This is a genomic window from Actinospineispora spinosispora DSM 44797 (assembly GCF_000429025.1).
Taxonomy (GTDB): Bacteria; Actinomycetota; Actinomycetes; order Mycobacteriales; family Pseudonocardiaceae; genus Pseudonocardia; species Pseudonocardia spinosispora.
In genome coordinates this window covers 1-57,671 of record NZ_AUBB01000020.1, presented here as the reverse complement: position 1 = coordinate 57,671, position 57,671 = coordinate 1, and the positions used below count along the sequence as shown (strand labels likewise).

Genomic DNA, 57,671 nt, shown 5'->3' with positions numbered 1-57,671 from the left:
AGTCCGATGGGCGGGCGACGACATGTCGGGGGCAGCGTTCTGGGTTAGCTCGGACGAGGGGTCGGCTTCACCCGCTAGGCGGACCTGAGCGTGAAGCCGATTTTCAGGCCACTGGATGCCCGCGAGCTGAAGGTCGAGTCTTCGCGGGTGCGGCACACGGTGGGAGTCCCGCGCCGCACATGTGTCTCGGACCTAGCCGGTGGGTGTCCTGACGGTCGAGTGAACGTGGCGCAGGCATTCGTGTATTCGAATGACCGCACTATTCAGCTTCACTGGGTATTACCTGACCCGAAAGACTCCGTTCATCTGATGTAAGTGACGAAGTGACGGTTGGTCTGTCGACTTCCAATCTCGGACGACCGTGAAGATGGATCCGAGGGGCCGCGGCAACTTAATTCTTGGCGTTTCTTGAGGACGTTCTCAGTCGTTGTGGCGGGTGTACCGCGCGTCGTTGGCACGACTACATCCCGCATGATTTGCGCCGTTGCAGCCGCCTGCTCCCGAGCTGTTCCCTCACACAGTCCAGTAGGACGCAACGGACGGCGTACCCACTGTCACTCGTTAGAAGTATCAAGTGTCACCCAATAGTGTTGAACACTGAAATTCATACTTCTCGGGGAACTCGGGTGGAGACGCCGGGATCGGCGCCTCGCCCAACTGCTCGATGATCATCTCGCGCGGTTAATACTGCGAGATCCACTAAAGTTTGTCATCGTGAAAGGGAGCGACGCGGCCGGTGGGCGGTATCGCGGCGATTGAGGATCCGACCTTCGACATGGACGTCTGAACGGCAGGCGCCCAGTGACCTTTGGCGATCTATTGCGCGGCACCCGGCCCGAGCTGGATGGCTGTGCGGGGGTGAGGTGATGTGTGAGTGCCAGAAAATAGTGTGTCAATTCGCTCAGCGTTCATCTAGACCATTGATGGCTCAGTGCTTATAGCACTCAGGTGTGCCTGGCGGTGTATCGCAGTCAGCGACCTCGAAGGGCTCGCTAGTGACTTCCTGCACAAACGGGTTGCCTGGAGTCAAGGCCACTCATAGTTTCACTATTGGTGGCGCAGCTAGAACTAGATTGGGCTGGCGGGCCCTCGACGGTCCGCCCCGCAAGGGTGCGACGCCTATTCTTGTGTGCGGATGCTCTTTCCGGTTTCAGTCACGTGGGGACGATTAGCTTGAACGACACTACGCGCGGCTTACTCTTCAATGAAAGTGCACTAGAAAAACATCTCCTGTTCCAGTACGACCAGATACAGCGTTCGCGAGTGTCGCGGGTCCCCATCGCGTCCCTGGTCACGTCCGGGTCTCCGCGTCTTGCCGGTGCGGATGCCGAACACGTGCGTGCGCTCGCCGAGTCCGGTGCGGTCCTGCCGCCGATCGTCGCCCATCTGCCGTCGCGAAAAGTGGTGGACGGCGTGCACCGCATGCAGGCCGCCATGATGCGCGGTCAAACCGAGATCTCGGTTCGGTTCTTCCACGGCAGCGAATCAGATGTTTTCCTGCTCTCGGTGATGGCCAACAGCCAGCACGGTCTGCCGCTGTCCCAGGGCGATCGACTTGCCGCGGCCGAGCACATCTTCACCTCGCACCCGGAATGGTCTGATCGAATGGTCGCGATCGTTGTCGGACTCTCCGGTAGGAAGATTGCCGCGCTGCGGACAAAAGTCGCGGACCACGTCCCTCAGCCGACCAGCAGGATCGGGCGCGACGGGCGGTCCAGGCCGGTGGACGCCTCGGCCGGGCGGGCGCGTGCCGCCGAACTGGTGGCCAGCAGGCCAGGCATCTCGCTTCGGCAGGTGGCTCGTGAAGCCGGTATCGCGCCGGCGACCGCGGCGGATGTGCGCGATCGGCTTCGCCGTGGGGAGGATCCGGTGCCGATGCGCGGCACACAGTCGAAGAAGCCGGCTGTGACAAGGCGCGTCGACGTGTCTGTTTCGAGTCCGAGGGAACCGCTCTCGAACAGGTCGATCTCGGAGCTGACGCCAAGTTTCGACCAGCTCTGCAAGGACCCGTCGCTCCGGTTCACCGAGGCAGGCAGGACGCTTCTGCGCATGTTCGACTCCTGCCAGGCACTCGTTCGCGCGGAGGAGGGGATAGCGAGACGGTTGCCTGTGCACTCTCTGGAATCGGTCGCGGAACTGAGCATTGCCTACGCAGAGGTACTCCGGTCCTTCGCGGCCGAGCTACGGCAGCTGCGTAGCTCGTACTCGGTGGACGATCACGACCGCGTCCGTGGCATACCGGCGCCGGGTGATTCCCTGGAGTCAAGAAGTCGTCGCAACGCCGGGTGAGACGAGGACCGGAGCCGGGCCGCGCGTCTGCGACGCGACGAACCAGCCGGGCAGCCGCGGTACGGCTACCCCTACCGATTCGACTGCCAGTTCGTGGAACCCATGGGCCTTGAACAGCGCGCGGGTCGACGCCACCTGGTCCGGCCAGCAGTACGACATCGACCACACCACGGTGCAGTGGGCGGCATGCTCGGTGCTGAGCGAGGACACTTCCGCACCCACGGCGCCGGCCATCCCGTCGAGTCTCGGCGCGACCACCACGCCCGCTCGCCTTGTCGGCTGCGTGGCCGCGTCGGTGAGGTTCACCTGGCGGCGCTCAGCTCGGACGAGCAGCTCGGCAGTCGGTTCCGCGACCAGCAGCCAGGTGTCCGCCGTTCGTGGCCGGTCAGCGATCACCTCGATGGCGATGCGCGCGGACCAGCTGTCGTAACAGGTCACGGAGTTCGGTCCGGGCTGAGTGCTCAGCGCACGGTGCAGGTGCTGGCCGATCGCCGTGACCAGATCGAACCGTGGCGAAAGGCCCCACAGCGCACTGACGTCGAGTCTGTCGCCGATCATCGGGACGCCGTGTGTGGTGTCGCTCAACGAACCGTGTTCCAACATGTGTCCGCCCTTTTCGGCATGTTCTGGTTGCTCGAAATTCGCGTTCGAGGTGGCCGAAATATTGTGGAACAATCTAGAAAGTTGCTCGAGTGTGAATCGGACTACCTTGCGACCGTATTCTCCGAGGTCAGCCTCACTCGAGACCGCCGGCGCCGCGAGTCCAGAATGTCACAGTACCTACATATGACTGGTTGTCTATTACCCGAAGACCCCTGGCCGGAGAGCACGGGCGGAAATTCTACACAGAGAGATCCGGACCGTTCAACTGACGCGATGCGGCAGTCGAACGGTCCGGATCATGAGATTTTCCAGGATGGCGTGTGCGGCTTTCGCCGGCTGTACCCCCGCAAGAAGCGTGGCTACCGTGTCTGAGGGACGCGCTCGTCGCAGCCCGCCACTTCCCCAACGCGGCGCCTGGCATTCGTCTTGGTGCTCGGAGGTCAGTAATGAGTTCACTGAGTGCGGTACTCATCGGAGGGCCGGCTGGTCTCTCGCTCGAGGATCGTGTGCTGAGGCTTACCGATGTTGAGGAGGTAGTACGTTGCAGGTACGGAGAGGGCTATGAATGCTTTCAGTTTCTGGGTGAACGGATGGCATTCGATCCGAGTGTTCTCGTCTATGAATGGAGCCATCGCGAAGGAGGGCGAATGTCACCGGAGGGCTGATTGACGAGCCAGGTGCGCAGCCGAATCTTCCGAACCTTGCCCATGTGGTTTGCGCGGCAGTTCGCCGATCCGTGTGTCTCCCAGCTCGGCCAGCGCACAGGCGAACCGCTCCACCCAGCAGACCAGCTCCCGGTAGCTCAGGCTGACCAGCTCGTCTTCGTCGCGGTAGGCCGGTACCGCTTGTGCGTCAGGAGTCTGCTCGGCCCGGCCGAACACATCGTTCACGAGGGTCTCGGCGCGCCATACACCGGCCGCGCGATATCGTCGAATCAGTTCCCTCGGCGGTCGCACCGTAAATCTCATCCACCGCTCCTCGATAGACGTGTGTATCGGTCAAGAGACTTACCGAGGGCCGCTAAATTCCCGGTTTATCCCATCGTGAGAACTGCCGGGACCGGCAAGGATTACGACGAGAAGCTGTCTGCCGCGCTCGACACGGCGGTCGCTCGGCCGCGCCATTGCTTCATGCGTGGTCGTGGCTCGTTTATCTGACGTTTATGTCGAGGCGATGCACTTGGCGTTGTTCCCGACGCTGTGAGGAGGACTCGGTGAGCACCCGGCCCGATGCACCGAATCTTGAGACTCTTGAAACGCGGCAGATCGACCAACAGCTGCGCGAGCTGGAAGATCGACTCGTCGCTCGATATGCGAATCACGCGGTTCCCACAGAAGAGGTGGTGCGGCGCACGGTCGCCGAACTGCGAGACCGCTACTCGATCGCCCGGGTGCGGAGCTTCCTTCCGATCATCATCGAGCGAGCCGCCCGTGCCAAGTTCGACCAATAGCCGCATGGAGACAGCGGCGTTGATGCGGCCAACTCGGCCGCGGTGATCCGGAAGACCATCCCTTCGACCGAAGCGCCTGGCTCGGATGACGCGATCAGCATCGGGTGGCGATCGCTTCCGCTGGCTCGTATCACGTCCGGGTCGGTAATCGTGATCCAGTCCAGCCGGTAACCGGGCACCGTTTCGAGCCAACCATCGAGTGGTCTGCCGAACGTCGAGAGCTGCACTTCGGCCTGGCGTAGCGTTCCGTAGGAGAACAACAAAATGTCCGGATCAGCCGCCACGGAGCAGTTTGTACCAGGCGCTGGCTCGCGCCCGGGAATCCGGGGTACGCGCATCAGACCCGGCCGAGGGTGCATTCCGCCGCGGTCCGGGTGATGATCGAGGTATGACTGTATCTGATGTCGATGAGGGGGCCAGGGCTCGTCGGCTGGTCGAGGCGGAGGAGAAGGCCGAGGAGCTGTTCGACGAGGTGGTGCGGCGGGGGATCATTGCACCGGGGGCGTTCGAGTCCCGCGTCAGTGCTCAGGTACGTGACCTGGCGGCCGACATGTTCGGCACTCGCCGGCATTGGCACAAGCGGATCGTCCGGTCCGGGCCGAACACCTTGCAGCCGTATCGGCAGAATCCGCCGGACCGTGCGATTACCGAGGACGACATCGTGTTCCTCGATTTCGGCCCGGTGTTCGAGGAATGGGAGGCCGACTTCGGGCGGACCTATGTGCTCGGTGACGATCCGACGAAGCTGCGTCTGCAAGCGGACCTGCCGACGATCTGGGCACAGGGTCGCGAGTACTTCGATGCGTGTCCCGACATCACCGGCGCCGAGTTGTACAGCCATGTGGTCTCGTTGGCCGGTTCCGCGGGCTGGGAGTTCGGCGGCCCGCACAGTGGTCACCTGGTCGGCGAGTTCCCGCACGAGCTGATCGACGGTGAGCGCATTGAGAGCTACATCGCTCCGGGCAACACGAGCCGAATGCGTCGTCCCAACAAGGTCGGCCGGGTCAGCCACTGGATTCTGGAGATTCACCTGGTGGATCGGCCGAAGGAGATCGGCGGGTTCTACGAGCAGCTGCTGACCCTGGCCCGCTGAGATGGTGGGTACGGCTACGGCAGTACCCACCATCCGCGAGCGGTCAGGCGGACGGGGCCTGGTCCAGCAGCATCGTCTTGGTCTCCAGGTAGGGCAGCAGTCCTTCGCGGCCGCCTTCGCGCCCGATGCCGGACTGTTTGTACCCACCGAAGGCGATCCCGAAGTCGATTCGCATGTTGTTGTGGCCGACCGTGCCGGAGCGGAGTCGGCCTCCGACCTGTCGGGCCCGGGCACTGTCGGTGGTGAACACCGAGGCGTTGAGCCCGTAGATGGTGTCGTTGGCGATGTCGATGGCGTGCTCTTCGTCGTCGGCGGGGATGACCGAGAGCACCGGTCCGAAGATCTCCTCGCGGGCGATGGTGTGGTTGTTGTCCACTCCGGCGAACACGGTCGGTTCGATGTAGTAGCCACGGTCGAGGTGTGCGGGGCGGCCGCCGCCGGTGATGAGCCGGGCGCCTTCCTCGATGCCCTTGGCGATGTAGCCTTCGACGCGGTCGCGCTGGCGTTCCATGGCGAGCGGGCCCATCTGCGTCGAGGCGTCGAACGGGTCCCCCACACGTACCGAGGAGAACGCCGAGGCGAGCGCGTCGGCGAACTCGTCGTGTCGGTTCCGGGGCACCACGATCCGGGTCAGGGAGGCGCACACCTGACCGGAGAGCATGCACTCGGCGCCGGCGAGCGCGGCCGCCGCGGCGGCGAAGTCCGCGTCGTCGAGAATGACCGCGGCCGATTTACCACCGAGCTCAAGGGTGCAGCGGGCGATGCGTTCACCGCAGATGGCGCCGATCTTGCGGCCGGCCGCCGTGGATCCGGTGAACGATATCTTGTCGACCCGTGGATCACGGACCAGAAGCTCGGAGACCTCCCGGTCGGCGGTGACGACGTTGACGACGCCGGGCGGGAGGCCCACCTCCTCGGCGATCTCCGCGATCAGGTAGCCGGCCGCCGGGGCCTCTGGAGACACCTTGACGATCACGGTGCAGCCGGCGAGGAGCGCTGGGGCGATCTTGCCCACGATCAGCATCAACGGGCCGTTCCACGGGATGATCGCTCCGACCACCCCGACCGGTTCACGCACGAGCAGCCCGTACTCGCCACCGGGTACCGGCGACGGGCTCGGAGTCACGACCTGTTCGAAGGGGTAGGTGGTTGCCAGGTCCGCGTAGAAGCGGAACGCCTTCGGATTGTCCTGGGACATGAACCGAGCGGTCGACTGGACGACGCCGGACTCTCTCGGCCAGATGTTGTTGTACTCCTCGCCGCGCCGCTCCAGGGCGTCTGCCATGGCCCGCAGATATCCGGCTCGCTCCTCGTGGCTCAGCCGGGGCCACGGGCCGCGGTCGAACGCCTGCTTGGCCGCTCCGATCGCCCGGTCCATGTCCGGGGCCTGGGCTTCGGCCACTCGGAAGAAGAGCTCCTCGCTGTCGGAGTCGATGACGTCGATGCTGGAGGTGGAGGACGGCTCCACCCATTCGCCGCCGATGAAGAAGCGGTCGGGGTGGCGCAGGGGTGCAGTGACTTCGTTGGCCAAGCTCATGCCTTGGGATTCCCTCCGTGCGGGTGGGTTCACGTGCGGGCAGGTCGGCAGAGCGCATGTCGTGAACGACCGGGACCGCACCAACCGGCTGTCGACACGGTCGTCAGACGTGATGACCGACACGGCCAGCGTATCCGCATTATCGGAGTGATCGCTCATCCAGATCCGTGAACAAGGATTCATAGGCCCGGTTCTTCCTTGGATGATCCTCCAGCGAACGGCCTCGGTCCGCGTGAACTTCCGTATCCGCGGCCAGTCGCCGGGAGCTGGCCGGCCACGTTTGACTGGGTGCTCAGTGGTGGAGGAGGTGCGATGGACCTGGACACCGTTCGGGAACTGGGGCCCTGGTCGGCTCATGGCTGGCGGGACGGAGACGCCTGGCTGGCCGGTGGGACGTGGCTGTTCTCCGAGCCCCAACCCGCCGTGCGGCGACTGGTCGATCTGACCGAGATGGGCTGGGCGTCGCTTCGTCAGCTCGCTGACGGCAGTCTGGAGATCGGAGCCACCTGCACGGTCGCCGAACTGTCCGCCTACCCACATCCGTTGTTCCTGCCCTGTTGCCGTGCATTCCTGGCCTCGTTCAAGATCTGGAACGTCGCGACCGTCGGTGGGAACCTGTGCGCGGCACTGCCCGCCGGTCCGATGATCTCGCTGTGCGCCGCGTTGGAGGGCAGATGTCTGCTGCTGGCCCAGGACGGCGGACGGCGCGTGGTGCCGGTCAGCGACTTCGTCCGAGGAGCCGGGCGGACGGTTCTCGGCGAGGGCGAGCTGCTCCGCTCGATCACCTTGCCGGCGCACGCTCTGCGGCGCCGGTCGGCGATGCGACAGGCGTCGCTCTACGAGCTGGGTCGCTCGGCGGCGCTGGTGATCGGGACCCGGGACCCGGCTGGGGGCGCCACCACGGTGACGGTGACAGCCTCCACCGTGCGCCCGTTCCAACTCGGGTTTCCCGGCCTGCCGGGGCGCGAAGAACTGGCCGAGGCGATCGAACGAACGGTGCCGCCGAGCGGGTGGTTCTCCGACGTCCACGGGCTCCCGAGGTGGCGCCGGCACATGACCCATCGTCTCGCCGAGCAGGTACGCCGAGAACTGAGCGAGCCCACATGAGCTTCGGTGTACACGTCAACGGACAGTTCCACTCCGAGCAACCGTGCGCGGGGCAGTGCCTGCGGACCTATCTACGTGAGCGGGGCTGGTTCGGGGTGAAGAAGGGCTGCGACGCGGGGGACTGCGGGGCCTGCACGGTGCACGTCGACGGGACGGCGGTGCACAGCTGCCTCTACCCGGCACAGCGGGCGGCGGGCAAGAAGGTGACCACGGTCGAAGGCCTCGCCCGCGAGGGCGAGCTGCACCCGGTGCAGCGGTCGTTCCTCGATGCGCAGGGCTTCCAGTGCGGGTTCTGCACCGCCGGCTATCTGATGACCGCGGCGGTACTGGATTCCGAGCAGCGATCTGAGCTGCCGCGATCTTTCAAAGGCAATCTGTGCCGCTGCACGGGCTACCGCGCCATCCGGGATGCACTGAGCGGAACCCGGCACGTGGAACAACCCGAGCCGGGCCGCGCGGTCGGCCGCAACCTACCCGCACCGGCCGGCCCGGACGTGGTGACCGGGAAGGCCCGGTACACCTTCGACCTCGACGTGCCCGGCGTCCTGCACATGAAGCTGCTGCGCGCCGAGCATCCGCACGCCCGGATCGTCCGGATCGACACCGCCGCCGCGCTGGCGACGCCCGGGGTGCGGGCGGTGTTCACCCACCATGACGTGCCGGACCGCTACTACTCGACTGGGCTGCACGAACGAGCCGAGGACGACCCGGCCGACACCCGGCTGCTCGACGACACGGTGCGGTTCGTCGGCCAGCGGATCGCGGCGGTCGTCGCCGACACCGAGGCCGACGCTCTGGAAGGCTGCCGACGGATCGTCGTCGACTACGAGGTGCTGCCCGCGGTCCTCGACCCGGAGGCCGCGATTCGCCTCGGCGCTCCGATCGTGCACGTCAAGGACGCGGTCACGGCCGGCATCGCCAGGCCGGGAGCCAACGTGGCCGGTGAGGTGCACGGCGAGATCGGGAACGTCGAGCGCGGGCTCGCCGACGCCCACACGGTGGTGGACGAGACGTTCCGGGTGCCGAGGGTGCAACACGCCAGCCTGGAGACCCACGGCGCGGTCGCCTGGTGGGAACCGGCCGAGGACGGTGGTGAGAGGCTGGTGGTGCGCACCAGCAGCCAGGTTCCTTTCCTCGCTCGTCGTGCCCTGTGCCGACTGTTCGACCTACCCCCGGAGAAGGTGCGGGTGGTGGCAGGCCGGGTCGGTGGCGGGTTCGGCGGCAAGCAGGAGATGCTCGTCGAGGACATCGTCGCGCTCGCGGTCCTGCGCCTGCGGCGCCCGGTGAAGCTGGAGTTCACCCGGGCCGAGCAGTTCCACGGCGCGACCACCCGACACCCGTTCACCGTGCGGGTCCGTGCCGGAGCGGACCGCGACGGCACGCTCACCGCGCTGGACGTGCGCGCGGTGTCCAACACCGGTGCTTACGGCAACCACGGGCCCGCGGTGCTGTTCCACTCCCTCGGTGAATCACTCGCGGTGTACCGCTGCGCGAACAAGCGAGCCGAGGGCTACGCGGTCTACACCCACACCGTTCCGGCCGGTGCGTTTCGTGGCTACGGACTCGGCCAGGTCGCCTTCGCCGTCGAATCGACTCTCGACGAGCTGGCCCGGCGTCTGGACCTGGACCCGCTCGCGGTGCGTGAACGCAACATCATCCGCGACGGCGAAGCGCTGGTCACCCCCGCCGGCCACGACGAGGACCTGCACATCGCCAGCTACGGTCTCGACCAGTGCCTCGAGGTCGTGCGCGTGGCCAGGGCCGAACCCTGTGCGCCCCCACCGCCGGGTTGGCTGGTCGGTGACGGAGCGGCCCTGTCCATGATCGCCACCACCCCGCCGAACGGTCACATCTCCGATGCCACGGTGACGCTGCTCTCCGACGGCACGTTCGACCTGGCGGTGGGCACCGCCGAGTTCGGCAACGGCACGACGACCGTTCACCAGCAGATCGCGGCGGACCGACTCGGTTCGCTGCCCGACCGGGTGTCGATCCGGCAGTCCGACACCGACCTGGTCGGCCACGACACCGGTGCGTTCGGCTCGACCGGGGTCGTGGTCGCGGGGAAGGCCACGCTACGCGCTACTGGAGCGCTCGCCGCCGAGCTGCTCGATCTCGCGTCGGTCGCGCTCGCGGCGCCGGCATCGGAATGCCGGCTGGTCCTCGACGCGGTCGAGGCACGCGGGCGTCAGGTGTTGCTCAAGGAACTGCACCAGCTCGCGCGGGCGGGCGGGCGTGACCTCAGCGGGACGGGACGGTTCGAGGGAACGCCACGTTCGGTCGCGTTCGACGTCCACTGGTTCCGGGTTGCGGTCGATCCCGACACCGGGGAACTACGTATCCTGCGCAGCGTGCACGCGGCTGACGCCGGGCAGGTGATGAACCCGATGCAATGCCGGGGACAGGTCGAGGGCGGTGTGGCCCAGGCACTCGGCGCCGCGATGTTCGAGCAGGTCGAGATCGACGAGACCGGCAGCGTGACCACCGCCGCGTTCCGCACGTATCGGTTACCCACGTTCGGCGACGTCCCGGACACCGAGGTCCATTTCGTGGACACGACGGACGCGATCGGTCCACGCGGTGCCAAACCCATGAGCGAGAGCCCGTTCAACCCGGTCGCGCCCGCGCTCGCCAACGCGGTCCGTGACGCCACCGGTGTCCGATTCACCGAACTCCCGTTGCGGCGGGATCGGATTTGGGTCGGCGTGCGGGACCGACGCTGAAAGGTCCGTGCGAGTCCGAGGCCGTGGTAACACAGGCCGCGCCGAGGACGAGCGGGCGAATGCGCCTCTCCCGGCCGCCCGAGGTGGTCGGCCTGCGTCGGGGTTGACGGCATTGCAGGCCGTGCCGGTAACCGTGCGGTGGTGCGGATGCTGGAGCAAGCGGGGCATCCGGAGGGCCTGGTGCAGGCCCGCACCGATACCTCAGGCGCCCCCAAGCCGCCCGATCTCAAGAACCAGCGGAAGATAGGTTTCGAATTCGAGACCGGCTGGTGGGTCAATAGAGCCGAAATAATATTTCAAGTATTGGGCGAGGGTAGCGCTGAGCCAGGAGCAGTACCCTCGCCCGACTTGGATGTGCCGACGAAATCTTTGGGTGCGATGGGGAAGAAAGTAGAGGGAGTCAGGCCAGGGCTCTCCGGACTACACCCAGGAGCTCGGCAGCGGCAGCTCACCTCGCTGCCGACGAAACCGCGAAGCGCAACGATTTACGCAACGTCCATGGACGTTCAGCAGGATGGCCCTCTGGAGTACGTGAGGTTCGAGGAGGCAGAACGTGGAGGTTCGCGATTATGTGTTGGTGCCGGGGGCTTGGCACGGTGGCTGGTGCTGGCACCCCGTGGCCAAGCGGCTGCGCGCCGCGGGGCACACCGCTGTCTGCTTGACTCTGCCTGGCCTCGGTGACGGCGACGACCCGGTCGGACACCGCCTGGCGGACGCGGTGGACCATGTCGTTGAACAGGTTCGGGCCCGGGAGCTGACCAACGTGGTCCTGGTCGGCCACAGCTGGGGCGGCTACGTGATCACCGGTGCCGCCCACCAACTGGCCGACCGGCTGGCCGAGGTCGTCTACTACAACGGGATCGTCCCGATCGCCGGAGTCAGCCTGATCGAAGAGCTTCCGCCGGAGAACGCCGCTCTGCTCCGCGCGGCAATCGAGGCCTCCCCTGACGGTGCCATCAGCCCTGAGTTCGAATGGACCACGGTCCTGATGCACGACGCTCCGGAACCGGCCCAACGGCTGCTGTACGAGCTGCTGACCCCGCAGCCGGGCAGCTATTTCCTCGACGCACTAGACGTCGGGCCGGTGACCGAGCTAGGGCTGGCGACCCGGTACGTGCTCTCCGAGAACGACCAGGTCCTGTCCCCGCCGGGCGCGGAGTTCGCCGCCCGGCTCGGGCAGCCCCCGACCTCGGTGCCCGGTACCCACGAAAGCCTGCTCACTCACCCCGCCGAGCTGGCTGCCGCGCTACTGACCTGACGTAGCTGCCCAACCAGATCGGCGGCTCGCGCGGCAATCCATCGGTGAGGGCGGCTCTGGTGATCGTGACGCAGGTCGAGTCACGGAAGCTCCTCGAGCGTTCGTGAGGTCGCGCCGTTGGCTGGCCTCCAGGAAGGGCATACACACTGGCCGGTCGAGCCGGGTCGGCGATCTGTTGATCTCACGTCGATCGGTCGAGGCCAGAGTTGTGCTCAGTGTCGGTGTTGGGAGGCTGGCTGGTGACTACCGGGTACGACGTCGTCGTAGTGGGTGCCGGGACGGCGGGGTGCGTGCTGGCAAGCAGGCTCTCGGCCGACCCCGGTCGACGCGTCCTTCTCATCGAGGCTGGTCGGCGGCTGACCGAACCGGTCATTCACCGCCCCGGGGCGTGGCCGCTGGCGCGGCTGACCGAGGCGAACTGGGGCGAGAACACGGTGACGCAGGCCTCGACCGGGACGTCTATCCCGCTAGCCCGGGGTAGGGGACTCGGCGGCTCGTCCGCCATCAACGCCATGGCGTTCATCCGTGGCCATCGTTCCAGCTACGACCGGTGGGTCGACGAAGGGGCCAGTGGGTGGGGTTTTGACGACCTGCTGCCGTTCTTCAAACGCAGCGAAACCGCGCCGAGGCGGGATCCCGCCCTGCGCGGGTCCGGCGGTCCGTTGTATCTGGCGCCGGCCTTGGCGCCGAACGATTGGCTGCGTGCCTGCTCGGCTGCCGCGGCGGCCTGCGGGCATCCGGCGGCCAGTGACATCTGCGGTGGGTTGGAGGAGGGCTTCGGTGCGCTCGACAACAACATCGTCGGCGGTGCTCGGCAGAGCGCGGCGGATGCCTATCTGACCGGGGATATGCTCTCCCGGCCGAACCTGACCGTCCTGCCGGATGCCGTCGTAGGTCGGTTGCGATGGGCGCACGGTCGGTGCGTCGGCCTTGATTACCGCACCGGCTCCGGCCGATCGGGTACGGTCGGCTGCCTCGGTGAGGTGGTGTTGTGCGCCGGCGCGGTGGGCTCGGCGGCGTTGCTGATGCGTTCGGGTGTCGGGCCAGCGGGCAATCTACGCGCACTGGACATCCCGGTCCACGGTGAACTAGCCGGGGTCGGCGCGAACCTGCACGACCATCCGGTGAGCCCGTTGATCTACCGGCCCGGTGCGCGCGGGGCGCCACCGGGCCGAGCCAATCATGCTGAGCTGGTCGGCCTCGTCCGCACCTGCTTCGCACACGGGGCACCGGATGTCCAGGTGCTCTTCGTCGACCTGCCGATCCCGCCACCGGGGTTCGCGTCCGTACCGGCCGGGTTCACCATCCGCCCGTCGATCATGAACCCGATCAGCCGGGGCACCGTGCGGCTGGCCACCGCGGACCCCGCCACACCGCCGCTCATCGATCCCAATTACTACGCCGATCCGCTCGACGTGGCTCGGATGCGTGAAGGCCTGCGCATGGCCCGGGCGATCGGCGAGGCGGCCGCGTTGGCTCCCTGGCGGGGCGTGGAGCTGCTGCCCGGCCCGGACATCAGGGACGATCACCAACTCGACGACTACGTGCGACGGTCTCTGGGTTCGTACTCCCACCCGGTCGGCACCTGCAGGATGGGCACTGACAGCGCATCGGTGGTCGATCTCCGGTTACGTGTGCACGGGGTGTCCGGGGTACGGGTCGCCGATGCTTCGATCATGCCATCGATCATCTCGGCCAACACCAACGCGACCGTGTACGCAATCGCTGAGCGGGCCGCCACCATGTTGACGAGTTGATCTATCTCTACCTAGGACGATCCACGGACCGGGTCGTTGCTGAGATCGACAACTCGACGCCGGTGCCGAGGAGCAGCAGCCACGTTCTGGACCGGGCGGAACCGAGGCCACCGGTACCGAGTCAATTCGCAACTGTTGGGCTGGTCAGAAGCGTGCGCCGATCAGATCGGCGGCTCGCTCGGCGATGGCGTAGACGGTCGCGTTGGTGTTGGCAGAGATCGGGCAGGGCATCACCGAGGCATCCGCGACGCTGAGGCCTGTCACGCCGTGCACGGTCAGATCAGGAGAGACGACGGCGTGCTCGTCGGTGCCGATGCGGCACGTGCCGCCGTAGTGGGAATAGGTCCTCAGATTCCGTCGTGCGTAGGCTCGCAGGCTCTCGAGGTCCTGCCATCCGGCCGGGCCGGGGAGTACCTCCTCGGCACGCCACCGATCCAGCGGCGCGGCGTCGCCGATCCGTCGTGCCAGGTGAAGTGCGGCCACGATCGTGTCCAGGTCGCCGGGGGCAGTGTAATAGCGCGGGTCGATCAATGGTGGCGCCTCGGTCGAGCCGCCGGAGAGCCGGACGGTTCCTCGGCTCTCCGGGAGCATGAGTGCCACCATGATCGTGTAGCCCTCGCCGAGATCCGGACCGGGCAGCGACGGAGCACGCAAGGGCACGTCCACAAACTGGATCTGCACGTCAGGGCCCGTGCTGGCGCGATGGGTGCGTACCAGGCCCTGTACCTCGCCATGGTTGTTGACGCCGGGAGGGACAGTGGTGGTGGCTCGGTAGACGAGCCCACACATCGGATGATCGTGCAGGTTCGCCCCGACTCCCGGCAGGTCGACCAGAGCCCGGACGCCTACTTGCTGGAGGTGGGCGCGGGGGCCGATTCCCGAGTGCAGCAGCAGCGCCGGCGAACCGACCGCACCGGCCGCGAGCACAACCTCAGTGCGACTACGCGCCTCGTGCAGGTGACCGGCGTGGCGGTACTCGACCCCGAGGCAGCGGTCCCCGTTCAGGAGCAGCCGGGTGGCCATGGTGTCGGCGAGAACGCGAAGGTTGGGCCGGACGAGTACCGGCCGCAGGTAGGAATCGGCTGCGCTCTGACGTCGACCGTCGGCGATGCTGAGGTCGCCCCAGCCGAAGCCCTCCTCGCGGCCGCCTCCGACATCCCGGGCGAGCCGGTGGCCGACCGAGAGCGCCGCCGCCAATCCCGCGCTGCTGATCGGATGGCGCTCGACCGCCGGACCGACCCGCTGGGGGCCGGCCTGTCCGCGCAGACCCGGGTCCCGCCGAGCCTGGTCGGCGACAGTCTCCGACCGCACGAAGTAGGGGAGCAGGGCGTCGAAGCCCCACCCTGTGCCACCGACCGAGGCCCACGCGTCATAGCTCGTCCAGTGGCCGCGGAGGAAGTTCATCGCGTTGATGGAGGAGGAGCCGCCCAGTCCGCGTCCCCGAGGGAAGGGGACCGTGTCCCCGTTCGCGATCTGGGGGACCGTGTGGTCCGCCCAATCGGCTTCGCTTCCGCCCAGGCTCGGCCAGGCGGGTGGTACAGCCATCGTGGGAAGTGGCTCGAAGCTACCTGCCTCCAGCAGCAGCACCCTGACCCGGTCGTCCTCGGACAGTCGAGCGGCCAGCACGCACCCTGCGCTACCAGCGCCGATGACGATGTAGTCGTAATCAGGTCCGGACATAGGACAAAGATAGGTCGTGCCGTCGATGACGGTGTTGACATTGCGTTGACAACAGCGCCATTTCGTACTCAGTATCCGACGCTGGGAAGATAACTACCGGTCGGCTCACTGTAGAGCCCCAGCGTCATGAGGTTCATCGTGTGAACCAGGGTGAGCCCGTTGGTCAGGAAATGCCCCAGTAGCTCGGCGTTGGTCGCCGGGACAAGCATTCCGGTCCCCCGTATTTCTTGAACGGAGGACACGAGCGCGCAGATATCTTCGTTGTTCTCGCCCACGGCGTGGCAGAACAGTCCGACTCCGGTCGCGTAACCCGTTACTCGGGTACCTCGAATCGCGACGATGCCTTCGCCTCGAGAGATGGAGTCCATGAGTTCGTTGGACCTGTCGTGCCCATGAATGCGGTGACACAGTCGTGCGCAGTCGTCCAGGTCCGCGGAAGTTGCCGGACGTACCAGCCTGTCGCGGTTGTCGCGACGGGCCAGGTCGCCTTGTAGGCAGGCGAGTGGTTCTCGTACGCGGAAGCCCAGGCGGGTATACAACGCGAGGGAGTGACTGTTGTATCCGGCTTGAACCAGTCGTACGCCCGCGGCAGTGATTCTCGTGGCTCGCGCCAAGGTGTTGTTCATCAGGGCGTGCCCGACACCCATACCTTGGCTGTGCGGATCCACGGTCAGTGGGCCCACGCTGCAAATAGAGCTCCTTTCATCAAGAAAGTTGCTCCCCACGATCGTTCCGTCGAGTTCGGCGACGACACCATATATCTTCGGATGAAGAACAACCGACTCTATCAAGCCGATGCCATCGGCCAGTGAAGGGACGTTGGAAGGAAATCCATGCCGTTCCGCGAGGCGACTGAATGCGGACCAGCAGATGCGGCCGCACGCTTCAATGTCGGAAGGACCAGCCGGTCGAAGCTCCACGTCCACCGCGTCACGTCTTCCAATCGTCGGGCATCGACCTGATGGTCCTCGAGATATTCGGTTCCGAGGGCGAGGTTACCGCGCGGTGTATCGCTAGGCAGGAAAAGAAGAGCGCACGCTGTATCCGAAATCGGAGAGTAGATTCACTCCGTTGATCGTGTGGGAGTTCGCGGAGCTGAGGTAGAGCACGCTCCAGGCGACGTCGTCGGCGGTGTGGACCGGGTAGTCCGCGTCGGCAAACGACTCGACCCCCATTCCGCGTCGGGCCATGGGGGTGTCCACGATGGACGGACAGATGCTGTTCACCCGGATCCGGTGCTCGTCGAAGAGCTCGACGGACAACGCTCGGGTGAGTTGGACGAGAGCACCCTTGGACGCGTTGTAGGCGAGCATCCCGGGCGCGGAGACGAACCCGGAGTCCGATCCGATGACTCGGGTTGTTCTTACCATCCACGAACCACCCGCCGCGCCGGGCGATGTCACGCCGGCCCGACAGCCATCCTGGACATCATGGTCGTAGAAAGAACCGGTGAGGAAGAAGGACCAGCACCGGCAGGCGGAGTCGTGAACTGGTCGGGACGCGTCAGCCTGGACCGCCGGTCGTTGCTCCGACTCGGCGCGGTCGGGGGTATCGGCGCGGCGTCCGCGGCAGGTTTCCTCTACGCCGGAGGCTGGTTCAGCCCCGAGCGGCTCACACCCGCTCGCTTCGCCGACCGATTCGAGCACGTCTTCGGCCGGCACGAGGGATTCCGCCGCAACCACGCTAAAGGCGTCGCCGTCAGTGGCTATTTCACCGGCAACGGCCACGGCTCCTCGTTGAGCACCGCCTCGGTGTTCGCCGCCGGCCGCACCACGGTGACCGGTAGGTTCTCGCTGGCCGGTGGGATGCCGTACGTGACGGACAGTCCAGCCACCGTTCGCGGTCTCGGTCTGCTGTTCCAGCTACCCGACGGCGAGCAGTGGCGTACCGCGATGGTGAACATCCCGGTGTTCACCGACCGGGTGCCGGAGGGCTTCTACGCCAGGCTCCTCGCCTCGAGGCCGGACCCGTCGACCGGGAAGCCCGACCCGGCAGCGATGGGCCGGTTCCTGGCGCGGTTCCCCGAGACGGCCCGCGCGATGGCACACATCGCGGCGCATCCCGCGACCTCCGGTTTCGCCGACAGCACCTTCCACGGGCTCAACGCGTTCCGGTTCGTCGACGCCGTGGGCCGGTCCACTCCCGTGCGCTGGCGGTTCGTGCCGCATGATTCGGCACCCCCCGCGCCTGCCGCGCACCCGACCGGGCGAGATGCCCTGTTCGACGCGTTGGTGTCCCGGTTCGCCGCCGGCCCGCTGCGCTGGGATCTCGAACTGGTCGTCGGTGAGCCGGGCGATCCCACCGATGACGCCACCACACCGTGGCCCGCCGGCCGGCGCACGGTCACCGCCGGCACCCTGACCCTCGACACGGCGGACACCGAGGCGCCGGGCAACGCCCGCGACATCAACTTCGACCCGCTGGTGCTCCCGTCGGGCATCGCACCATCGGACGATCCGCTGCTCAGCGCCCGCTCGGCGGTGTACTCCGCGTCGTACACCCGTCGCAGCGGTGAGCCCAAGACCCCCAGTGCGGTACACGCACAGGAGGCTCGCCCATGACCGCCGAGCAACCCCAGCACTTCACGAGAACCGCGCAGACGCTGCATTGGCTCATGGCGGTCATGGTGCTGGCGATGTTGGTGGTCGGGGTGACCATGGTGACCACCACGGCCGGCTACCACGTACTCCTGGCGATACACCGCCCACTGGGCGTTGCGATCCTGGTGCTCGTCGTGGTGCGTTTCGGCTATCGGCTGTGGCGCCGTCCTCCGCCGCATCCTCGACAGATGCATCCACTCGACCGGCGAGCCGCGATCGTCACCGAGTACCTGCTGTATGCCTTGCTGCTCGTCCAGCCACTAGTCGGCTGGGCCACCGTCTCCGCTTCCGGGACACCCGTGGTACTGGCCGGCTCAGTGCATCTTCCCTCGATCGCCCCGTCAGTCCCGTCCCTCTATGCCGCCCTGCACCAGACGCACGTCGTCCTCGCCTATGCCCTGTTCCTGGTGTTTCTCGGGCACCTGAGTGGTGCTCTGGTGCACGCGCTGGTGCTGCGCGACGGGGTGTTCGAGCGGATGGTCCTCGGCCGGCGCCGGGTGCCCGCATCCGCCGTGCGGACGGTCGAGGAGTCAGCGATCCGTCACAGGTGACGCTGGACCGAGGGCCGACTCCGGTCCTGCCGTGCGTGCCCCGAGGACCGCCATGACCAGATCGACATAGCGGTCGACGATCTCAGCTCTGGTCAGGGGTCCGGCGGGTGAGAACCATTCACGAATGCCGTTGAGCATGTCGAGTATGGCCATCGTGGTGATTCTGACGTCACGGACCACGAACTCGCCGCTGCGGCAGCCGGCGTCGATGGTGTCGTGTACGGCGTCGTGGTATGTGCGTTGCAGCTCGAGCCCATGATCCCGGTTCTCGGGGGCGAGCGCATTGCGGATCGGGTTGCCGGTCAGCAGTTCCGGTCGCCGGTCCTCGCTGATCTCGATGTGTAGGCGAACCGTCCGGCGGATTCGCTCGGTCGGCGACAAACCGGCATCCCTCAGGACGGGAACCGTCGCGTCGACGAAGTCGGTCATGAACCGTGAGACCACCGCGTGGAGCACATCCTGCTTGTTCGTGAAGTGGTGATACATGGTTGAGGACGAGATACCGGCGGCGTTGGCGATGTCGCGTATCGACGTCGCCCCGAAACCGCGTTCATAGAACAGCGTGCTCGCATGTTTCAGGATCTGGTCGTGCGGCACCGGCCCGTCGTCCAGCGACTTCTTCCTGGCCACGCCGCGCCTCCCGGGGATGGTCCGCTGCCTCCTGCTCGGCCCGGTCATCGTAGGTGAGGGGAACGGCGCCCCGGCTCGGATCGGTTGTCAGTGCAGAGCCGTGGCAGTCGGACAACGTCTTGACCGCCAGGTGGTCACGTGCTTAACCTGTGTCGATCAAATGATCGACACAGGTCCGCTGGCCGCTTCGCCAGGGGACGATCTCTACGGTGGGGTGGTCATGCAGACGGGTTCCGACTGGTCGACGGTTCCGGTCAAGGGGGCGAAGGTCCTGGTCACCGGGGCGGCGGGAGGCCTCGGGCGGGCGTTGACCGAAGCGCTTGCGCAGCTCGGTGTGGAGGTCGTCGGTATCGACAGAGCTGGCACCGTGGTCGCCGGCGACACTCCGATGATCACCGCGGATTTGACTGATGACGAGGCAGGGCCTCGGGCAGTCGTGGAGGCGATAGATCGCCTCGGCGGTCTGGACGGACTGGTCGGCGCCGCCGGGATCGTCGACACGATTCACCGTGCACACCGGTTCCCGATCGCGGACTTCCGGGCAGACCTCGAGGCGAATCTGTTGGCCCAGTTCGCCGTCGCTCAGGCGGCATATCCGGCGTTGAAAGAGGCGGATTCCGCCTCGATCGTGTTCATCTCGTCGATCGCGGCACAGGATGGACTGCCCGGACAGATCTCCTACGCGGCCGCCAAGGCCGGGCTGCTCGGGTTGGCCAGGGGGCTCGCCGCGGAATGGGTGTCCGACGGCATCAGGGTCAACGCCGTCGCGCCAGGGCTCTTCGCCACCCCGAAAGTCCTCGCGCTGCCGGAGTCGGCACGAGACCGGCTGCTCGCGTCGGTCCCCCTCGATCGGGTGGCGACCCTCGGGGAGGTCGTCGGCTCGGTGCTCTACCTGCTCTCACCCGCCGCTCACTACACGACCGGTCAAACCCTGCGGCTGGACGGCGGGGCAGGGCTCACACTCGGCGGGTTCTATCGCTGATGTCGCGTCTGCTCAGCTCTCCGCCGACGGCCGACACCGCTACCGAGGAACCGCGATGACCTTCGTGACCGACCCACTCTCTGGCCACGCCGAAGCGTCCGAGACAGCCGTGGCACCCGACGTCGACGATGTCGACGTCGTGATCGTCGGGGCAGGCTTCAGTGGCCTCGGTGTGGCGGCGCTGCTCGACAAGGCGGGGATCCGCTCGTTCCGAATCCTCGAAGCGGCCGACGACCTGGGCGGGACGTGGAGGGACAACACCTACCCCGGGTGCGGGTGCGACATCCCATCGCCGCTGTACTCCTACTCGTTCGACCAGAAATCCGACTGGAGCAGGCTGTTCGCCGGCCAGCCAGAGATCCTGGACTACCTGCGCGACGTCGCCCGCCGTCGCGGCCTGATCGACCACATCCGGTTCGGGCAACGGGTGAGCCACGCCCGATGGACCGAAGCCGACTCCCGGTGGGAGGTGACGAGCTCTCACGGAGACCGCTACCGTGCCCGGTTCCTGATCTCCGCCGTGGGACCGCTGCATCACCCGGCGTACCCCGACGTGCCCGGCATCGACACGTTCGACGGTCCGGTCTTCCATTCGGCGGACTGGCGGCACGACGTCGACCTCACCGGCAAGCGAGTCGCGGTCGTCGGCACCGGGGCAAGCGCGATCCAGTTCGTCCCGGCGATCGTCGACCAGGTCAGTGCGCTCACCGTATTCCAGCGCACCCCGCCCTGGATCGTCCCGAAGGCCGACCGGCCCTTCGACAGCCGTCATCGCCGCCTGGCGCGCTGGGTGCCGCCCTATCGCTGGTGGGTCCGCGAGCGGCTGTTCTGGATCCACGAGAACCGTGCCGCCGGCTTCGTCAGCGATCCCGGGGCCATGGCGCAGACGGGTGCGCTGGCACGCACGCTGATCGAGAGACAGGTGTCCGATCCCCGGCTACGCGCGACCGTCACCCCCAACTACGCGATCGGCTGCAAGCGGCTGCTGATCTCCAGCGACTGGTACCCCGCCCTGTCCCGACCCCACGTCGACGTTCGTCCTGGCGGTGTTGCCGAGGCCCGGCCCGGCGCCGTGGTCGGCGACGACGGCGTCGAGGTCGAAGCCGACGTCGTCGTCTACGGCACCGGCTTCGATGCCCAGAACACCATCCGGATGGACATCACCGGTCGTGACGGGCTGACTCTCGCCGAGGCCTGGGCGGAGGGCAACCAGGCATATCTGGGCACCAGCGTGGCCGGGTTCCCGAACATGTTCCTGATGATCGGTCCGAACACCGGCCTCGGTCACAACTCACAGATCTTCATGATCGAGGCACAGGCCCGCTACGTCGTGGACATCCTGCGCAGGCTTCGCCGCCGCGGCGCTGACTCGGTCGAGGTACGACCCGAGGTCCAGCGGGACTTCAACGACTGGCTGGCCGGGCGCATGGTCGACACGGTCTGGCAGTCGGGTGGCTGCCGAAGCTGGTACCAGGATCCTCGGTCCGGACGAAATACCGTTCTGTGGCCCGACACCACGATCGCGTTCTGGCGGCTCACTCGTCGGGCACGGCTGTCCGACTACCATCTGCGAAGCCGCTGACGACCGCGCCGACATCGCCGGGTTCCCTCGGGAACCGATCCACTCGCACTGCTGTACGACTGCTAGTACAGGGCTACCGTCACACATTTCACCTGCGTGTAGTGGTGTAGTGCCTCGAGGCCTTTCTCCCGGCCGTATCCGCTCTGTTTGTAGCCTCCGAACGGTGTCTCGACGGCACCGGCGACCCAGGTATTGACATAGACCTGACCCGCCTCCAGCGCGTCGGCGACTCGTAGCGCGCGGCTGATGTCAGTCGTCCAGACTCCCGAGGCCAGTCCGTAGACGCTGTCGTTGGCGAGTCGGACGGCCTCGTCCTCATCGTCGAAGGCGATGACCGACAGCACCGGTCCGAACACCTCTTCGCGGGCGATGCGCATCGAGTTGTCCACCTCGGTGTAGATCGTCGGGGGCACGAACCAGCCCCCGGCGCGTTCCGAGTCGGGCAGCGGGCTACCACCGAGGACGGGGTGGGCTCCGTCCGTGCGCGCGATGTCGAAGTACTCCAGCACCTTGTCGTACTGGGCGGCGGTGGTGACGGGTCCGAGGTTGTCACCGACGGTGAGCGCTTTGCTGGCGGTGATGAGCCGTTGCACGAACTCGTCATGGATCGTGCGGTGCACGAGCAGCCGGGTGCCGGCGGAACACACCTGCCCGCAGTTCAGGGTGAAGGCGGCGAGGGACCCTGTCGCGGCGCGCTCGAGGTCGGCGTCGGGGAACACGATGTTCGCCGACTTTCCGCCCAGCTCCAGGGTGAGCGGAATGATCCTGTCCGCGGCGATGCGGCCGATCTGCTGGCCGGCCCGCACCGAGCCGGTGAAGGCGATCTTGCGTACGCCGGGGTGCTCGACGAGGGCCGACCCTGCTTCGGCGCCCTCGCCGGTGACGACGTTGAGGACGCCGTCCGGGAATCCGACCTCGGTGGCAAGCCGTGCCAGTACCACTGTGGTGGCCGAGGTGAACTCCGACGGTTTGATCACCACGACGTTGCCGGCGGCGAGGGCGGGCGCACCCGCACGGGCGGCCTGGTTGAGCGGGGCGTTCCAGGGCGTGATGATGCCGACCACACCGAAGGGTTCCCGGCGAGTGAAACAGTGATGGTCCGGCCCCAGGTCGATGGTCTCGCCGTGCACCGCGTTGACGAGGCCACCATAGAACTCGAAGTAGGCGGCGGCTCCGGCGATCTCGCCGACGGCTTGACCGATCCGTTTACCTGTCTCCGCACTCTCGAGCTCGGCGAGCTCCCCGGAGTGTTCGAGGATGCTTGCCGCGAGCCGCAGCAACAATCGGCCCCGCTCGATCGGTTTCCGCCGCCGCCACACCGACGCGGCGGCCGTGGCCGCGTTCACAGCGAGATCGACGTCGGCTGCGTTGCCGAGCGCGATCGTCGTCGCCTCCCGGCCGTCGTGGGGACTGTGAGTGGTGAACCGCCTTCCGGTACCCGCGGGTGTGCCGCGGCCTTGGATCCAGTGGTCGAACGTCGCGGTCATGTCTGCTCCTTGGTATGCACGGGCGCGGGCCGGGTCTCGGGGCGACCGAGGGGTAGCCACGTCACCGGACCAGGTCCCGGCCGATGATCTCTTTCATGATTTCGTTGGTTCCGCCGAAGATTCGCTGTATCCGTGCGTCGGCGTACGCCCGGGCCACCGGGTACTCGAGCATGTAGCCGTACCCTCCGTACAGTTGCAGGCAGCGGTCGACAACGCGTTGCTGCAGGTCAGACATCCACCATTTGCTCTTGGCCGCATCGATCGGGCTCAGCAGGTGGTCACTGAGCAGGCGGATCGAGCGATCGAGGTAGGTCCAGGCGATGTCGAGCTCGGTCGCCATCTCGGCGAGTACGAACCGGGAGTTCTGGAAACTGTCGACTCGTTTCCCGAAGGCTTTCCGTTGGGCCACGTAGTCGAGCGTCTGGTCGAACACGACCTGGGCCGAGGCCAGCGAGGTCGCCGCGATCGAGAGTCGCTCTCTGGGGAGCCGTTCCATGAGGTGGCCGAAACCTGATCCGACCGTGCCCAGGACGTCACCCTCGGACAGCTCGAGGTCATCGAAGAACAGCTCAGCGGTGTCGTTCCCCCGCAAACCGATCTTGTTCAGCTTGCGGCCGCGCCGGAAACCGTCAGCCGTGGCATCGACGAGGAACAGGGTGAAGCCTCTGGACCCGGCGGCAGGGTCCGTGCGTGCGAAGACGACCACGACGTCGGCGAGGACGCCGTTGGTGATGAAGGTCTTCTGTCCGTTCAGGACCCATCCGCCCGCGCGAGGTTTCGCCTGTGTCCGGATGCCGAGCAGGTCGCTTCCGGCGCCCGGTTCGGTCAGAGCCAGGGCGCCTATCGCCTCGCCCGCGCACAAGGGCGGAAGCCACCGCTGCCGCTGCGCGGCGTGGCCCAGGTCGACCACATAGGGCAACACCAGGTCGTCCTGGACCGAGAGCCCGGCATTGAGCGATGCGGCGTCCGCCGCGAGTAGCTCCTCGATGACGACCATCCGGTACCGGAAGTCGTCGCTGCCGCCCCCGCCGTACTGTTGCGGCGCCGCGAGGCCGAGCAGCCCCTGCGTCCCCGCCGCTGCCCAGACCGTGCGATCGATCAGACCGGCGGAGTCCCAACGCTCGCGGTGGGGTGTCACCTCGCGGGCGACGAACTCGCGGACCGTGTCCCGGAACGCCCGGTGGTCGGTGTTGTAGAGGTCGCGGTGCACCGCGTTCAGTTGCTCGGGTCGAAGCTGGTGGTGCGGGCCATGTTGAGCAGCCGGCCACGTTCCGCGGTGACGAGCGCCAGCTTGCGGCTCGCTTCATCGATCATCTCGTCGCCGAGCATCACCGCACCGAGCCCGCCGCCGTCCGAGGACGTGGCGTGCGCGTAGGCCTCGATGATCAGCTCAGCCTTGTCGTAGTCCTCCTGGCTCGGGCCGAAGACCTCGTTGGCGAGTGCAAGCTGGCCGGGGTGCAGAACCCACTTGCCGTCGTAGCCGTAGGCGGCGGCCCGCTCGGCGGAGGCGCGATAGCCCTCGAGGTCCCGAATCAACGCGTAGGGCCCGTCGATGGCCTGCAGACCGTGTTTGCGGGCGGTCATCGCGATGGTCATCAGGACGGTGTCGAAGGGGTCGTACCCCGTGGCCCCAGGGGCGCCGATGGTGAGCGCGGGCATCTTCATCGCGGCCATGAAGTCGCCGGGGCCGAAGATGAGGGTTTCGGTCCGCGCGGTCGCGGTGGCGATGGCCTCGATCTCGCTGAGTCCGGCGGGGCCCTCGATCTGCGCCTCGATGCCGATTCCGCCCTCGGGCAGGTGCAGTTCTCGTTCCAGCTGGGTCAGCAGGATGTCCAGCCAGTGGATGTGAGCCACCCGTTCGACCTTGGGCAGCATGATGCAGTCCAGTTGCGAGCCGGCCCCTCGGACCACCTGGAGGACGTCCTCGTGGGCCCATTCGGTGTCGGCGTCGTTGATCCGCACGACCCTGGTCTTGCCCGACCAGTCGCCCTCGCGGAGCGCCGCCACGACCGTTGCGCGAGCCGAGGGCTTCGCGCCGGGAGCAACGGCGTCCTCGAGGTCGAAGAACACCTGGTCGGCGGCCAGGCCCTGGGCCTTCTTCAGCATCTTCTCGCTGCTGCCGGGAACGGCCAGACAGGAGCGACGGGGACGAGTGGGGCGAGGCTGGACGGTCACGTCGGGACTCACTTTCCTGGGATCAGCGGGTAGAGACAGGGGGAGCGGGGCGGCGACGGCGGACCTGCACGGTCCGGAGCGCCTCACACACGCGTTCGCCGCGTTGGTTCACACCGAGATGCCGAAACGTCACCGCGGCGTCGTCGTCGGAGAGCGGTTCGTTGGACACCACCTCGGTGGCGGCACCGATCGTGTCCCCATGGCGGACCGGCACCGCGAATCTGATGTCGTCCATGCTCAGCTCGCGCACGGCCTGGCCCGTGGTGTCCTGGGTGGCGAGTCCGATGGTCAGGGCGAGGGTCAAGCCGCCGAAGTTGATGCGTTGCCCGAAGGGTGTCGCAGCCATCGCCTGGTCGCTGAAGTGGCCCGAAGCGCTGTTCATCACCAGCAGGGTCAGTCCGTTGAGATCGAGGTCGGTGACAGTGCGCGTGCGGGCGTGACGGAAGCGGGCACCGGGCTGGAAATCCTCGGCGAATCCGTCGGGCGCATCGATGGTCGGCCCGTCGACGGAGCGGCAACGCACCAGGTTCGTCCGGTGGAACTCGATGACCGGTTCGCGGTTCTCGTCCCGTCCGACCGTGTGCCAGGTGACGATGCCGGTATCGGGACGCGAGTCCGACAGGCGAGCCTCGACGACGGTGCTGGAGGCGTAGAGAGTCTCCCCGGGATAGACGTCGCGCAGATAGCCGACCTGGCGCGCGCCGAGGAATGGACCGCCGGCCTCACTGAGGTCCTCGACGCTGAGCCCGAACACGATGGCGAAGACCAGCATCGGGTTGACGAGCTCGTCAGGGTGTCCCTCGGCGCGGGCGGCGACCCGGTTGAAGTGGACCGGGTTGAACGCCAGTGTCTGGGTGCTGAAGGCGATGTTGTCGCCGGCGTGGACGGTTCGGCCCCAATGGTGGTCGAACACTCGACCCACAACGTGGTCCTCGAATGCCGTGCCGCGCGGGATCAAGGGCCACTGTGCCGGATCCGGCGTCGTCATCCGACCTCCTTGTGTGTCATCCAATGAAACGGTGTATCTCTGACTGGCACAAGCAGTATTGGCACGTGGGTGGTCAGTCGTCAAGTACGACCTTGGGTGAGGCGCCTGTTCGTGGTTCGGGATGACAGTTGCCGCTAGCTGTGCCGGTCAGTGGACCGGCGTGCGACCATGGGCGCTGGCCGATCGACTACGAGAGGACGCCATGACTCCGAGTGGCCCGAAACTTGCGGTCGAGGACTCCTCGTCGTCGGTGACCTCGAACTCCTCGGCGGGCACACAGACCCTCGTACGCGGCTTGCGCGTGCTCGAGGCGATGTCCGCGCAGTCCAAGCCGGTGGGCGTCGCCGAGCTGTCACGCCAGCTGGAACTGCCCAAGTCGACGGTGCAGCGCTTGCTGCGAACCCTGGAGCAACAAGGCTGGGCGGAGACCTTGACCGACCCCGTCACGCGCTGGAGATTGAGTCCGCGGATGCTCGCCCTTGGCCGGCGCAACGCGCCCAGCACGGAGGTTCGGGACGCCGCGCGGCCGCACATCGCCGCGCTAGCGGAGGTCACCGGCGAAACGATCCACCTGTCGGTACCGGACCGGGACATCAGCGTCGTCCTCATCGACCGGGTGGACTCGGTGCATCCGGTGCGCACCTTCAACGCCATCGGGGCGAGTTCGCCGTTCCACGCCACCTCCAGCGGTAAGGCGATCATGGCGGCGCTTCCTGACCAGCAGGTTCGGGCGATCCTGTCGAGGCCTCTCGAGGCGCTGATGCGCGGTACCATCGTCGATCCCCAGCAGATTCACCATCAGGTGATCGAGGCCCGCGAGCGCGGGTATGCGGTCAACATCTCCGAGAACCGGGAGCACGTCTGCGCGATCGGCGCGGCTGTTCTCGACACCTCCGGCCGGCCGATCGCGGCCGTGGCGATCTCGATGCCCGACATTCGCTTCGCCGCCGAGCGAGTGGCGGAATGGGGCGCGCTCGTTCGTGAGACGGCCAAGGCCGTGAGCGAGTCGGTCGCCGACGCCTGAGCTCGTACTCGCTCTGACGTCCGCCGTCACGGTCGCTGCTCATTGAGGTAGTGCGACCGTGTGCCTTCCGTCGAGGGCCGATGCCTCGTCCCGACGTCGCCTGTGTCGCATCGGCAGGGGGAGCGTTCGGCGGCCATTCGACCGCTCTGGTTCCGATCTCCCGGTCGGTGAGGTGGCGCCGCCCCGCGGTCGACCTGGCGACCCGGTCGTCCTTGGCGCCGGCTCACGCTCCTCTTGACAAAGCTGGGCGCCATCGTTTCTTATATGCGACATCATTGAACGGCACAGTGTTTCATTCAATGGCACAGACCGCGCCGGATAGCCGAGTCAGGGCACGGTGACCGACGCTCGCCGCCCCGCTCCTCGATGCCGTGCACATCTCCTCAGGGAGGAACCCGAAGACATGAGCTACAAGCCCGGCGACATCAATCTCGGCGACCCCGACCAGCTGCTCGAGGTCGGCAACCCACCGCACGAGTACTTCACCGTTCTGCGCAACGAGGCTCCGATCTTCTGGAACCCCGCGCCCCCGAAGGACATCGGTGGGTCGATCCCACTCGAGCGTGGATTCTGGGTCTTGTCGAAGTGGGAGGACGTGAGTCTGGCGTCGCGCGACTCGTCGCGCTTCTCGTCCTGGCTCGGCGGACCGGTGATCTACGACGTCGAACTCAACCAGGACCCGAGGAATCCCTGGACCCTCGACTCGCAGCGTATGGGGCTCATGGGTAAGGACGGTCAACATCATGCCGCTTACCGCAAGCTCGTATCGGCGGGCTTCACGCCGAAGAACATCGCCGCTCTGAAACCGATGATCACCGAACACGCTGCCCGCATCGTCAACTCGGTACGCGACATGGATGACGCTGAGTTCATCTTCACCGTGGCCGCCGAACTGCCCATGCTGACGCTCTGCGAAATGATGGGTGTCCCGCCGAGCGACTGGAACATGGTCTTCGAATGGGGAAACAAGGCCGCTGCCGTGGAGGATCCCACGATCGACGCCGGTGAGAACATGGCCGCGATGGTCGGCTACTTTCAGTCACTCGTGGAAGAGAAGCGTCGGAATCCCGACAAGAGCATGCTGTCGAGCTACGCCAACAAGATGATCGATGGCGAACGGCTCACCGACATGGACATCAACCTCTTCTGCCTGACCCTGTCCATCGCGGGTCACGAGACCACGCGTAACACGACAGCTCATGTGATCCGCCTGATCAGCGAGCACCCGGAGCAGCGATCGCTGCTCATGGAGGACCTGCACGCGAGGCTGCCCAACGCGATCGAAGAGACCCTTCGATTCTCGCCGCCGGTCATGCAGTTCCGGCGCACGGCCACGGAGGACATCGAGCTGCGCGGGACCCGCGTGGCCAAGGGGGACAAGGTCTACCTGTCGTATGCCTCCGCGAATCGTGACGAAGAGGTGTTCGCCGATTCGCAGAAGTTCGACATCCTGAGAACGGATGTCGCCAAGCATCTTTCGTTCGGGGCGGGGCCACATTTCTGTATGGGGAACTCGTTGGCGAGGATTCAGCTCAGCGCGATTCTGACAGAGTTGCTGACCGTTCGACCGGACGTCCACGTGACCGCTCCTCCCACGAAGGCCCGGAGCATCTGGTTCAACGCCATGACCGCCATGCCCGTCGAATTCGGCAAGGTTGCCGATCAGGTCGGTGCGTGATGAAGTTCGGAGGTGCTGTCGCGGTCGTGACGGGCGCCGGTAGCGGAATAGGCGCGGCGCTGGCTCGGGAGACCGTCCGCCGGGGAGCCACCGCGGTGGCCGTCGTGGACATCGACAAGGTCGCCGCGGACGCCACGGCCGAGGCCCTCGATGCTTCGGGAGTACGCGCGAACGCCTACCGGTGCGACGTAGCCGATGTGGCCGCGGTCGAGCAGGTGGCCGCGACGATCAGTGACGACCTGGGCACGCCGACATTCGTCTGTGCCAACGCGGGGGTCACGCCCGCCGGTGGCCCGTTGCTCGAGGCGGAGCACGGTGATCTGACCTGGGCCCTCGAGGTCAACGTGGTGGGTGTGTGGGCCACGATCAGCGCGTTCGGCCGACGGCTGGCGGATTCTCGGAAGTCCGGATGGATTCTGGTCACGGCGTCCGAACATTCCCTCGGCGTCCCGTTCCCTGGCGGCGGGTTCTATACCGCGAGCAAACATGCCGTGCTGGCGTTGGCCGATGTACTACGCCTGGAGCTGCCGGAGCAGATCGGCATCAGTGCGATGACACCTGGACTGGTGAACACGAACATCTGGCGTGGCCCGCAACTCCGGCCTGCCTCACACGGAGGACCGTCGGATGGCGTGCCGTTGGTGCGGAAGCTCATCGAAAGCGGAATCGATCCTGACGTGATCGCCCGTCTGGCGCTGGACGGGGTCGAAAAGGAAGAGTTCCTGATCGCGACACATGCGCACGCGCTCAGGTATGCGACGACCCGGCATGCTCACATCGAGAGATCGTTCACCGAGCTGGCGTCGACAGGGCTCGCCGACACTTCCTACGATGCGATGGAGCTGGCGGCATCGTTCGAGCCCGGAACGGCGTCGTCCTGATGGCCCACGGAGCGCACGATCGTGCGGTGCGCGGAGCCGACGCACCATGACGTTACTGACTCCCGATCAGGCGAGGTTGCGCGACCAGGCTCGCGAGTTCACCGCGACCGAGCTGTTGCCGGTAGCGAACGAGTTGGATCCACGGCATGCCGACATACCCTGGTCGCTGATCGACCGGATGGGCGAGCTGGGCTACTTCGGCATCATGATCGGCCGTGAGCACGGCGGTCTCGGACTGGGCATGATCGAATACTGTCTGGTCACCGAAGAGCTCTCCCGCGGCTGGATGAGCGCCGCGAGTGTCATCGCCCGTGCCAACGGCACCGGAGCGGCACTTGCCGATCCTCGGCGGCGGACCGACATCCTGCGGCGTCAGGCAGCCGGGCAATGGATCTCGGCGGGCGCCTTCAGCGAACCGGAAGCGGGCTCCGACGTCGCCGCGGTCTCCTGTCGCGCCGAGCGCCACGGAGACACCTATCTGATCAACGGTGAGAAACGCTGGTGCGGATGGGCGAAGGCGGCCGACGCGATTCTCATCCTCGCCCGAACGGCGCCAGGCCGCAGAGACGGTCTCGACGTGTTCCTCGTGGAGAAGGAGCGAGGAGAGTTCCCCCCGGGCATCACCGGCACGCCGATCCCGAAGATCGGCTACCACGGGATCACCTCCTGGCAGCTCTCGATCACCGATCTCGAGGTGCCGGCGAGCAATGTCCAGGTCGGCTCGGACGGCGCCACCGGGCAGGGGTTCTCGCTGTTCGCGAACCTGATCAACTGGGGGCGGTTGCACACCGCCGCCCGTGCGGTGGGCGCGGCGCGCGGCGCGCTCGAGGACGCGACCGAGTACGCCCGCCGCCGCGTCCAGTTCGGCGTCCCGATCTCATCGTTCCAAGGCATCAAGTTCCGGCTGGCCGACATGGCCACCCAGGTCAGCGCCGCACGAGCGCTCTACATGGAGGCCGCGGTTCGCTTCGACGCCGGGCTCGACTGCAAGCAGGAATGCTCGATGGCCAAGCTCTTCGCCAGCGAGGCCGCTGAGCAGGTGGCGAGTTCGGCGATGCAGGTGCTGGGCGGTAACGGCTACACCACCGAGTACGCCGTCGAGCGGCACTGGCGCGACGCACGCCTGACCCAGATCTTCGAAGGCACCTCGGAGATCCAACGCACGATCATCGCCCAACACCTGTTGCGCGACACCTGATCCCCGCTGACCACGAAGGAACGACGATGGCACTCCTCCCACTCGACCTCGACACGGTGGAAGACACCCTGCGCCGAGACCCCGAGTTCCTGCTCCACAGCCGCTACCTGAGCGCCACCCTGCGCGTGGTCATCGGAGAACTGCAGTCCTTCCGCCTCGTGATCCAAGCCGGACGGATCAGCGAGATCGACCCGGTCGTGACGCCGTTCGACTCCTATGACATCCAGCTGGCGGGAACCGAGGCGCAGTGGCAGTCGCTGCTCACCGCGACACCGCCACCCTTCTACCAGGACTTCTACCCGGCGATGGTGCACCACGGCTTCCGAATCGAGGGCGACATGGAAACGATCTTCGCCTACTACCCGGCGCTGCGCAGACTCGCCGAGCTGTTCCGTGAGGTGGCCAACACGAACACGGCTCCCGCGACGGTGGCGCTGTGAGCGCGCGGCTGGCGGAGGTGACCGGGCGCTACCTCTACCTCGACGTGCTCGGGGTGGAGTACCGCGTCTACTTCGAACAGGCGGGTCAGGGTGTCCCGGTCGTGCTGCAACACACCGCCGGCTGCGACAGCCGGCAGTGGCGACACGTGCTGGAGGACCCCGACTTCACCTCCCGATACCAGCTCGTGGCCGCTGACCTGCCCTTCCACGGCCGGTCGTTGCCACCGCAGTCACAGCAGTGGTGGACCGAGGAGTACACACTCCGCCAGGACTTCTTCCTGGCCTTCCACGTCGCCCTGGTCGAAGCGCTCGAGCTCGAACGACCGATCTATGCGGGCTGCTCGATGGGCGGCCACCTCGCGCCTGACCTTGCCCTGCACCATCCAGGCCTGTTCCGGGCGGCCATCGGCCTCGAAGCGGCGTTGAACAGCCATGGGGTGGAGCGCATCCTGCCGTGGCTGTACCACCCTCGGATCGGTAACGACTCGAAGCCCGCGCTGATGCACACCCTGTGCGCACCACAGAGCCCTGAGGCGTACAAGCGCGAGACCACCTACATCTACAGCCAGGGCGCGCCCTCGGTGTTCAAGGGCGACCTTCACTACTACGCGGTGGAACACGACCTCACCGAGGACGCCCAGAAGATCGACACCTCCCGAACGGAACTGCACATCCTCAACGGGGAGTACGACTGGTCGGCCTTCCCGGCTGCCGGTGAAGCACTCGCCGCCGAGGTCGACGGCGCGACCTTCACCGTCATGGAAGGTGTCGGGCACTTCCCGATGTCGGAGAACCCCGACGTGTTCAAGTCCTATTTCCTGCCGCTGCTCGACCGGGTGAGCAGCCGATGAGCGCCGGACCCCTCGACGGTGTGCAGGTCGTCGATCTCACCCACGCCCTCGCGGGCCCCTACACCACCATGCTGCTCGCCGATCTCGGCGCCGACGTGCTCAAGATCGAGCCGCCGGACGGGGACCTGGCCCGCCGAGCCGGTCCGATTCCGCTGGGCAGCGACGTCGCGGCCTACGGCGGCTACTTCCAGAGCGTCAACCGGGGTAAACGCAGCATCGTGCTCGACCTCAAGACAGTCGACGGCGCCGCCACGCTGCGCGAGCTCGTCGCTGACGCGGACGTGCTGGTCGAGAACTTCACGGCCGGTGTCATGGAGCGGCTCGGCCTGTCCTACGAATCGCTGGCCGCGACGAACCCGCGCCTGATCTACGCCACGGTCCGAGGGTTCGGCGACGCTCGGTCGGGGGAGAGCCCCTACCTCGCCTGGCCGGCGTTCGACGTCGTGGTCCAGGCGATGGCGGGAATCCTCGGGATCACCGGAACCGAGGACGGCGTCCCGATCAAGGTGGGGCCGGGGATCGGGGACATCTTCCCGGGCACGATGCTCGCGCTCGGGATCACGTCCGCGCTCTACGAGGCTCGGGGGAGCGGGCGAGGCCAGTTCGTCGACGTCGCCATGTACGATGCCGTCCTCGCCCTGTGTGAACGCATCGTCTACCAGCACTCCTACACAGGCGAAGTCCCGCGCCCACAGGGAAATCGGCACCCGCTGCTGAGTCCGTTCGACATCCTTCCCGCGGCAGACGGCTGGGTCGCGGTCGCGGCACCCAACGACGGACGGTGGCGCCGGCTCTGCGAGCTCATCGATCGCCCGGACGTCGCCGCGGATCTCAGCCTGGCGACCAACGAGCTGCGCGTGGCCAAGCGCGACGTCGTGTTCGACGTCCTTGCGAGCTGGACCCGGCCACGGACCAAGGACCAGATTCTCGCCCGCCTCGGCGGCGAAGTGCCCGTGGGGGCCGTACGCGACATCGCCGAGATCATGACCGATCCCCACGTCGCCACCCGCGACATGCTCATCGACCTTGACCACCCCGGAACCGGACGCCGTTTCCAGGTCGCCGGGCAGCCCCTCAAATTCTCCCGAACCCCGGCCCTACCCCAGCGCCGCGCACCCCTGCTGGACGAGCACGGGCCGGCCGAGCGGGCCCGGCTCGCCACCATCCCGACAGCACAGGAGAACTCGGCATGACCGTGGCCGCGCTCGACGCCGCAGGTACCAACACCGCCCAGATCGCCCAGCTCATCTCGTCCCTGGGAGAGGACGACTGGCAGCGCGCCTCTGCCTGCCCCGGATGGCGAGTCATCGACATGATCGCCCACCTCGGAGCAGTCGCGTCGTCGATCGTCGCGCCGACCCCTCCCGATCCCGACGACCCGCCCCTACCGGCTGAGCGGGAACGCCAGCATGACGTCCTCGTCGACCGCAGACGAGCCTGGCCGCTTGAACGGGTCCTGGACGAGTGGCGGACCAACACCCCCAAGCTCCTCGACGTGCTCGCCGGGATGCAGCACGGCGAAGCCCGCGACACAACGATCACCCTGCCCGGCCTCGGCACGTACCCACAGCACATGCTGGCGAACGCGCTCGCCTTCGACACCTACTGTCACCTGCGTAACGACCTCGTCCAGCCGGGCGGACCACTGCGGTTCCCGCTGCCCGACCCGACCGACGAGCTGGTCCGCCCCGCCGTCGAATGGATGATCGCCGGGTTGCCGCAGATGCAGGGCACCGAACTCGCCGCGACCGTCACCGAGCCGATCGTCGTCGAGCTCGACGGGCCGGGGGAGACCGTGTTCACCGTCCATCCCGCGGCGGGGCCCGGCGATCTCCTCAGGGTCACGCCGGACGCCGCTGGTGACGTACGCGTGACCAGCTCGGCCATCGCCTTCATCCGTTGGGGCACGAGCCGCGATCCCTGGAGCGATCACTGCACGGTGCACGGCGACATCACCGCCGCACGGCCGTTCCTCGACAAGCTCGACATCATCTGACCGAGCAGACCGGGCCCTCGACGGACCGCTCGCTCATGCCCGAACGCCTTCGACGAGGGACAGGAACGACCCGGTGGGGATGATCCTGGTGAGGCGTAGCCCCGACGACTCGAACAGCTCCCGGAACTCGTCCTCGGTGCGCTCGTGCCCCGACGCGTGGACCATCATGTGCAGGTCGAACAGGTAAGGGAGCGGATCGCCGCTCTCCGGGTTCAGGACGGCTTCGGCGCACAGCACGCGCCCGCCGGGGTTCATCGCCTTGGCACAGTTGGTCAAGATCTGAGCGGCCTGCTCGTCGTCCCAATCGTGGAGCATCCATTTCGTCAGATAGACGTCGTGTCCAGATGGCGCCGACTCGAAGAAGTCACCGCCGATCATCTGGATTCGGTCGTCATCGGCGATGTCCTCGGCTGCCTCCACCACATGGGGTTGGTCGAACACGACGCCTCGCTCGACCGAGGGAACGTGCCGGAGCAGAGCGCGCACCAAACCGCCGTAGCCACCGCCGACATCAACCACCGAACGGACACCGCGCCAATCAGCGGCGTGGCAGACCGGTAACTCGGTGGACGCCGAAAGGTCGGCCATCGACCTGTCGAACAGCTCGCCGGCTTCGGTATCCACGTCGGCGAAATAGGCGAACAAGGGCATGTCGTAGACCTTGTCGAATGCCGGCTCACCCGTGCGAACGCTGTGCTCCAGCTCCGCCCACGCACGCCATCCCCAATCGGCGGCACCCATGGCGCGGGCATACACCGAACCGGGCACATCGGGACGTAGAAGACGAGAGAGCTCCGTATTGGCGAAGCGGCCTTCGGTGTCCTCGCTGAAGACCCCGAGCCGGGCACTCGCCCGTAGCAGCCTTCGCAATGAGTGCTCGTCGGTCTCGGTGACGTGAGCTAGTTCCGACGGCATCCGGGGCCCATCGCTCAGTGCGTCCGCCACCCGCAGTCGGGCCGCAACGCACAGAACACGGGTCTGCCACATCCCGGCCAGCAACTCGACCAACCTGGAGTGCGTGGACGGCATGCTCGCTTCGTTCATCTGTCCCTCGCTTCTACCGCGTTGTGATCGATACGATGATCTGTCCGCCTAGGACAGGCCCGGTACGGTCTGCCATGCCGGACCCGCATCTGGTGCGTCATCCCTGGTCACGTTGCACTCGATGACGGCATAAGGCCGATCTTCACAACGGAGGACCTCGTTGGGGTTGTCCAACCCGAAAGGCGACAGGTCGACCGCGAAATGGTGCCTGTTGGGTGCCGACAGCATCACCTCGGCCACCTCGGGACGGGCCTGCAATACCGCCTTGCCCATCTCCCACAGCGTTTGCTGGAGAGCCAGGCCCTGTACCTCACCAAATCGGGCGAGCAGGATGGACCGGATGTCCGTGTACGCCTTGCCCCAATCCAGGTGAGCGCTGGCATAGCGCCAGCGGACCACCAGGGACGTGGCCATGACCCGGTCCGGGGTTTCCTGAATCGTGGTGTAGTCATCGCGCAGGAACCCCTGGAACTGTGCGCCCCCGGACTTCATCACGACCAGGTCCTTCAACCCGGACACCACCCACTGTCGGTCGTCCTCGACAGTGACCTGGGCGGTGCGTACCTCCTGGCCGGATCGGATGAACGTGTGCTCACCGAGCCGTTCCCAGGCATACTCGTCCACTATCACCCGCGCACTGGTGACCGCGGGGAGATCGGACACGAAGTGGCGTGCCAGGGCCAGGGCGTAGTCCTCGATCTCGCCGATCCCCTTTTCCTTGGCGTAGGCATAGCAGGTGTTCTTCTGTGTATCGGTCGGCAATACGCCGTGCAGGTCGTTATGGGTGTAGGCGGCATTGAAATCTCCGCGCAGCGAGGTGCTCACATTCACATCGCGAACCTCGTGGCGACTGCTGTCCCGGTAGATTCGCACCACTCGATTCTCGGCTTTCCCGTACTGATTAGGCCCCAAGATAATCGACATGTCATCTCCAGTGGTGGTCGGGTCGGCACCGCTTCGCCGAGCCTGGTGTCGCGTCGCAGATGTTGCAGCGTCTGCGACGCGACATCACGGTCTGCGAGGTCATGCGACCGCGATTTGAACGCACTGCCATGGACAGCCGGTAAACGAGGAGTCGATCAGCTCAATCTCGCATCGAATTCGTCAATAGTTCATTGAGGTGAGCACGTTTCAATCGGGAAAGACATCCAGGATGGTGCATGGTGACAGACGTGGCGATGGGTCACGCGGCGAGAGTTCTCTCTCCCGGTGTCTCAGCGTATTTCCGGCGAATCGGCCTGGCCGGTATGTCCGAGGCCGGCCCATCGCGTGCCGACCGAGGTACTCTCGAGCGGATCGTCGCCGGACACACGCGGTCCATCGCGTACGAGAATCTTGACACGTTCGCCGGGCGTGAGGTGTTGCTCGACGCAGCCAGCCTCACCACCAAGCTGGTGCACGGTGGCCGGGGTGGAGGCTGCTACGAGCACAACATGCTCCTCCGTGCGGCGCTGGACGAGCTCGGCTACACAACGGTCGGGCTCGGCGCCCGGGTGTGGTGGAACGAACCCGATGACGCCCCCGTACCCGCGCGTAGCCACATGCTGCTGCTCGTCGACCTGCCGGAAGAAGGGCCACATATCGTCGACGTCGGGTCCGGTATGGCCCTGACCGGTGTGCTGAGGCTCGACACCGATGTGGAACAGGCCACGCCGCACGAGGCGTTCCGTCTACTGAGCAAGGGGTCCGCTTTTCTGCTGGAGGTTCATCTGGGTGCGCAGTGGCGACCGTTGTATCAGTTCGACCTCGCGGAACAGTACTTTGCCGACTACGTCGTGAACAACTGGTACAACGGACACCACCCCGATTCTCCATTTGTCAATGAGCTACTCGTCGGGAGGCCCGACATCGGTTTTCGCTACGCTCTTTCCGGTTCCATTTCCGGAGGTGCTGGTCTCGCCGTTCATCATGTCGATGGGCGGACCGAGCGCCGCGCGCTGGAGTCGCCGGCCGCGGTACGAGCCGCCCTCGAGGAGCGATTCTTGCTCGACCTGTCAGGCATGCCCGACCTCGATGCAGTGCTCTCTCGAATGTTCTGACTACTCGCGTGCGGACGAATCGTACCGGCGAATTCAGGTGCGCCGATGTTCGTTCTCATCGCGCGGACTTCGTTTCGGTTCAGGAGGGACGTCATCGTGCTCGACGAGGCAGCCGTGCGTGTCGCGGACAGGCTGGCTGACGTGCTGGCCGGTCGTGTGGTTGTTGCGACCGACCCCGATTACGAGCAGGTTCGGGCCGTGTGGAACGGCGCGGTCGAGCACCGACCGGCGATGATCGCGTTGTGCGAATCGTCCCGGGACGTCCGCCAGGCGGTGCTCGCCGCGCGTGCACACCGTCTCCCGCTGTCAGTACGTGGCGGAGGGCATGACTGGGCCGGGCGGGCACTGTGCCCCGGCGGCATGGTCATCGACCTGACCCGGATGAGGGCCGTCCTGGTCGACCCTGCGGGTCGGGTGGCGACCGCTCTCGGTGGCGCCACCTCTGGTGACGCCGCGCTCGCCGCGAGTCGGTACCGACTGACTCCGGTGATCGGCACGGTCAGCATGGTCGGCCTGGCCGGGCTGAGCCTGGGTGGCGGCTACAGCCCGTTGGCTCCCCGCTACGGCCTCGCGGCGGACAACCTGCTCGGCGTCCAGCTGGTGCTGGCCGACGGACGTGTTGTCACCGCCGACGAGTCCACCAATCCCGACCTGTTCTGGGCAGTGCGGGGCGGCGGCGGCAACTTCGGGGTGGTGACCGCGATGCGCATCCGCATGCACCCGGTGGCCACCGTGGTGTCCGGGGCGATCGTGTTCCAGTGGTCGAGGGCCGAGTCGGTACTGCGGGACCACTCCGAGCTCTCGTCCAGCGCGCCCGACGAGCTCGGCATGGTCGGTGGCATATTCCGCACCCAGGATGGTGAACCCGCACTGACTCTCTCCCCGGTGTGGTGCGGCGACGCGGCCGAAGGGGCGCGGCACCTCGCCCGCCTGGGCGCCCCCGCCGGCCAGACCTTCCGCACCCTCCCCCTCCACCGGACGCTGGCGGTGCCGGATGCCCGACTGCCCAACGGCAGGCACTATGAGATCCGCACCCGGTCGCTGGCCACTCTCACCCCCGCCGCGATCGATGCACTCATGAGGGCAGGAAGCGACCTGCCATCGTCGACATCTGTCATCACCTGGCAGTACCTGCGCGGAGCCGCCGCCAGAGTGCCGGCCACTGCCACCGCATTCGCTCTCCGCCGCGAGCACTTCATGATTCAGATCATCGCGTCGTGGGCCCCTTCCGAGGACGGCGCGCCACATCGCGCCTGGGCCGCCGAGCTGGACCGGGCACTGGCGAGAGAAGCGCTACCCGGTGGCTACCCCAACCTGCTCGCGGTCGACGCGCTCGACCAGATCGCCGGTGCCTACGGCGACAACGCGGAAAGACTCCAGCGGATCAAGTGGGATGTCGATCCCGACCGCGTGTTCACCGCGACGCCGCTGCCTCCGTCCTGACGTGCATCGCGGGGTAAATGAAATCCTGGCGTAAGGCATCGGCGAGGCGTGTCGTTCGGAACAAATCAAGGTCCTTGCGTCAGAGAGCCAGCGCGGTCTCGTCGTGAGAACAACCCTCGGTCACTGCCGGTGGTCGCCGAAGCATCAATCGGGCGTCGACCAGGATCAGGGACAGTAGGGGAGTGTGCTCATCCGTGCACGCAGTGGGAAGTAGGGAAAGGGTATTCCCGTGTCTTATCCCAGCTACGCCGAGCTGAACGCGCTACTCGATCAGGCGCGGCCGCCGTCCTCAACTTTGTTACAGCTGACGGACGACCAGCTCATAGGGCTGCAGAGGCGATGGGCCGCCGCTCTGTCAGCCAAGCTCGATGCGGTTCTCGAATCGGCCGGCGCGAGGCAACTTGCCGATTCGACCAACACGATGCCTCTGGTCGAGGCAGTTGCCCGGGCGTGGCAGACCCTGGCATCCGAGAACGTCACCCTCCGCCGGCTGCTTGATTTCCACGAGCGACGATCCGCCGTATTGGTAGCGGCACAACAAACCGAGAAGCGCATGCTTGCGCTGGCCGGGGGACTGGTCGAGCTGGACGATGCCGGCGACGAGATGACCCGGCAGGGCCACGCCTATCGAGAGATGATTCGTGGCGGAACGGACTTCGCGTGCCATCCCATCAGCGCGTAACGCAGAAGTGGCGAACTCTCGTTGACCGGCGTAGCCGACGCCACGGGTAGCCACTCGTGGCCGCCCTGCTTGATCATCCACATCTGTCACGGCAGATGAAGCCAGTTATCCATCTCTTCAGGAGTCGACGTGTCCGATCAGGAAATAGACGTCTCATCGCTTCCGTCGAACAAGGTTCCGGAAGGCGAGGTAGCTGGTTCCTTCCAGGCGATCGGGCAGCTGGGCTGGGTTCGTGAGCCATTGGATGATGCGGTGGCCGGTCATCGACGACAGGTCATCGCGCTTCCCGCCGCCGCAACGATCGGGACACCGGCGGACGGTGCAAAGGCACAGTTGCTGTCGCAGCTCGATGTCCCGAACACCGTCTTCATGATGGGGGATAATCCAGCCTTGCCCAAGATGCCCGAGAAACCGACGCTGGAGGACTTCTTTCGCCTACGGTTCGATAGCTTCAACGCATCCCACCTTCTTCAGAGTGCCAAAATCGCACAGGGGCGCGGACTGGACGAAAAAGTCGTCATGGCGTGCCTGCTGCACGACATCGCGGTGGCCGGACTACTGTCCAGCAGCCATGGCTACTGGGGTGCTCAGATGGTCGCGCCGTACGTTGACGAAGAGATCGCGTGGGCGATCGAGAAGCACGAAGCATTGAGGTACTTCGCGGATGAATCGGTCGGCTATTCCTACCCAGATGCCTACGTCGCGTACTTCGGCCCTGATTACGACCCACCCGCGTACATCCATGAAGAGTATCGCGCGGCCAGGAAGCATCGTTGGTACATGACTTCACGCGCCATCACGATCAACGACGTGTACTCCTTCGACCCGGCCGCAAAGGTCGATTTCGAAGAACTCGCTGATGTGGTCGGACGGCACTTCCGTCAGCCCACGGAGGGACTCGGGTTCGACGGGTCGCCGGTCGCGCACATGTGGCGGACCATGATCTGGCCGAACAACTTCGTGTGATTACCCGACACGACTCACACTGAACCGAGCCAGAACTTGGTTGGCGACAAAGAATTTCAGTCACTATTTATGTCACTGAGGGTATCTTACGAATGCCGAGACTGAGCCCAGTGAGACTTCTAATTCTTGGAATCTTGACGTTCGAGATCGTCTTGCCCGCCGTAATGCTTATCGTTTCAGAGCCTCCGAGATCCTACTCGTGGAGTATGTACACTGAAACGTCAACCAATTACCGATATGTCGGAACCACGCGCGACGACAAGAAGGAAGTCGTTGATCCCGCTGAGCTCGGGGTGCCGTGGAACGCTATTCACTACGGCGTCGAAGGCTTGGAGATGCTCTGCGAGAGACATGCTGAACTCGGATCTATCGCGCGATACTACAATGGAAAGATTGAGAGAATCGAGCGTTGCTGACCGTGCCCGAAACAATACCGGCTCAGCGTCTGTCGGTCTTCCGTGTCGTGTTTGGGCTGGCGGCGTGCATTAAGTCTCTCGAACTCGCGGCCAGAACTCTGATCTACACGGCACCTGCCAAGCCTAGGTCTCTGGGTGCGGCGGCTCCAGTCGACCGCGGCGACCCTGGGAGTCGTACTACATGTCAGTATGGTCGTCTACATCAGTGAAAATATGATGGTCGCGTTAAATTTAGCTCTGTTCGCCGCTATGATGATCGCGGGCTATGCGCTGTTCATTGATGTCGGTTGGGGTCGGCTTTCGCCCGGGAACTTGTTCAGAGCGTTGAGTAGGCGTTGATCCGAGACGACTACACCTGATGGGGTGGCCGGTCTCGAATCTCCGAAGTATCTGTCCGAGCTCCTAGCCCACTGGGTGGCTGAGCATCCCGACCGTGAAGCACAGCGTTTCGGTGACCAGAGCTGGAGCTGGGCGGAACTGGGTGATCGAGTCTCTCGGTGCGCGGGAGCGTTACGGGCGACAGGATTGGCTCAGGGTGACCGGGTGGCCACCCTGGATCTGAACCACCCCTCCTGGCTGGAGCTGACTCTGGCGTGCGCGCAGGTGGGCGCGGTGCACGTCCCGATCAACTTCCGGTTGGCTCCGGCCGAGCTGGAGTACGTGCTCAGTGACTCCGGTGCGGCGATTCTGTTCGTCGGAGGGGAGCTGGCGGACATAGCGGTCCACGTGCAAGATCGAGTGCCCGATCTTCGCCGACTGGTCGTGATCGGCGGTGAACACGACGAGTATGAAGCCTGGCTCAGTGTTCCACCCGATGACGAGCGGCACCCTGCTCATCCCGATGACACTGTTCTGCAGCTCTACACCTCGGGTACCACCGGTTTCCCGAAGGGCGCCATGCTCACCCACGCCGGCTTGCTGGGACAGTGCCGGGACATGACCGCCGCCGCGGGCTTGACCTCGGACGACTCGTTTCTCACCGCCATGCCAATGTTCCACGTCGCGGGAGTGGGAGGCACCTTGGCGCAGCTGTACAACGGGGCGCGCAACGTCATCATGCGGACCCCCGAGCCTCTCGCTGTCTGCCGAACGCTGGAGCGGGAACGGATCAGCCATACCTTCTTGGTGCCGGCGCTGCTGGACATGATCGCCCGCCATCCGCACGCTACGGACCACGACTATTCGGCGCTGCGGTTGCTCTTCTACGGAGCCTCACCCATTCCGCTGCCCACGCTACGCGCCTGCCAGGAAGTTTTTCCGAACGTATTCATGCAGGTGTACGGCATGACTGAGACATCCGGTGCAGTGAGCATGCTGGGGCCGACCGAACACGGTGACCGTGCCAACCCACACCGCCTGCTCTCCGCCGGGATACCGATGATGGGAATCCGTCTGGAGATCCGTGGTCCCGGTGGCGATGTGCCCCTCCCGGCGGGCACGACCGGCGAAGTCTGTGTGCTCACCCCTCACCTGATGACCGGGTACTGGAACAAGCCTGGAGCCAGCGCGGCGGCCGTCGACGTGAACGGGTGGTACCGCACCGGCGACGCCGGGCATCTGGACGACGACGGTTACCTGTACATCACCGACCGCATCAAAGATCTGATCATCAGCGGCGGGGAGAACATCTACCCGGCCGAGATCGAGCGGGTACTGGCCGAGCACCCATCGGTGGCCGAGCTGACGGTGGTCGGAGTACCCGACGAAAAATGGGGCGAGGTGCCCAAGGTCGTGGCGGTCACCGCGACCGGTCAGCGGGTGGACGAGGCGGAGCTACTCAGCTACTGCCGGGAACGGCTCGCGTCCTACAAATGTCCGAAGTCGGTCGATGTCGTTCAGGAACTGCCGCGCAACGCTTCCGGCAAGATTCTCAAACGCGATATCCGGGCCCGATATTGGCGAGGGCGAGAGCGTCAGCTGAGCTGACCCGAGGAACGGCTGAGTGTTCAGCTGGAACGTCGGCCCGTAGTCGTGCGCAGTTTGTCAACCAGAGTATGTGAGCATCGTCTGTGTTATCGAGGCGACGACCAGTGGTTGCTGCAATCGAGCTGTCTGAAACGGGCAGGGGATTCCATTGAGGCGCGTTGAGTCCGTACTGCGCTCGGCCACCCGGACACATCGTGTTCCAGGGCTGGTTGCCATGGCGGGAAGTTCTGGTGATGTCACGTTCAGGGGAGCCTACCGTCAGCGCGGTGTCGCTGGAGGATCGTCGCGGGTAACCGCGGACACCTTGTTTCGTTCGCCAGCACTTCTGAGGCTGGCCCTGAGCGTCTGTGCGTTGCAGGAGGTCGACTCGGGGCGAGCCGGCCTCGATGAACCTCTGGATGGAAGTTCGGCCACGCCGCGAACGCTGCGCGGAGTCCTCGAGGACGTCGCGAGCGCCGACCCGGTCCTTGCGCAGTCCTCGGCTGACTCCTTGGCGGCGGTACTGATGCGTTGCGGCGGAGCGAGCGTCGAGCGCCGGATGACCGAAGGAATCATTCAGCGGTTGATGATGAGAGACACCCACGTCTCGTTGCCGTCATCGATGTGGACACGAGTTGCGGATGTTCACGACGTGAGTCCAGAGGGAAAGCTTCGGGCCGTCTCCTTCTCGACCGCCACCAGAGCATCGCTGCTCTGTGGGCGAACGACTTTGTATTCCACCGCGGCGGATGCACTGACGATGTTGCGTAGTGTCCTACGCGCTGACCCGATCCTCTTGACGGCGGAAAGCCGTGATGTCCTCATGTCTCTCCGCCCGGATCGCCCGGCGGCAGCGCCTTTGGTGTACAGCGACGCCCTCAACACACACTGCTGGATCGATGCCGGCGCGGATATGGCGGGGCTGTTGTTCACTCAGCTCATCGGAGAGCGTGACTCTTTTGTGAGCGCTTTGTCCGATACGTTCCGATCTCGGTTGTCGGCGGGGAACGGTCGACGTATCCCGCGGACGCGGGCGGAGCGGTTCTGGCAGAGCGTGGTTTCCTGTCCAGACGTCCGGGACCGGACTCTAGTGAGTCGGCGCTGACGGCAAGCCGGCCGGTTCCCGGGTAACGGGAACAATCGGCAGCAGCAGAACCGATGGATGCGCGGCGTCATGCAGGATCGTCTGGTCCGCGGGCTGCGTGCGAGTGCTGTCTCCTAGCCAGTCCCCGGTGTTGGGGTTCGGGTCGAACTGGGGGAAGTCGCTGGAGGAGACTTCCAGCCTGATTCGGTCGCCCGCTCGGGTCAGATAGCTGGTCGGCCAGACGTTGATCGTGTACCGGTACACCTGTCCGGGGGCGATCGGGCTGGGCCGGCTCAACGAGTCGCGGAAGCCGGCGCGCTGGATTCCGTTGTTCAGGTTCACCACGCTGCCGTCCGGGTGGACCACGTCGACCTTGGCGGTCCAGTCGGTGTCAGGCGCGGAGGAAGCAGCGTAGAGCGTGAGGCTCATGGGGCCGGTGATATCTGTGTCGTGGGTCAGCGGGTCGGTGGTATAGGTGAGGACGTCGGGGCGTTGCTCCACCTGCCGCTGGTCGTACGGGCCCTGGGTGCCGACTCCTTCGACGGAGCAGCAGGAGTGGCCGCCTGCGCTGGGAACAGGGTTGGTGGGGTCGTAGCGGTAGCGGTCCGCCGGCGTCGTCGGCGCCGCTGGAATGGTCGTGAGGACACCGTCTCCGTCGCCGGTGTTGGCGTGACCGCCGCTGGACAGGTACATCGGTGTGGTCTGGGTGCCGGGCAGTGGCCAGCCGGTGGTGGTATGCCAGGTGTTCGAGCCCATCTGGAAGTAGTCCACCCGGTCGTTGCCGGTGCCGATGCCATTGTTCATGCCTTTGAGGTAGTGGTCCCACCAGGCGAGCATCAAGTCGTTGATCGGTGAGCTGGCGATGGGGCCGAGCTCCTTGAGCTTGGGAGCCTCAGTGCTGCCGGGGCGCCCCCAGCCGATGTGGTCCCATGGCCCGATCACCATCCGCTGGTTCGCCCTGGCGAAGGAGGAACCGGCTCCGGCGACCATGCCGGTGAAGTTCTGCACCCCGCCGTTGAGGAACGCGTCGTACCAGCCTTCGAAGTCCAATACCGGAATCGTGATCTTCGGGTAGTACTGGTTCGGTGCCCATTGACGCCAGAAGTCATCTGCCGTGCGGTGGCGGATCCAGTCGAAGAACCACGGAGCCACGGCCGGGTTCTCCGGCTGGAACGGCGTGAGCCGGTCGTATGGCGTGAACCGCAACAGCCCGGCGATGTCGGACTTGTACGCGTGGTCCAGTTCGGCGGCGGCCGCCGTGTCGCCCCGTCGCCTGGCGGCCGCTACGGCCAGATCCCCCATCGCCCATGGCTCGACGAAGTTCAGTCGGAACGCGCCGTCCTCGTAGTTCCAGCCCTGGTAGTAGTCCGACGATGTATTGGTCGGGACGATGGTGGCCAGGTGCGGTGGGGCGGCCTCGGCCGCCAGCCACTGGGTCGCCCCGACGTACGACGAGCCGTACATCCCGACCTTGCCGTTCGAACCGGGCAGCTGTGCCGCCCACTCCACACTGTCGTAACCGTCGTTCTGGTCGTGGGTGAACTCGGAGAACGTTCCGCCCGAGGCATACACACCGCGGATATCCTCCGTCACCACCAGGTAGCAGTGTGAGGCGAACCAGTCTGGGCTCTGGAAGCGAAACGGCTGGACCTGTGCCGTGTTCTTGTCGTACTGGGTTCGGTAGAGGATGACCGGTACCGGCCGGGTCGTGGCCGGTCGGTAGATGTCCGCGCGCAGCACGATGCCGTCCCGCATGGGCACCGCAACATCGGTCGTCCTCGACACCGTGCAGGGGCCACGCCCGCCTGCCGGGGGCCAGGCGGGCGTTGTGGTCGCGGTGAGCGGCGTTCCGGGGGCGGCGCAGGCGGCCGCCGTACACAGCAGGACCACGAACAGGACCATGAGCCGCGACGACCGGAACCGGGCAGACCGGGCTGTACTCATGAGGCCAGCTAAGGGAACAACGATCGACAGTGTGTGGACGGCCGCGAGTCCGACGGCGGGCCGTGCGGCGATCGGGCACGGCGCCGGCGGTCGCGGTTCACCGCGTCAGGCTGTAGAAACGGATCGGAGTATTGGGGACGAAACCGATTCGCGGGTACACCGGCGCGCCGGCGGCTGTGGCGTGCAGCGTGGCGCGGACGAGGCCGGTAACCCTGCCACTCTCGTAGAGCGCCTTCCGTGTCACCGCCTCGCCGTAGCCGCGTCGCTCCCATTCCGGGGCAGTAGCGACGAGCACGACGAACAGGCATCCCGCCGTCACGACGGTGGCGGCACAGGTCACCGGGATGCCGTCACGCAGTCCCAGATAGGCATGGACCTCCTGCTTCCAGAGCTCGGAGCCGCCGATGCCGTCCCGCCCCGCATCGAGGGGAAATCCGTAGGCGCGCGAGTTCAGGTCCGCGTATGCCTCGAGCTGGTCGTCGGTCGTCACACGAGTGAAGGTCAGCTCCGGGTGAGTCGGCTCGGGCAGGGGCAGGAGATCGCCCGCCATACCGGTGCCGGGGAAGGCGTACGAGAGGCCTGCCCGCTCGGCCATCGAGTCGAGCGTCGCACGAGCGTCCTGGTGAAGGAGGTCCTCGAAGACCCAGAGGAAACCGGGCTGGGCCTTCTGACGCATGATGTCCGCCGCGTGCCGCACGCGTTGCTCGAGGAGACGGAGGTCGACGTTGACCTCGGTCAGGGTGACGCAGTTCCAGAAGGGGAATTTGCAGTCGGCCCACCTCACCGCGAGGCCAGGTCGATCGCGCACGTCAGCGTGCGGGTCGCGGTCGAGCACCATCGTCCGCCAGCCGACGGTGAGTTGCTCCACTGATTCGATCGCTGCGTTGGGTTCGGTCACTGCTACCTCTGAGTGGAGAATCGGATTGTGGAATCCCGGCGGAGGGACGGGCTCCGGGCATGATCGCCCGGCAGGTTGGGCGGAACGCCTCGCGCCCGGCGGAGTGGTTCACACCTTGTCGGCGAGTTCCTTGTGGTACTTCTCGGTCGCGTAGGCGACGGCCTGGTGCTGAGCCTCGGTGTGTCCGGCCCGAGTGTCGGCGGCTCGTTTCTCAGCGGCGAGCGTGGACCAGGACTGGCCCTGGAACTCGGGCATGACGTGCTGGGCGATCAGCTCGTAGGAGCGTCGCGTCGCCTCCGGGTTCGCCCAGTCATGTGCCATCAACAGCATCGCGCCGAAGCCACCGGATTGGTCCATCAGCCGCTGTACCTGGGCCCTCGCGTCCTCGACGGTTCCGATCGTGCCGGTGCCCGACTTGTTGATGAAGTCGATCATCTGACTGACGTCGCCGCCTTCGACGTGCATCTGGGGGAACGCGGCCACTCCCTGGTAGTAGTTGAACCATTGCTCGATGCCGTGCTCGACGTCCTTGTACGCCTGCTCACGGGTCTCGGCGATGTGCATGAGCCCGACCAGGCGCCATGTGTCCCGGTCCACGGTCGTGCCGAAGGCCGCGGCCCGCTCTTGCATGACGTTCCAGTGATGGGCGAGTGCGTCGAAACCGTCGGAGGTGAGTGTCGCGCCGATGGAGAGCAGGCCGAGGCCATACCGCCCGGCGAGCCGAGCGCCGGTCGGCGAAGCCACCGCGGCCACCGTTATGTCGAAGTGTGGGTCGGAGTAGGGCCGCAGGTGCAGTCGCGCCTCGTGAAGCGTGTGCGTGCCGGTGTCGACGGTGATCGGCTCATCTGACCGCAACAACCGCACGACCACGTCGAGGTTGGTTTCGAGCAGCTCACGAGTCTGGGTCGGAGTCAGCCCGATCATGGCCGAGTCGGTGGGCAGGGAGCCGGGACCGACACCGAGCATCACCCGGCCACGGGTCAGATGGTCCAACAACACCATTCGCTCGGCCACCCAGAGCGGGTTGTGGTAACTCAGCGAGGTGACACCGGTGCCGAGCCTGATGTTTCTCGTCCGTTCGGCCGCCGCCGCGATGAAGATCTCCGGCGAAGCGATGATCTCGCTTCCGGCCGAGTGGTGCTCGCCGATCCACGCCTCGTCATAGCCGCAGCGGTCCAGGTGTTCGATCAGGTTCAGGTCGCGCTGCAATGCCAGCGTGGGGTTCTCCCCCGCGGGGTGGATCGGGGCGAGAAAAGTGCCGAAACGTAACCTGCTCATGCCCCGACGCTAGGCCGAACGTGTGGGCATTCTGTCAACGTCGCCGACCGCTGACGAGGGCGCCGCGAACCCGCGCTGTCGGCCGAAGCGGTGGGCGGTGCTGCGCTCGCTTCGGCTGACAGCGGCGTGTCGTGCCGTTACAGGGCCGACTTGAGAGCCGCCAGTGCTGTGGCCAACGCGTCGGAGGCCGCCGGTACCACGTCGGCGAACAGCGTGTAGCCGTGAACCAAGGTCTCGGCCTCGTGCAGCTCGACCGGGACGCCCGCGTCCTTCAACAGTTCGGCGTAACGCGTCCCGTCGTCACGCAGCGGGTCGTTGCCGGCCGTGGCGATGTATGCCGGCGGGAGGCCGGACAGGCTGGCCGCCGTGGCCGGAGCCAGGGTTGCGGGCATCGGGTCGGGCGGTGTCGGGCCCAGGTAGAGGCGGAGGTACTCGGACATGTCCTCGAGCGTCAGCACCGGATCGTCGGTGTTCTCGACGACCGAGGGCAGCGTGAGGTCGAACGTGGTGGCCGGGTACCACAGCAGCTGGAACACGATCGTCGGACCGCCGGCCTGCTGGGCCAGCTGGGCGACGACAGCAGCCAGATTCCCGCCTGCCGAGTCTCCACAGACCGCCAGCCGGGCCGGGTCGGCGCCCAGTTCCTCGGCGTGCTCGGCGACCCAGTTTAGCGCGGCGTACGAGTCGTCCACAGCCGCCGGGAACGGGTGCTCCGGGGCGAGCCGATAGTTCACCGCGACCACGATCGCACCGGTCTGCAGTGCGATGGTCCGGCACACCCCGCCGTACGTGTCCAGATCGCCCACCACGAATCCGCCGCCGTGGTAGTGGACCACGACCGGGAGGTCCTTCGGGTCCGGCGTCGGCCAGTAGATGCGCACGCCGATGCCGTCCGCGATCGTGCGGTCGGCGACCTTCGGCAGCGCGGGCGCCGGTGGCATGGCTGCCATGGCCTGGGCGAACGCGTCCCGCATACCGCTCGGGCCGAGTTCGGCGATGCGCAGGTCCGGCATCATCTCCAGGAGCTGCTGTAGCTGTGTATCGATGGGCATGTTCAGTGATCCAATCTCTGACCGCGTGAGCCAGAACATCCAGGGGTAGGCCCGTTCCTGGCCGACCGTCGAGATTCGCCATCGGACAGGCCGTCGGCGCGTGGCTCCGACCGTGCCTGCCGGTGTGGTCGTCCTTCAGGTCTACCTGCTCACGAGTGACTTGTGGGCTAGTGAACACCTCGGCGATCGACACGAGCTCAACAAACTGATCACGACCCGCGCTCAGCCGTCGAACCGGACGTCGGAGTCGGAGCACAGTGGCCGTTCGTCATGAACTATTACTATGATACTCATCACTATCACGATGCCTTGCTGGCAAATCAACCAATAGTGCGTTGTCAGCGTCGGAAGTAGTCATGTTAAATGACGGTCTGATGTGAGGTCAGCGGGGCCAGTGGTGTCCGCGGCGCGCGGTCCACCGCGCTCGAGGCACAGCATCGACGGCACCTCGGCTCCACGGGCCGAGGTGCGCCCCCGGTGGTCCGGAGACGTCCAGTGGCATTACCGGTGAACAGACAATTCTCATGAAGGAGAGCCCACAGGTGAAGCGGACCCGAATCATCGCGCTGGCAGCGATAGGTATGGCGAGCCTCGTAGTGTCGGCCTGCGGTACCGCGTCCGCGCCCCAGAGCACGGCCAACGTCGCCGCTGCTCAGCCCTATGGCGTGCAGTACGACGCCACGCACGTTTACGTCGAGCACGGGAAACTGAACGACTTCATCCAGAGCTGGGAAGGGACGTTCGGCGGGACCCATAATGCGCCCTCCGCCTTCCAGATCACGCCGACCGCGAGCAACACGATGGCATCGATCATGCACTCGCCGGTGGGTCTGCTGGCGGCATACGACTACCAGACCCCGATCCCTTACCCGTTCGGGTCGGAACAGACCGGCTTCGGTGTCCACAACCCGGACAGCGCTGTGAAGGTTGCTCAGCAGGCGGGCGCCACTGTGCCGGTGGCTCCGTGGACCGGGCCGGTGGGGCGCGAGGCGGTGATCCGGTTCCCCGGGGGGTACAGCTCCCAAATCTGGGAGCAGTTCGACATGTCCGGATTCACTCCGCTCACCACTCAGCCGGAGTTCCGGGTGTACCTGTCCGAGGACACGGTCAGCGCGTTCCTGGCGTCGTATCTGAAATTCACCGGCGGTAAGGTGATCTCGGACGTCAGCAACGCCGATGGCGGGGAGATCGGCGCCCCGGGCACGACGTTCCACCGCGTCCGGATGACGACCCCGTTCGGCAACACGGTCGTACTGGCGACGAATCAGGGCGCCTGGACCTACCCCTACGGCCACGACACCACCGGATACACCGTGCCGAATCTCGCCGACACGATTGCGAAAGCGAAGGCGAACGGCGTCACCGTACTCGCGGGACCGTACAAGTCGGCCGACCGCTCCAGTGTCATGATGCAGTTTCCCGGCGGTTACACGGCCGAAGTCCACGACGGCGAGTTCCACTGAGTCCGTTGCGGGTCCCGACGTGTTGACATGCTGTCCACCCATGTTGTCGATACTTGGCTGGATGTCGATTCTGGGTTTGTTCGGAGGTCGGTAGTTCATGTCGCAGACGGGTTTGCGTCCCACGGGTTGTGAAGATCCAGCGTTCGCGAGGCTTCTCGCCGAAAGTCACCTGCGGACCGTGGGGACGAAGCTGGTCGACGTCGAGTCGACGGCGGCGGATGCCGCGCATTGGCTTTACCACGAGGCCCCCTTCGGTTTGCTGGCTCACGAACGGGGCTCTGACCCGGTATTTCGTTACGCGAACCGGACAGCGCAGCGGGCTTTCGGATACGACTGGTCAGAGTTCGACGGCCTCCGGTCACAGCTTTCGGCGGCCACCCCTGACCGAGCTGAACGTGCCCATCTACTCGATGAAGTCACGCGTAACGGATACTTCAGCGGCTACCGGGGTCTGCGGATCAGCAAATCCGGCGCCCAGTTCTGGATCGAGAACACCACTGTGTGGAACGTGATCGATGAGCACGGGGAGCTACGTGGCCAGGCTGCCACTTTCACCTCGGTCACCCCGGCTTGAGACATCCGAGATTTGCCCGGCCGGGCGCGGTCGGGCATTCGATTTCGCGTCTTGTCCACGTCCCACACGACGACTGGAGGCGATGATGCCTGTTCACCCCGAGGTTCAGCTCGTGCTCTCGGCCATGGCCGAGGCGAACCAGCCACCGCTGTCGGAGACGACCGTGCCGGCTGCCCGCGCCACCACTGAGGGTTTCGTCGACCTGCAGGGCGAACCGACCGAGATGGCAGCGGTTGTGACCCGTGCCCTGCCTGGCCCGGCAGGGGAGATCCCGGTCCGGGTGTACACACCCACCGGCGACCTCGGGACTCGGCCCGTCGTCGTCTTCTTCCACGGCGGTGGCTGGGTGATCGGCGATCTCGAGGTCGTGGATCGGCCGTGTCGGGTGCTTGCCGCCGCGACCGGAGCAGTGGTGGTGTCCGTTGACTACCGACTGGCGCCCGAGCACCGCTACCCGGCCCCGTTCGAGGACTGTTACGCGGCCACCGAGTGGGTTGCGGAACATGCCGATGAGCTCGGAGTGAATCCCGCCAAGCTGGCGGTGGCCGGGGACAGCGCCGGGGGCAACCTGGCGGCGGCGGTTGCCCTGGCGGCCCGGGATCGAGGGGGTCCGGCGATCAGCGCTCAGTTGTTGATCTATCCGGTGACCGACTTCGACTTCACCACCGCGTCCTACACCGACAACGCGGAGGGTTACTTGCTCACCCGGGATTCGATGCGCTGGTTCTGGGCGCATTATCTGGGGGAGTTGGATATCGGCCAGGCGCCTTACGCGTGTCCCGCGCGGGCAGAGAGCCTCGCCGGGTTGCCTCCGGCCTACGTGGCCACCGCCGAGTTCGACCCACTGCGTGACCAGGGTGAGGCCTACGCCGAAGCGATGAACCGTGCCGGAGTGGCGGTGTCGGCGAAGCGATTTGCCGGGCTCATCCACGGCTTTTTCTGGATGGACAAGGCTGTGCCCGCCGGTCGGCCGATCGTGAAGGAGATGGCGGCGCTGTTGCATCAGGTCTGGGCCTGACCATCGGTTGCGGCCATGTTCAACAATTTCCGCTCACTGGAAATTGATCGACACTGTGTCAGTATGTTCATGGTGAGCTTACCGGCAATGGCTGACCGTCGTCCGTCTTCGATAAACAGGCGAAGTGCGGGTTGGTGCCGAACGCATTCGTTTGTGATATCGGAGGGCCGGTCCACTTTCAGAGCTGGAATAGCAGAAGGAGTCAGTGAGGTAGATGGGGTGGAGTGTCGACGGCGCGGGCGGTATCCGTGAGTACCGTCAGTTCATTGACGGTACGTGGGTGGGGTCGGTCGAGGGGAACCTCTTCGACGTCATGAGCCCGTATCGGGGCGGGGTGCATGCGCGGGCGGCGGCCGGTGGCGCCGCGGACGCCGATCGGGCGGTGACGGCGGCGGCACGGGCCTTTCCGGAGTGGGTGGCGATGCCTGCGAGCGAGAAGCAGCAGCTGTTCCTGAGGGCCGCTGAGCTCGTTGACACTCACCGAGGTGACCTGGTGGACATCGTGGTCGAAGAGACTGGGTGGCCGAGTCGGTTCGTCGATTTCCAACAGCAGATCGCCCAGGACATGTTGCGACAGGCGGCGAACTGGGTCTATCGGCCGAAAGGTGAGGTACTGGAGTCCGACTTCTCCGGCACCTACTCGATGGCGGTGCGGCGACCGTTGGGAGTCGTTGCGAGTTTCACCCCATGGAACGGGGCCAATGTATTGGGTTGGCGGGCCGTGATCTCGCCGATCGCGGCAGGTAACACGGTGGTGGTGAAGCCGTCGGAGGAGGCTCCGATCTCGGCTGGTCTGGTGATGGCCCAGGTCGCGGACGAGGCCGGTTTCCCGCCAGGGGTGATCAATGTCGTGACGCACGCTCCCGGAGCGGCGGAGGCCATGGGGGACGTGTTCTTCGAGCGGCCGGAGGTCCGGTGCATCAATCTTATCGGCGGCGTCCGGACAGCCCGGATGTTGGCTGAGCGGGCCGGCCGGGAGTTGAAGCGCTCGGTGATGGAGCTGGGTGGATACAACACGATGATCGTGTTGGCCGACGCGGACCTGGACTACGCCGTCCGGTCGGCCACCTTCGGGGCCTTCTTCTATCAGGGGCAGGTGTGTTTGTGCACCCGCAAGGTGATAGTGGAACGACCCGTTTACGAGGAGTTCCTGGCTCGGCTGGTGGAGCGGGTGAGGAGTCTGCCAGCGGGGAATCCCGCGGATTCGGCCACGCTGATCGGACCGTTGATCAATGATCGAGCGGTGCGAACGATGCAGAGCCGCATCGAGGATGCGGTGGGTAAGGGCGCTCGAGTGGTCACGGGCGGCGGGGTGACCGGTCGGGTGCATGAGCCGACGATCGTGGTCGATGTGCCTGTCGACGCTGAGGCGGATCACGAGGAGACGTTCGGGCCGTTGCTGGTGGTTGCTGTGGCAGAGGACGCCGAGCACGCGGTGGAGCAGGCGAATCGGCACAGCTACGGATTGACGTCGTCGATCTTCACCGGGGATACGTTCCGAGGGGTGGAGTTGGCCGACCGGATCATCTCTGGCGCAGTGCACGTGAATATCCCGACCATCGACGATGAGACGCAGGCGCCGGTGGGTGGCGTCCGGGCCAGTGGCTGGGGTCGAAGCGGACCCAATTCGCTGGACGATTTCAGTGATGTGGTGTGGGTGAACGCGCAGAGTGGTCAGCGACAGCTGCCGTTTTGAGGCATGAGGCACTCGGTGCCACGCCCGCCGGTGACTGTCGACCACGGGAAACTGTGAGCGGACATCCCCGGGGTTGAACGGCTGTTTATCTGTCGGGATTAGTTTCGGGTAGCTCGCGCGAACTTGGGAGCGGGGGCAGCGATGCGACTCAGGGATGGTGCCGGATGACCGCTGCGGATGCGACCACGCCGCGAGTGAAGGTAGATGACGAACGGCTCGAACAGCTCGTGAACGGCGTGATCGCCGATGCCGGTGGTGCGCTTGCTCTCCCGCTCGCGTTGATCGGCGATCGCCTCGGGCTGTTCGGGGCGCTCGCCGACCACGGTCCCGCGACAGCGACCGAGCTTGCCCAGGTGAGCGGGACGGCGACACGGTACGTGCAGGAGTGGTTGCTCGCGATGGCCTCCGCCGGCTACGTCGAACATCTCGGCGGGGAGCCCGAGTCGGAGAATCCGACGACGGCCCGCTACCAGATGACCCCGGAGCAGGCCGAGATATTCATCAACCTGGACAGCCCGCATTACCTGGTCGGGATGTTCCAGAACATGACCGCCGCCACCCGGATGATCGATCGCCTGACCGAAGCGTTCCGAACCGGCGAGGGCATCGGTTGGCACGAGCACCACAATGACCTGTTCGAGGGCACCGAGCGGTTCTTCCGCCCGGCCTACACAGGTCAGCTGATCCAGGCGTGGATCCCGGCGGTGCCCGGATTGGCCGAGCGGCTGCACGACGGAGGACATGCGGCCGACATCGGATGCGGGCTCGGCACCTCCACACGGATCATGGCCGATGCGTTCCCGAAGACCCGGTGGCTCGGTCTGGATTACCACCAGCCTTCGATCGAGCGGGCCCGGCAGCGGGTGGCCGCGGCCGGTGGACCGGACAATCTGGAGTTCGTCGTGGGCGCGGCCGGTGACCTCACCGGCCGATTCGACCTGGTGGCGTTCTTCGACTGCCTGCACGACATGCCCGACCCGCTCGGCGCCCTGCGCGCGGCCCGGGTGGCGTTGGCCGACGACGGCGTGGTGATGCTGGTCGAGCCGATGAGCTGGGACTCGGTCAGTGAGGTGTTCAACCCGCTCGGGCGGGTCCTGACGGGTGCTTCGCTGCTGGTGTGTCTGCCCAGCGGGCTCTCGGCTCCGCCGGCCGCCGGCTTGGGTAACCAGACCGGCCCGGCTCGGACCAGCCAGCTGGCTCGAGATGCCGGTTTCGGGTCGGCCGAGGTGGTGGTCTCCGGGCCGACCAACCTGGTGTACGCCCTGCGCCGGTGAACCGTCGGCCGGATTGGTCCGGTGGGTGCCGGGCTCGCGGATCCGGTGGGGACGATACCTGTTCGCTCGGTGTCGATGAGGAAAGAGCGACGTCGTGTGATCCTCCGCATCCTGACTGGGGCTGCTGAAGCAGGCGCTCAGGCACTGTGTGTCAGGGGATACCGGAATCGGCGACAGGTTGCCGACGATTCACAACTATCTACCGTACTTCGCCCGCATGCACCTCGACCGGACTCTGCGTTCGGGGGCACTGGACGAACGCAGTCTGGACGCCGGTCTCGAACGGCTCGACGAACACCTGGTCAGGGCCGGCGTCCGAGCCGGGTATCGACCGCGCTGCTCCGTCCTGACTATCGGGCGCTCGTCGCAGCACCCGAATGCCGCTCGCCGCCGGGACGGTCTCGCTGGTGATCACAGAGCCTGAGCGTCAGGGATCTCGATTCGGCCGGATCCGCGACCGCGGTGGTTGGTCCTCAGCGTTCGGGCCAGGAGCGCCGGCCTCCTCAACGTGTCAGGGTGGGCGAACAGGCTGGTGACCAGGTTGAGGGACTCGGCAACCTGGGCGTTCGTGGCGGCGGCGGCGAAGGTTTGATTCAGAATCCAGGTGCGTATCCGCTCGGCCATGGGACGGCGATGTCCCGCCCTGGCGGAGTCGGTAGCGGTTGCGACCTGCCACACGGCGTCCACGACGAGCCGCTGTCGACGGAAGAACCGGTCGAAGGGTTCTGTCAGGTCGGGTCGGTCGGCGAGGTAGTCGGCCAGACACGCGGCGTGCAGCGCTGCTGAGGATATGCCCTGGGCGTACACCGGGTTGACGGAGGCGACCGCGTCGCCCACGCTCAGCACCCTGGCCGGAGAGGCGATCGCCGTGAAGTCGCGCGAGCGACTGTCCGCTTGATGATATCGAAGGATATCCCCGACGGGCTCTCCGCCGACCGCGGTGCGGAAGATCGGTGGGAGGTCGTTGCGGCAACGAGCGACGAAGTCATCCAGGTCCCGGCCGGGTCGGTGCTGTCCCAACCCGGCGAGCACCACCATCCATTGTCGATCTTCGATCATGTTGACAGCAGCCGAGGTTGTCGAGCCGTCGGAGTGATCCGGTCCGAAATGCGCGATCGCCGCGAGAAGATCATCCGGGATCGACGTGGCCCGGAAGTATCCCGTCGCGTAGTTGATCCCGGTGGTCACTCTTCGTAACGGTGGCCGTGGCCAGCCCGCGTCATCCAACCAGTCACTGAGTCGACTGGCTCTCCCCATCGCGTCGATGACGAGGTCCGAGGCGAGGAAGTGGCTTCGCCCTTCGGCGCGGTAGCGGACGCCGGCCACGGCTCCGTCGGTGAACTCCAACCCCTCCGCACGGCCTGTGACGATGCGTATCGCCGAGAGCTGGGCGACCCGGTCGCGTAGGTGCCGTTCCAAGAATGGTCGGCTGGCGCACAACAGATCAGTCGTGGGTGCGCTCACCGTGCGAACGCCGTTGAAATAGGCGCCGATCTGAGAGCTGTGCAGCATCGGGGCGCCGAGCTCGACCGCTTCCTGGGTGAATCCGGGAAACCAACGCTCGATGAGTCCACGGCCACCGGGCAGCAGGGTGTGTACCTGGTTGTACTGGCCGACTCCCCGGCGTGAGCCGGCGTGAGGGTCGTCCTGTTCGAGGAGCACAACCCGTTCGGCGTAGGCGGCCAGTACCCGGGCGGCCAACAGTCCGGCAAAGCCGGCGCCGAGTACGACCGCGGTACCCATCAATCGAGTCGTCGACGCTGGAACCTCGGTGCGCGCCAAACGAGCGAAGGCGTGCCGCCGCTCCTCGGGGAATCCTCGTATACGCCGTTCTGTCATAGCAATGGACATTAGTAAGCACGAATGGACATCCCATTGATCCCGAGAAACGTTCAAGGTCCCACTGACTGGGTGATCTGGCGCCATGTCGTACCAGCGAATACTTCTTGTTCGACTGAACAACGGCGTTGACATCCCACAGATCGGGTTCGGCTCCCGGCCGGTCGGGTCTGTCTCGTGATCGGTGTTTCCGGCGTCAGTTTCAGTAGGTCTCGGCTCCCGGCCAGCGGTCACCGAACGTGATGGCGAATGCGTTGATCACTGGCTTCCAGCGCATTGTCCACCTGGCGCGGCCTGTCCCGGTTGGGTCCAGGCTGCGAGTCACAAGGTACAGGCACTTCATCGCGGCTTGCTCGGTCGGGAAATGCCCTCTCGCGCGGATCGCCCGCCGGTAGCGGGCGTTCAGTGATTCGATCGCGTTCGTGGAACAGATCATCCCGCGAATCTCGACGTCATAGTCGAGGAACGGCACGAATTCTTCCCAGGCGTTGCGCCA

Annotated in this window: 51 protein-coding genes; 30 read left to right on the top strand and 21 right to left on the bottom strand. The window is 66.0% G+C overall.

Annotated elements, in window-relative coordinates:
* Positions 1 to 1,173: 1,173 nt before the first annotated feature.
* A complete protein-coding gene (locus tag G406_RS45310) occupies positions 1,174 to 2,289 on the top strand; it encodes a ParB/RepB/Spo0J family partition protein (RefSeq protein WP_084215872.1) in 1,116 nt (371 codons plus the stop codon).
* Here G406_RS45310 and G406_RS0107980 read toward each other — a convergent pair.
* Positions 2,263 to 2,892 carry a hypothetical protein gene (locus G406_RS0107980; RefSeq protein WP_028933441.1) on the bottom strand — a complete coding sequence of 210 codons (630 nt, stop codon included), beginning with the start codon at positions 2,890 to 2,892 and terminating at the stop codon, positions 2,263 to 2,265. The genes G406_RS45310 and G406_RS0107980 overlap by 27 nt on opposite strands.
* Positions 2,893 to 3,338: 446 nt before the next feature.
* Here G406_RS0107980 and G406_RS59665 point away from each other — a divergent pair, with 446 nt between their 5' ends.
* On the top strand, positions 3,339 to 3,557 hold the full coding sequence (locus G406_RS59665; protein WP_425414573.1) for a DUF5988 family protein: 219 nt from the start codon (positions 3,339 to 3,341) through the stop codon (positions 3,555 to 3,557).
* Here G406_RS59665 and G406_RS0107975 read toward each other — a convergent pair.
* Complete coding sequence (locus tag G406_RS0107975) at positions 3,543 to 3,782, bottom strand: hypothetical protein (protein ID WP_028933440.1); 240 nt, start codon at positions 3,780 to 3,782, stop codon at positions 3,543 to 3,545. The two genes, G406_RS59665 and G406_RS0107975, sit on opposite strands and share 15 nt — an antisense overlap.
* Before the next feature lie 272 nt (positions 3,783 to 4,054).
* Between G406_RS0107975 and G406_RS59660 the strand changes: the two genes are divergently transcribed.
* Positions 4,055 to 4,342: a three-helix bundle dimerization domain-containing protein gene (locus G406_RS59660; protein WP_425414572.1), complete on the top strand. Its 288-nt coding sequence runs from the start codon at positions 4,055 to 4,057 to the stop codon at positions 4,340 to 4,342.
* Here G406_RS59660 and G406_RS56515 read toward each other — a convergent pair.
* A complete protein-coding gene (locus G406_RS56515; protein ID WP_156934725.1) occupies positions 4,267 to 4,626 on the bottom strand; it encodes a gamma-glutamylcyclotransferase family protein in 360 nt (119 codons plus the stop codon). The genes G406_RS59660 and G406_RS56515 overlap by 76 nt on opposite strands.
* Before the next feature lie 104 nt (positions 4,627 to 4,730).
* Here G406_RS56515 and G406_RS0107965 point away from each other — a divergent pair, with 104 nt between their 5' ends.
* Complete coding sequence (locus tag G406_RS0107965) at positions 4,731 to 5,435, top strand: M24 family metallopeptidase (RefSeq protein ID WP_028933439.1); 705 nt, start codon at positions 4,731 to 4,733, stop codon at positions 5,433 to 5,435.
* A gap of 43 nt (positions 5,436 to 5,478) precedes the next feature.
* On the opposite strand, the gene G406_RS0107960 is transcribed toward G406_RS0107965, so the two are convergent.
* A complete protein-coding gene (locus G406_RS0107960; RefSeq protein WP_028933438.1) occupies positions 5,479 to 6,972 on the bottom strand; it encodes an aldehyde dehydrogenase in 1,494 nt (497 codons plus the stop codon).
* A gap of 312 nt (positions 6,973 to 7,284) precedes the next feature.
* On the opposite strand from G406_RS0107960, the gene G406_RS0107955 reads away from it, so the two are divergent.
* The 4 genes from G406_RS0107955 (at position 7,285) to G406_RS0107940 (ending at position 13,817) form a co-directional block, all read left to right on the top strand.
* Complete coding sequence (locus G406_RS0107955) at positions 7,285 to 8,079, top strand: FAD binding domain-containing protein (RefSeq protein ID WP_028933437.1); 795 nt, start codon at positions 7,285 to 7,287, stop codon at positions 8,077 to 8,079.
* Positions 8,076 to 10,802 carry a molybdopterin-dependent oxidoreductase gene (locus G406_RS0107950; protein ID WP_028933436.1) on the top strand — a complete coding sequence of 909 codons (2,727 nt, stop codon included), beginning with the start codon at positions 8,076 to 8,078 and terminating at the stop codon, positions 10,800 to 10,802. The genes G406_RS0107955 and G406_RS0107950 overlap by 4 nt, the downstream gene beginning before the upstream one ends.
* 553 nt (positions 10,803 to 11,355) lie before the next feature.
* Entirely contained in the window at positions 11,356 to 12,060 is a 705-nt protein-coding gene (locus G406_RS0107945) for an alpha/beta fold hydrolase (protein WP_211241072.1), read from the top strand.
* Positions 12,061 to 12,275: 215 nt separating this feature from the next.
* Positions 12,276 to 13,817, top strand: a complete 1,542-nt coding sequence (locus tag G406_RS0107940; protein WP_211241071.1) for a GMC family oxidoreductase — start codon at positions 12,276 to 12,278, stop codon at positions 13,815 to 13,817.
* 144 nt (positions 13,818 to 13,961) lie between these two features.
* Here the strand turns inward: G406_RS0107940 and G406_RS0107935 are convergent, their stop codons facing one another.
* The 3 genes from G406_RS0107935 to G406_RS45300 all read right to left on the bottom strand — a co-directional run bounded on the left by G406_RS0107935 (position 13,962) and on the right by G406_RS45300 (position 16,867).
* A complete protein-coding gene (locus tag G406_RS0107935; protein WP_028933433.1) occupies positions 13,962 to 15,497 on the bottom strand; it encodes a GMC family oxidoreductase in 1,536 nt (511 codons plus the stop codon).
* 68 nt (positions 15,498 to 15,565) lie between these two features.
* Positions 15,566 to 16,423: a GNAT family N-acetyltransferase gene (locus G406_RS55150; RefSeq protein ID WP_037075660.1), complete on the bottom strand. Its 858-nt coding sequence runs from the start codon at positions 16,421 to 16,423 to the stop codon at positions 15,566 to 15,568.
* An 87-nt stretch (positions 16,424 to 16,510) separates the two neighbouring features.
* Positions 16,511 to 16,867 (bottom strand): SDR family NAD(P)-dependent oxidoreductase, encoded by a 357-nt coding sequence (locus G406_RS45300; RefSeq protein ID WP_084215858.1) that lies wholly within the window; start codon positions 16,865 to 16,867, stop codon positions 16,511 to 16,513.
* A gap of 60 nt (positions 16,868 to 16,927) precedes the next feature.
* Between G406_RS45300 and G406_RS0107920 the strand changes: the two genes are divergently transcribed.
* A complete protein-coding gene (locus tag G406_RS0107920; protein WP_084215857.1) occupies positions 16,928 to 18,058 on the top strand; it encodes a catalase family peroxidase in 1,131 nt (376 codons plus the stop codon).
* Positions 18,055 to 18,648, top strand: a complete 594-nt coding sequence (locus tag G406_RS45295) for a cytochrome b (protein WP_064742866.1) — start codon at positions 18,055 to 18,057, stop codon at positions 18,646 to 18,648. The genes G406_RS0107920 and G406_RS45295 overlap by 4 nt, the downstream gene beginning before the upstream one ends.
* Here G406_RS45295 and G406_RS45290 read toward each other — a convergent pair.
* Entirely contained in the window at positions 18,628 to 19,278 is a 651-nt protein-coding gene (locus tag G406_RS45290) for a TetR/AcrR family transcriptional regulator (protein ID WP_051341801.1), read from the bottom strand. The genes G406_RS45295 and G406_RS45290 overlap by 21 nt on opposite strands.
* A gap of 220 nt (positions 19,279 to 19,498) precedes the next feature.
* Here G406_RS45290 and G406_RS45285 point away from each other — a divergent pair, with 220 nt between their 5' ends.
* Both G406_RS45285 and G406_RS0107900 read left to right on the top strand, forming a co-directional pair.
* On the top strand, positions 19,499 to 20,260 hold the full coding sequence (locus tag G406_RS45285) for an SDR family NAD(P)-dependent oxidoreductase (protein WP_037075724.1): 762 nt from the start codon (positions 19,499 to 19,501) through the stop codon (positions 20,258 to 20,260).
* Positions 20,261 to 20,315: 55 nt separating this feature from the next.
* Complete coding sequence (locus G406_RS0107900; protein ID WP_064742865.1) at positions 20,316 to 21,842, top strand: flavin-containing monooxygenase; 1,527 nt, start codon at positions 20,316 to 20,318, stop codon at positions 21,840 to 21,842.
* Positions 21,843 to 21,904: 62 nt separating this feature from the next.
* On the opposite strand, the gene G406_RS45280 is transcribed toward G406_RS0107900, so the two are convergent.
* The 4 genes from G406_RS45280 to G406_RS57735 form a co-directional block, all read right to left on the bottom strand.
* Positions 21,905 to 23,329, bottom strand: a complete 1,425-nt coding sequence (locus tag G406_RS45280; RefSeq protein WP_037075651.1) for an aldehyde dehydrogenase family protein — start codon at positions 23,327 to 23,329, stop codon at positions 21,905 to 21,907.
* Positions 23,330 to 23,390: 61 nt separating this feature from the next.
* On the bottom strand, positions 23,391 to 24,539 hold the full coding sequence (locus G406_RS0107890) for an acyl-CoA dehydrogenase family protein (protein ID WP_028933429.1): 1,149 nt from the start codon (positions 24,537 to 24,539) through the stop codon (positions 23,391 to 23,393).
* A gap of 5 nt (positions 24,540 to 24,544) precedes the next feature.
* Entirely contained in the window at positions 24,545 to 25,504 is a 960-nt protein-coding gene (locus G406_RS0107885) for an HpcH/HpaI aldolase/citrate lyase family protein (RefSeq protein WP_037075648.1), read from the bottom strand.
* 22 nt (positions 25,505 to 25,526) lie between these two features.
* Positions 25,527 to 26,492, bottom strand: a complete 966-nt coding sequence (locus tag G406_RS57735) for a MaoC family dehydratase (protein WP_064742864.1) — start codon at positions 26,490 to 26,492, stop codon at positions 25,527 to 25,529.
* 121 nt (positions 26,493 to 26,613) lie between these two features.
* On the opposite strand from G406_RS57735, the gene G406_RS0107875 reads away from it, so the two are divergent.
* The 8 genes from G406_RS0107875 (at position 26,614) to G406_RS0107840 (ending at position 34,560) form a co-directional block, all read left to right on the top strand.
* On the top strand, positions 26,614 to 27,516 hold the full coding sequence (locus tag G406_RS0107875) for an IclR family transcriptional regulator domain-containing protein (protein WP_084215854.1): 903 nt from the start codon (positions 26,614 to 26,616) through the stop codon (positions 27,514 to 27,516).
* 403 nt (positions 27,517 to 27,919) lie between these two features.
* Positions 27,920 to 29,194 (top strand): cytochrome P450, encoded by a 1,275-nt coding sequence (locus G406_RS45270; protein ID WP_051341797.1) that lies wholly within the window; start codon positions 27,920 to 27,922, stop codon positions 29,192 to 29,194.
* Positions 29,194 to 30,075, top strand: a complete 882-nt coding sequence (locus G406_RS45265; RefSeq protein WP_051341796.1) for an SDR family NAD(P)-dependent oxidoreductase — start codon at positions 29,194 to 29,196, stop codon at positions 30,073 to 30,075. The genes G406_RS45270 and G406_RS45265 overlap by 1 nt, the downstream gene beginning before the upstream one ends.
* Positions 30,076 to 30,121: 46 nt before the next feature.
* Entirely contained in the window at positions 30,122 to 31,273 is a 1,152-nt protein-coding gene (locus tag G406_RS0107860) for an acyl-CoA dehydrogenase family protein (RefSeq protein ID WP_028933426.1), read from the top strand.
* A gap of 26 nt (positions 31,274 to 31,299) precedes the next feature.
* Entirely contained in the window at positions 31,300 to 31,713 is a 414-nt protein-coding gene (locus G406_RS45260; protein ID WP_037075646.1) for a hypothetical protein, read from the top strand.
* Positions 31,710 to 32,564, top strand: coding sequence for an alpha/beta fold hydrolase (locus G406_RS0107850; protein ID WP_028933425.1), 855 nt, complete (start codon positions 31,710 to 31,712; stop codon positions 32,562 to 32,564). The genes G406_RS45260 and G406_RS0107850 overlap by 4 nt, the downstream gene beginning before the upstream one ends.
* Positions 32,561 to 33,757: a CaiB/BaiF CoA transferase family protein gene (locus G406_RS0107845; RefSeq protein WP_028933424.1), complete on the top strand. Its 1,197-nt coding sequence runs from the start codon at positions 32,561 to 32,563 to the stop codon at positions 33,755 to 33,757. Before G406_RS0107850 ends, G406_RS0107845 begins: the two co-directional genes overlap by 4 nt.
* On the top strand, positions 33,754 to 34,560 hold the full coding sequence (locus G406_RS0107840) for a maleylpyruvate isomerase family mycothiol-dependent enzyme (protein WP_028933423.1): 807 nt from the start codon (positions 33,754 to 33,756) through the stop codon (positions 34,558 to 34,560). Before G406_RS0107845 ends, G406_RS0107840 begins: the two co-directional genes overlap by 4 nt.
* A 33-nt stretch (positions 34,561 to 34,593) precedes the next feature.
* On the opposite strand, the gene G406_RS0107835 is transcribed toward G406_RS0107840, so the two are convergent.
* Both G406_RS0107835 and pucL read right to left on the bottom strand, forming a co-directional pair.
* Positions 34,594 to 35,604: a methyltransferase gene (locus G406_RS0107835; protein WP_028933422.1), complete on the bottom strand. Its 1,011-nt coding sequence runs from the start codon at positions 35,602 to 35,604 to the stop codon at positions 34,594 to 34,596.
* Between the two features lie 48 nt (positions 35,605 to 35,652).
* Positions 35,653 to 36,528: a factor-independent urate hydroxylase gene (gene pucL / locus G406_RS0107830; RefSeq protein WP_028933421.1), complete on the bottom strand. Its 876-nt coding sequence runs from the start codon at positions 36,526 to 36,528 to the stop codon at positions 35,653 to 35,655.
* A 236-nt stretch (positions 36,529 to 36,764) separates the two neighbouring features.
* Here pucL and G406_RS0107825 point away from each other — a divergent pair, with 236 nt between their 5' ends.
* The 5 genes from G406_RS0107825 to G406_RS0107800 all read left to right on the top strand — a co-directional run bounded on the left by G406_RS0107825 (position 36,765) and on the right by G406_RS0107800 (position 43,076).
* Positions 36,765 to 37,643: an arylamine N-acetyltransferase family protein gene (locus G406_RS0107825; protein ID WP_084215852.1), complete on the top strand. Its 879-nt coding sequence runs from the start codon at positions 36,765 to 36,767 to the stop codon at positions 37,641 to 37,643.
* A 45-nt stretch (positions 37,644 to 37,688) separates the two neighbouring features.
* Positions 37,689 to 39,086, top strand: a complete 1,398-nt coding sequence (locus tag G406_RS0107820) for an FAD-binding oxidoreductase (RefSeq protein WP_084215851.1) — start codon at positions 37,689 to 37,691, stop codon at positions 39,084 to 39,086.
* Positions 39,087 to 39,315: 229 nt separating this feature from the next.
* Complete coding sequence (locus G406_RS0107815; protein ID WP_028933418.1) at positions 39,316 to 39,768, top strand: hypothetical protein; 453 nt, start codon at positions 39,316 to 39,318, stop codon at positions 39,766 to 39,768.
* Positions 39,769 to 39,897: 129 nt separating this feature from the next.
* A complete protein-coding gene (locus G406_RS53720; protein WP_156934723.1) occupies positions 39,898 to 40,734 on the top strand; it encodes an HD domain-containing protein in 837 nt (278 codons plus the stop codon).
* A gap of 779 nt (positions 40,735 to 41,513) precedes the next feature.
* Complete coding sequence (locus G406_RS0107800) at positions 41,514 to 43,076, top strand: long-chain-fatty-acid--CoA ligase (RefSeq protein ID WP_028933416.1); 1,563 nt, start codon at positions 41,514 to 41,516, stop codon at positions 43,074 to 43,076.
* Between the two features lie 1,066 nt (positions 43,077 to 44,142).
* Here G406_RS0107800 and G406_RS45250 read toward each other — a convergent pair.
* From G406_RS45250 to G406_RS0107775, 4 genes are all read right to left on the bottom strand, one after another.
* Positions 44,143 to 46,083, bottom strand: coding sequence for a CocE/NonD family hydrolase (locus G406_RS45250; RefSeq protein WP_245607048.1), 1,941 nt, complete (start codon positions 46,081 to 46,083; stop codon positions 44,143 to 44,145).
* 97 nt (positions 46,084 to 46,180) lie between these two features.
* Positions 46,181 to 46,981, bottom strand: a complete 801-nt coding sequence (locus G406_RS0107785; protein WP_028933414.1) for a GNAT family N-acetyltransferase — start codon at positions 46,979 to 46,981, stop codon at positions 46,181 to 46,183.
* A 108-nt stretch (positions 46,982 to 47,089) separates the two neighbouring features.
* Positions 47,090 to 48,259: an LLM class flavin-dependent oxidoreductase gene (locus G406_RS0107780; RefSeq protein WP_028933413.1), complete on the bottom strand. Its 1,170-nt coding sequence runs from the start codon at positions 48,257 to 48,259 to the stop codon at positions 47,090 to 47,092.
* 137 nt (positions 48,260 to 48,396) lie between these two features.
* Positions 48,397 to 49,311 (bottom strand): alpha/beta hydrolase, encoded by a 915-nt coding sequence (locus G406_RS0107775; RefSeq protein ID WP_064742863.1) that lies wholly within the window; start codon positions 49,309 to 49,311, stop codon positions 48,397 to 48,399.
* A 542-nt stretch (positions 49,312 to 49,853) separates the two neighbouring features.
* Here G406_RS0107775 and G406_RS0107765 point away from each other — a divergent pair.
* The 5 genes from G406_RS0107765 (at position 49,854) to G406_RS0107745 (ending at position 55,336) form a co-directional block, all read left to right on the top strand.
* Complete coding sequence (locus tag G406_RS0107765; protein ID WP_156934722.1) at positions 49,854 to 50,774, top strand: glyoxalase; 921 nt, start codon at positions 49,854 to 49,856, stop codon at positions 50,772 to 50,774.
* 97 nt (positions 50,775 to 50,871) lie between these two features.
* Positions 50,872 to 51,348: an MEKHLA domain-containing protein gene (locus G406_RS0107760; protein ID WP_051341792.1), complete on the top strand. Its 477-nt coding sequence runs from the start codon at positions 50,872 to 50,874 to the stop codon at positions 51,346 to 51,348.
* A gap of 85 nt (positions 51,349 to 51,433) precedes the next feature.
* Positions 51,434 to 52,366, top strand: a complete 933-nt coding sequence (locus G406_RS0107755; RefSeq protein ID WP_028933409.1) for an alpha/beta hydrolase — start codon at positions 51,434 to 51,436, stop codon at positions 52,364 to 52,366.
* Between the two features lie 214 nt (positions 52,367 to 52,580).
* Complete coding sequence (locus G406_RS0107750) at positions 52,581 to 54,062, top strand: aldehyde dehydrogenase family protein (RefSeq protein WP_028933408.1); 1,482 nt, start codon at positions 52,581 to 52,583, stop codon at positions 54,060 to 54,062.
* A 164-nt stretch (positions 54,063 to 54,226) separates the two neighbouring features.
* Positions 54,227 to 55,336 carry a class I SAM-dependent methyltransferase gene (locus tag G406_RS0107745; protein WP_028933407.1) on the top strand — a complete coding sequence of 370 codons (1,110 nt, stop codon included), beginning with the start codon at positions 54,227 to 54,229 and terminating at the stop codon, positions 55,334 to 55,336.
* A 199-nt stretch (positions 55,337 to 55,535) separates the two neighbouring features.
* On the opposite strand, the gene G406_RS0107740 is transcribed toward G406_RS0107745, so the two are convergent.
* The 3 genes from G406_RS0107740 to G406_RS45240 all read right to left on the bottom strand — a co-directional run.
* Positions 55,536 to 55,751 (bottom strand): hypothetical protein, encoded by a 216-nt coding sequence (locus G406_RS0107740; RefSeq protein WP_028933406.1) that lies wholly within the window; start codon positions 55,749 to 55,751, stop codon positions 55,536 to 55,538.
* On the bottom strand, positions 55,748 to 57,310 hold the full coding sequence (locus G406_RS45245) for an FAD-dependent oxidoreductase (protein ID WP_084215850.1): 1,563 nt from the start codon (positions 57,308 to 57,310) through the stop codon (positions 55,748 to 55,750). The genes G406_RS0107740 and G406_RS45245 overlap by 4 nt, the downstream gene beginning before the upstream one ends.
* Positions 57,311 to 57,377: 67 nt before the next feature.
* A partial coding sequence (locus G406_RS45240) for a transposase (RefSeq protein WP_037075641.1) occupies positions 57,378 to 57,671 on the bottom strand: 294 nt, incomplete at its 5' end.

Excerpts from the sequence above, each read along its gene's own strand:
- G406_RS0107980 (WP_028933441.1), bottom strand. The coding sequence starts at position 2,892 with ATGTTGGAACACGGTTCGTTGAGCGACACCACACACGGCGTCCCGATG.
- G406_RS59665 (WP_425414573.1), top strand. The coding sequence starts at position 3,339 with ATGAGTTCACTGAGTGCGGTACTCATCGGAGGGCCGGCTGGTCTCTCG.
- G406_RS59660 (WP_425414572.1), top strand. The coding sequence starts at position 4,055 with ATGTCGAGGCGATGCACTTGGCGTTGTTCCCGACGCTGTGAGGAGGAC.
- G406_RS0107965 (WP_028933439.1), top strand. The coding sequence starts at position 4,731 with ATGACTGTATCTGATGTCGATGAGGGGGCCAGGGCTCGTCGGCTGGTC.
- G406_RS0107960 (WP_028933438.1), bottom strand. The coding sequence starts at position 6,972 with ATGAGCTTGGCCAACGAAGTCACTGCACCCCTGCGCCACCCCGACCGC.
- G406_RS0107955 (WP_028933437.1), top strand. The coding sequence starts at position 7,285 with ATGGACCTGGACACCGTTCGGGAACTGGGGCCCTGGTCGGCTCATGGC.
- G406_RS0107950 (WP_028933436.1), top strand. The coding sequence starts at position 8,076 with ATGAGCTTCGGTGTACACGTCAACGGACAGTTCCACTCCGAGCAACCG.
- G406_RS0107935 (WP_028933433.1), bottom strand. The coding sequence starts at position 15,497 with ATGTCCGGACCTGATTACGACTACATCGTCATCGGCGCTGGTAGCGCA.
- G406_RS45300 (WP_084215858.1), bottom strand. The coding sequence starts at position 16,867 with ATGGTAAGAACAACCCGAGTCATCGGATCGGACTCCGGGTTCGTCTCC.
- G406_RS0107920 (WP_084215857.1), top strand. The coding sequence starts at position 16,928 with ATGGTCGTAGAAAGAACCGGTGAGGAAGAAGGACCAGCACCGGCAGGC.
- G406_RS45295 (WP_064742866.1), top strand. The coding sequence starts at position 18,055 with ATGACCGCCGAGCAACCCCAGCACTTCACGAGAACCGCGCAGACGCTG.
- G406_RS45285 (WP_037075724.1), top strand. The coding sequence starts at position 19,499 with ATGCAGACGGGTTCCGACTGGTCGACGGTTCCGGTCAAGGGGGCGAAG.
- G406_RS0107900 (WP_064742865.1), top strand. The coding sequence starts at position 20,316 with ATGACCTTCGTGACCGACCCACTCTCTGGCCACGCCGAAGCGTCCGAG.
- G406_RS45280 (WP_037075651.1), bottom strand. The coding sequence starts at position 23,329 with ATGACCGCGACGTTCGACCACTGGATCCAAGGCCGCGGCACACCCGCG.
- G406_RS57735 (WP_064742864.1), bottom strand. The coding sequence starts at position 26,492 with ATGACGACGCCGGATCCGGCACAGTGGCCCTTGATCCCGCGCGGCACG.
- G406_RS0107875 (WP_084215854.1), top strand. The coding sequence starts at position 26,614 with ATGACAGTTGCCGCTAGCTGTGCCGGTCAGTGGACCGGCGTGCGACCA.
- G406_RS45270 (WP_051341797.1), top strand. The coding sequence starts at position 27,920 with ATGAGCTACAAGCCCGGCGACATCAATCTCGGCGACCCCGACCAGCTG.
- G406_RS45265 (WP_051341796.1), top strand. The coding sequence starts at position 29,194 with ATGAAGTTCGGAGGTGCTGTCGCGGTCGTGACGGGCGCCGGTAGCGGA.
- G406_RS0107860 (WP_028933426.1), top strand. The coding sequence starts at position 30,122 with ATGACGTTACTGACTCCCGATCAGGCGAGGTTGCGCGACCAGGCTCGC.
- G406_RS45260 (WP_037075646.1), top strand. The coding sequence starts at position 31,300 with ATGGCACTCCTCCCACTCGACCTCGACACGGTGGAAGACACCCTGCGC.
- G406_RS0107845 (WP_028933424.1), top strand. The coding sequence starts at position 32,561 with ATGAGCGCCGGACCCCTCGACGGTGTGCAGGTCGTCGATCTCACCCAC.
- G406_RS0107840 (WP_028933423.1), top strand. The coding sequence starts at position 33,754 with ATGACCGTGGCCGCGCTCGACGCCGCAGGTACCAACACCGCCCAGATC.
- G406_RS0107835 (WP_028933422.1), bottom strand. The coding sequence starts at position 35,604 with ATGAACGAAGCGAGCATGCCGTCCACGCACTCCAGGTTGGTCGAGTTG.
- pucL (WP_028933421.1), bottom strand. The coding sequence starts at position 36,528 with ATGTCGATTATCTTGGGGCCTAATCAGTACGGGAAAGCCGAGAATCGA.
- G406_RS0107825 (WP_084215852.1), top strand. The coding sequence starts at position 36,765 with ATGGTGACAGACGTGGCGATGGGTCACGCGGCGAGAGTTCTCTCTCCC.
- G406_RS0107820 (WP_084215851.1), top strand. The coding sequence starts at position 37,689 with ATGTTCGTTCTCATCGCGCGGACTTCGTTTCGGTTCAGGAGGGACGTC.
- G406_RS45250 (WP_245607048.1), bottom strand. The coding sequence starts at position 46,083 with ATGAGTACAGCCCGGTCTGCCCGGTTCCGGTCGTCGCGGCTCATGGTC.
- G406_RS0107780 (WP_028933413.1), bottom strand. The coding sequence starts at position 48,259 with ATGAGCAGGTTACGTTTCGGCACTTTTCTCGCCCCGATCCACCCCGCG.
- G406_RS0107775 (WP_064742863.1), bottom strand. The coding sequence starts at position 49,311 with ATGCCCATCGATACACAGCTACAGCAGCTCCTGGAGATGATGCCGGAC.
- G406_RS0107760 (WP_051341792.1), top strand. The coding sequence starts at position 50,872 with ATGTCGCAGACGGGTTTGCGTCCCACGGGTTGTGAAGATCCAGCGTTC.
- G406_RS0107755 (WP_028933409.1), top strand. The coding sequence starts at position 51,434 with ATGCCTGTTCACCCCGAGGTTCAGCTCGTGCTCTCGGCCATGGCCGAG.
- G406_RS0107750 (WP_028933408.1), top strand. The coding sequence starts at position 52,581 with ATGGGGTGGAGTGTCGACGGCGCGGGCGGTATCCGTGAGTACCGTCAG.
- G406_RS0107745 (WP_028933407.1), top strand. The coding sequence starts at position 54,227 with ATGACCGCTGCGGATGCGACCACGCCGCGAGTGAAGGTAGATGACGAA.
- G406_RS45245 (WP_084215850.1), bottom strand. The coding sequence starts at position 57,310 with ATGTCAACGCCGTTGTTCAGTCGAACAAGAAGTATTCGCTGGTACGAC.